40 protein-coding genes and 2 pseudogenes are annotated in these 47,999 nt (G+C 57.8%); 30 read left to right on the plus strand and 12 right to left on the minus strand.

The window, feature by feature from the left end:
• The 6 genes from K1X75_16900 to K1X75_16925 all read left to right on the plus strand — a co-directional run.
• Positions 1-1,218: hypothetical protein (locus tag K1X75_16900; GenBank protein MBX7059746.1), on the plus strand; the 1,218-nt coding region annotated here is incomplete at its 5' end.
• 347 nt (positions 1,219-1,565) lie between these two features.
• Positions 1,566-1,751, plus strand: a complete 186-nt coding sequence (locus tag K1X75_16905; protein ID MBX7059747.1) for a hypothetical protein — start codon at positions 1,566-1,568, stop codon at positions 1,749-1,751.
• Between the two features lies 1 nt (position 1,752).
• Positions 1,753-2,454, plus strand: coding sequence for a hypothetical protein (locus K1X75_16910; GenBank protein ID MBX7059748.1), 702 nt, complete (start codon positions 1,753-1,755; stop codon positions 2,452-2,454).
• 267 nt (positions 2,455-2,721) lie between these two features.
• Positions 2,722-3,639 (plus strand): CsgG/HfaB family protein, encoded by a 918-nt coding sequence (locus K1X75_16915; protein ID MBX7059749.1) that lies wholly within the window; start codon positions 2,722-2,724, stop codon positions 3,637-3,639.
• Between the two features lie 225 nt (positions 3,640-3,864).
• On the plus strand, positions 3,865-4,089 hold the full coding sequence (gene yidD / locus K1X75_16920; GenBank protein MBX7059750.1) for a membrane protein insertion efficiency factor YidD: 225 nt from the start codon (positions 3,865-3,867) through the stop codon (positions 4,087-4,089).
• Positions 4,090-4,106: 17 nt separating this feature from the next.
• Positions 4,107-4,358 carry a DUF4177 domain-containing protein gene (locus K1X75_16925; protein MBX7059751.1) on the plus strand — a complete coding sequence of 84 codons (252 nt, stop codon included), beginning with the start codon at positions 4,107-4,109 and terminating at the stop codon, positions 4,356-4,358.
• 179 nt (positions 4,359-4,537) lie between these two features.
• Here K1X75_16925 and K1X75_16930 read toward each other — a convergent pair whose 3' ends face one another.
• The 4 genes and pseudogenes from K1X75_16930 to K1X75_16945 form a co-directional block, all read right to left on the minus strand.
• The gene (locus tag K1X75_16930) at positions 4,538-4,690 is read right to left on the minus strand and encodes a transposase (GenBank protein ID MBX7059752.1); all 153 of its coding nucleotides are present in this window, start codon (positions 4,688-4,690) and stop codon (positions 4,538-4,540) included.
• Between the two features lie 342 nt (positions 4,691-5,032).
• Positions 5,033-5,943: pseudogene (locus K1X75_16935) on the minus strand (IS3 family transposase).
• A gap of 142 nt (positions 5,944-6,085) precedes the next feature.
• A complete protein-coding gene (locus K1X75_16940) occupies positions 6,086-6,694 on the minus strand; it encodes a hypothetical protein (GenBank protein MBX7059753.1) in 609 nt (202 codons plus the stop codon).
• Positions 6,695-6,701: 7 nt separating this feature from the next.
• The gene (locus tag K1X75_16945) at positions 6,702-7,577 is read right to left on the minus strand and encodes a site-specific DNA-methyltransferase (protein ID MBX7059754.1); all 876 of its coding nucleotides are present in this window, start codon (positions 7,575-7,577) and stop codon (positions 6,702-6,704) included.
• A gap of 305 nt (positions 7,578-7,882) precedes the next feature.
• Between K1X75_16945 and K1X75_16950 the strand changes: the two genes are divergently transcribed.
• Positions 7,883-8,488 carry a hypothetical protein gene (locus K1X75_16950; GenBank protein ID MBX7059755.1) on the plus strand — a complete coding sequence of 202 codons (606 nt, stop codon included), beginning with the start codon at positions 7,883-7,885 and terminating at the stop codon, positions 8,486-8,488.
• 465 nt (positions 8,489-8,953) lie between these two features.
• On the plus strand, positions 8,954-9,757 hold the full coding sequence (locus K1X75_16955) for an SH3 domain-containing protein (GenBank protein MBX7059756.1): 804 nt from the start codon (positions 8,954-8,956) through the stop codon (positions 9,755-9,757).
• Between the two features lie 248 nt (positions 9,758-10,005).
• Here the strand turns inward: K1X75_16955 and K1X75_16960 are convergent, their stop codons facing one another.
• Positions 10,006-10,233, minus strand: a complete 228-nt coding sequence (locus tag K1X75_16960; protein MBX7059757.1) for a BrnA antitoxin family protein — start codon at positions 10,231-10,233, stop codon at positions 10,006-10,008.
• Positions 10,230-10,516 (minus strand): annotated as a pseudogene (locus K1X75_16965) (BrnT family toxin). Before K1X75_16965 ends, K1X75_16960 begins: the two are co-directional and overlap by 4 nt.
• A gap of 293 nt (positions 10,517-10,809) precedes the next feature.
• Between K1X75_16965 and K1X75_16970 the strand changes: the two are divergent.
• The 13 genes from K1X75_16970 to K1X75_17030 all read left to right on the plus strand — a co-directional run bounded on the left by K1X75_16970 (position 10,810) and on the right by K1X75_17030 (position 27,609).
• A complete protein-coding gene (locus tag K1X75_16970; protein ID MBX7059758.1) occupies positions 10,810-11,349 on the plus strand; it encodes a hypothetical protein in 540 nt (179 codons plus the stop codon).
• A 381-nt stretch (positions 11,350-11,730) separates the two neighbouring features.
• Positions 11,731-11,955, plus strand: a complete 225-nt coding sequence (locus K1X75_16975) for a hypothetical protein (protein ID MBX7059759.1) — start codon at positions 11,731-11,733, stop codon at positions 11,953-11,955.
• A gap of 360 nt (positions 11,956-12,315) precedes the next feature.
• Complete coding sequence (locus tag K1X75_16980; protein ID MBX7059760.1) at positions 12,316-12,651, plus strand: type II toxin-antitoxin system RelE/ParE family toxin; 336 nt, start codon at positions 12,316-12,318, stop codon at positions 12,649-12,651.
• Entirely contained in the window at positions 12,648-12,968 is a 321-nt protein-coding gene (locus K1X75_16985; protein MBX7059761.1) for a type II toxin-antitoxin system MqsA family antitoxin, read from the plus strand. The genes K1X75_16980 and K1X75_16985 overlap by 4 nt, the downstream gene beginning before the upstream one ends.
• Positions 12,969-13,240: 272 nt before the next feature.
• Positions 13,241-13,897, plus strand: coding sequence for a hypothetical protein (locus K1X75_16990; GenBank protein ID MBX7059762.1), 657 nt, complete (start codon positions 13,241-13,243; stop codon positions 13,895-13,897).
• On the plus strand, positions 13,894-14,607 hold the full coding sequence (locus tag K1X75_16995; GenBank protein MBX7059763.1) for a hypothetical protein: 714 nt from the start codon (positions 13,894-13,896) through the stop codon (positions 14,605-14,607). The genes K1X75_16990 and K1X75_16995 overlap by 4 nt, the downstream gene beginning before the upstream one ends.
• A 1,207-nt stretch (positions 14,608-15,814) precedes the next feature.
• The gene (locus K1X75_17000; protein MBX7059764.1) at positions 15,815-16,057 is read left to right on the plus strand and encodes a CopG family transcriptional regulator; all 243 of its coding nucleotides are present in this window, start codon (positions 15,815-15,817) and stop codon (positions 16,055-16,057) included.
• Positions 16,047-16,322 carry a type II toxin-antitoxin system RelE/ParE family toxin gene (locus K1X75_17005; protein MBX7059765.1) on the plus strand — a complete coding sequence of 92 codons (276 nt, stop codon included), beginning with the start codon at positions 16,047-16,049 and terminating at the stop codon, positions 16,320-16,322. Before K1X75_17000 ends, K1X75_17005 begins: the two co-directional genes overlap by 11 nt.
• Positions 16,323-16,944: 622 nt before the next feature.
• Entirely contained in the window at positions 16,945-20,028 is a 3,084-nt protein-coding gene (locus K1X75_17010; GenBank protein MBX7059766.1) for a DUF499 domain-containing protein, read from the plus strand.
• Positions 20,025-20,630: a DUF3780 domain-containing protein gene (locus K1X75_17015; GenBank protein MBX7059767.1), complete on the plus strand. Its 606-nt coding sequence runs from the start codon at positions 20,025-20,027 to the stop codon at positions 20,628-20,630. Before K1X75_17010 ends, K1X75_17015 begins: the two co-directional genes overlap by 4 nt.
• Positions 20,631-20,708: 78 nt before the next feature.
• Positions 20,709-21,782 (plus strand): Fic family protein, encoded by a 1,074-nt coding sequence (locus tag K1X75_17020; GenBank protein ID MBX7059768.1) that lies wholly within the window; start codon positions 20,709-20,711, stop codon positions 21,780-21,782.
• Positions 21,779-24,829: a DUF1156 domain-containing protein gene (locus K1X75_17025; protein MBX7059769.1), complete on the plus strand. Its 3,051-nt coding sequence runs from the start codon at positions 21,779-21,781 to the stop codon at positions 24,827-24,829. Before K1X75_17020 ends, K1X75_17025 begins: the two co-directional genes overlap by 4 nt.
• A 2-nt stretch (positions 24,830-24,831) precedes the next feature.
• Positions 24,832-27,609 (plus strand): DEAD/DEAH box helicase family protein, encoded by a 2,778-nt coding sequence (locus K1X75_17030; GenBank protein ID MBX7059770.1) that lies wholly within the window; start codon positions 24,832-24,834, stop codon positions 27,607-27,609.
• Positions 27,610-28,064: 455 nt separating this feature from the next.
• On the opposite strand, the gene K1X75_17035 is transcribed toward K1X75_17030, so the two are convergent.
• Complete coding sequence (locus tag K1X75_17035) at positions 28,065-28,976, minus strand: Fic family protein (protein MBX7059771.1); 912 nt, start codon at positions 28,974-28,976, stop codon at positions 28,065-28,067.
• 375 nt (positions 28,977-29,351) lie between these two features.
• Entirely contained in the window at positions 29,352-30,002 is a 651-nt protein-coding gene (locus tag K1X75_17040) for an NAD(P)-binding domain-containing protein (GenBank protein ID MBX7059772.1), read from the minus strand.
• A 119-nt stretch (positions 30,003-30,121) separates the two neighbouring features.
• Between K1X75_17040 and K1X75_17045 the strand changes: the two genes are divergently transcribed.
• Positions 30,122-31,324: a phosphoglycerate kinase gene (locus K1X75_17045; GenBank protein ID MBX7059773.1), complete on the plus strand. Its 1,203-nt coding sequence runs from the start codon at positions 30,122-30,124 to the stop codon at positions 31,322-31,324.
• A gap of 27 nt (positions 31,325-31,351) precedes the next feature.
• Here the strand turns inward: K1X75_17045 and K1X75_17050 are convergent, their stop codons facing one another.
• Positions 31,352-31,873, minus strand: a complete 522-nt coding sequence (locus tag K1X75_17050; protein ID MBX7059774.1) for a phospholipase — start codon at positions 31,871-31,873, stop codon at positions 31,352-31,354.
• Between K1X75_17050 and K1X75_17055 the strand changes: the two genes are divergently transcribed.
• The 4 genes from K1X75_17055 (at position 31,863) to glgB (ending at position 39,960) form a co-directional block, all read left to right on the plus strand.
• Complete coding sequence (locus tag K1X75_17055) at positions 31,863-34,310, plus strand: DNA polymerase II (protein ID MBX7059775.1); 2,448 nt, start codon at positions 31,863-31,865, stop codon at positions 34,308-34,310. The two genes, K1X75_17050 and K1X75_17055, sit on opposite strands and share 11 nt — an antisense overlap.
• 109 nt (positions 34,311-34,419) lie before the next feature.
• A complete protein-coding gene (locus tag K1X75_17060) occupies positions 34,420-36,873 on the plus strand; it encodes a penicillin acylase family protein (GenBank protein MBX7059776.1) in 2,454 nt (817 codons plus the stop codon).
• Positions 36,870-38,021, plus strand: a complete 1,152-nt coding sequence (locus K1X75_17065) for a DUF3187 family protein (protein ID MBX7059777.1) — start codon at positions 36,870-36,872, stop codon at positions 38,019-38,021. The genes K1X75_17060 and K1X75_17065 overlap by 4 nt, the downstream gene beginning before the upstream one ends.
• A gap of 1 nt (position 38,022) precedes the next feature.
• On the plus strand, positions 38,023-39,960 hold the full coding sequence (glgB, locus tag K1X75_17070; GenBank protein MBX7059778.1) for a 1,4-alpha-glucan branching protein GlgB: 1,938 nt from the start codon (positions 38,023-38,025) through the stop codon (positions 39,958-39,960).
• A gap of 28 nt (positions 39,961-39,988) precedes the next feature.
• On the opposite strand, the gene K1X75_17075 is transcribed toward glgB, so the two are convergent.
• The 3 genes from K1X75_17075 to K1X75_17085 all read right to left on the minus strand — a co-directional run bounded on the left by K1X75_17075 (position 39,989) and on the right by K1X75_17085 (position 43,422).
• Positions 39,989-41,152 (minus strand): SpoIIE family protein phosphatase, encoded by a 1,164-nt coding sequence (locus K1X75_17075; GenBank protein MBX7059779.1) that lies wholly within the window; start codon positions 41,150-41,152, stop codon positions 39,989-39,991.
• 128 nt (positions 41,153-41,280) lie between these two features.
• Positions 41,281-42,558 (minus strand): serine--tRNA ligase, encoded by a 1,278-nt coding sequence (gene serS / locus K1X75_17080; protein ID MBX7059780.1) that lies wholly within the window; start codon positions 42,556-42,558, stop codon positions 41,281-41,283.
• 18 nt (positions 42,559-42,576) lie between these two features.
• Positions 42,577-43,422, minus strand: coding sequence for a TatD family hydrolase (locus K1X75_17085; protein ID MBX7059781.1), 846 nt, complete (start codon positions 43,420-43,422; stop codon positions 42,577-42,579).
• Positions 43,423-43,540: 118 nt separating this feature from the next.
• Between K1X75_17085 and K1X75_17090 the strand changes: the two genes are divergently transcribed.
• The 4 genes from K1X75_17090 to creD all read left to right on the plus strand — a co-directional run bounded on the left by K1X75_17090 (position 43,541) and on the right by creD (position 47,949).
• A complete protein-coding gene (locus K1X75_17090; GenBank protein MBX7059782.1) occupies positions 43,541-44,338 on the plus strand; it encodes a PhzF family phenazine biosynthesis protein in 798 nt (265 codons plus the stop codon).
• A gap of 12 nt (positions 44,339-44,350) precedes the next feature.
• Entirely contained in the window at positions 44,351-45,058 is a 708-nt protein-coding gene (gene creB, locus K1X75_17095; GenBank protein ID MBX7059783.1) for a two-component system response regulator CreB, read from the plus strand.
• Positions 45,000-46,484 carry a two-component system sensor histidine kinase CreC gene (gene creC / locus K1X75_17100; GenBank protein ID MBX7059784.1) on the plus strand — a complete coding sequence of 495 codons (1,485 nt, stop codon included), beginning with the start codon at positions 45,000-45,002 and terminating at the stop codon, positions 46,482-46,484. Before creB ends, creC begins: the two co-directional genes overlap by 59 nt.
• Before the next feature lie 109 nt (positions 46,485-46,593).
• A complete protein-coding gene (gene creD, locus K1X75_17105) occupies positions 46,594-47,949 on the plus strand; it encodes a cell envelope integrity protein CreD (GenBank protein ID MBX7059785.1) in 1,356 nt (451 codons plus the stop codon).
• Positions 47,950-47,999 lie beyond the last annotated feature (50 nt).

The raw sequence follows: 47,999 nt of genomic DNA on the forward strand, positions 1-47,999 counted from the left end.
CTCGGCCCTCGGCCTCTCGCTTCGCTCGCGCGGACAGGCGCAATTCTGGAATATGGCAGGGCGCCTGCCGCGACGGCCTTCTGGCACATTGCCGCTTTGCGGCAACGTCGCGTAGCTAGAACGTTATACGCCATTGGCTGCGGTGATTTTGTTATGTTAACTTTTGTTTTAGGTGCCGGATTTTCTCATTCATTCAATCCAGACCTACCTCTTACGAAGGATCTCCTAAGGATCGCAGAAACTCGAGGTCTTTTTCAATCCGACTCCTACAAAGAGCACCTTCAGAGCTATATTCACGAATACTTCAATGGAACATTTGATGACGTCAACTTCGAGGTAGTAGCAACGTTCCTCGTCAATACGCCCCTACCAATTGAAGGTGAAGACGTCGGCCAATTTCGAACTTTATTCGGGTCTCTCATCTCCATTCTGAAGTCCGTGCTTGCCGACCGAAATGTTTTTTCAAAAGCTACCGGCCAGAATCGCGATCGACTACGCAAATGTATCAATCATCTAATTTTCAACAACGCTTACGTGATCACATTCAATTATGATCTTATAGTCGATAACGAGCTTCACAGCACAGATCATTGGTTTCCAGCAACTGGCTACGGTCCGACATTGGATTTTCCTCCCCACTTTATCCCTAATTCATCGCTTCAGCCATTGCTAACCAAGTTTTACAAGAAGAGCAATGTTCAGGTTCTAAAGCTACACGGATCATTTAACTGGGGCACTCCGCACCTCCCTTATCCCGGGATCCCTCAGAATGTATTCCTCGATTTTCCGTACGATCCAGGAGGAAACAAGCGACCATTGGATCCAATTGAAGTAACTCGCTATCTCGACGCGAAATCTTCGAGTCGATTCCACTATTCCACTTATATTGTTCCGCCCATCTACGGAAAACGATTCGAAGATCCTCTTATCACTGATATCTGGTACCGAGCTACACAAAGACTGACTGCCTCTAAGTCCACTTACATAATTGGTTATTCTTTTCCTGAGTCCGATATCACCGCAGAACGTATGTTTCGCGAGAGCCAGCGGAAACCTCTTTCCTTCGGCGCTGCGCGTCAGGTCACAATCGTGGACCCGTCGATTCCTGATTCACGCAAGGAGAGAATTCGTAGCATCTTTTTCAATTCCAATGTGCAATTCGAGGAGATGGATGCGTTTGCGTTTCTTGAAAAACTCACCGCAGCCAACGGCGTATAACTTCCGTTCCCCGCTCCGCGCCTTCGCTACACTGCGTTTCGCTCCGGTGCTCGGTCCTGACACTCTCAGCAAACGGCTCACACGTTCGCCTTTTTGCTTCGCGCGGGTGCGCGCGGATTTAGGAATACTAGAAGCGCGCGCACCGCGCCGTGTTGCGGACAAATTGCGCTTCGCGCAACTTCGGGGAACTAAATACGTTACGCGAAATGCCGCCCTTGGTGCTTTCCCCAGCATTTGTCTTGTCAAAATTTTGAGATTGCAAAAAGTGTGCTTCTCCGACAATGATGTAAAGAATTATGTCCCCTAAATGGAGACTTGTCGCGTGTATAGCATATAAGTAGGTGTCTATGCCTTTGATCCCTGATTTCGATCCCGTCGCAGTTCAGAAAGCCATTGAGAAAGTCTTTGCCGAAGAGAAAAACGAGGCTCCTCGATATAATCCGTTTCTTCTCCTTGAACCCGATGCCGAATTTGATGCAATGATTGCAGAGAATGCAAAGGAGCAATCCATAAAGCAACTTCTGGGAAAGTGATTTGGACACTGAACTGACCCGGAAGGTTCGGGATTACTTTCTCGCGCGCGACAAAATCGACAAGATCCTCGAGGACAATAGCGCTGAAATCCAGCGAAACCTCAAGATCGTTGTGGGATACCGTGTTGAGATCTTCCATGCGCTGATGAATCAATGGTCTCGTCACGTCGAAGCATTGGGGTACCCTTTTTCGGAGCTTGTTTCAGTCGGCCCGCTTGATGCTGCGCTCGCCGGAGCGTACACCGAATACATTCGGTACGTATTTTACTACCGGTTCGCCAACAATTTGCCGCGTAATATCATTTATAGGAAGATTTTTTCCTTTGAATTTTACTATTTCCACAAACGCCACGTCCTTCAACGCAGGGATGACGCTCCGCAAGCACCTTTGGACGATCTCTCTCCGGATGCCAGATTATTCCATCTCTCGCCATTGGCCCATTTTTTTGCCTACCGGCTCCTCAAGGAATTTCGGCTCGTGAAAATCGACCTGCCGGAAGCAGTCACACTCTTTCGGCGAGTGCAGGGCATTGTCACGCAAAAGGTCCTCGATTTTGTAGCTCGTGATGGAAGTGCAGAAACGCAACACGATTCATTCCGGATTTTTCTGAACCAACCGGGCAATGAAGATATCAGAAGCGTCTTCGATGTTATCGAAGACGAAAAATATCCACGGCGTCAACCAAACCTCTTTGAAATATAGGGCGGCACGTTCGCATAACTTCCGGGTAACCGCTGCGCCCTCGACAGGCTCGGGCTCGGCCGCTCGGCCCTCTCCGCCCAAACGGCTTCGCCTTTTTGGGCTACGTCCGGACACGCGCCGCCTTACGGCAGAATAAATGGCGCGCGCCGGAGCGGGCCTTCGGGCAAATCGTTCGCTTCGCTCACGACTTCGGTTACCCTCTTTCGTTATGCAAAAGGCCGGCATGCGATCTTATCAAGATCTTTGATTAATGAAGGGAGGCAAACAATGCGTTCGAGATTCTTACTGGTAGTCCTCATGAGTATTTTTTCCATATGTCGCGCATCGCCTGTGCGAATTCCAAATGAGGAGGCCGTTGACGTGGCTGCGCGACAACTCAAGCTCACTCTTTTGGAAAACTATCGCTCCTCGGAGAAGAAAACCATAGGTATCGCCTCATTTGCCCGGACAGACTTAATAACGCCGAATGCCGAGTATCGTTCGGTCGTACCAAAGCTTGGCGTTTTATTGGGGAACGCTCTGCAAAACGAGATGTTCGCTCCAGAAACTTTCGACCTGGTCGAACGCCTGCGAATCGAGGAGTTGCTCAAGGAATCCAACTTGTACCAAACAGGCCTCATGGACCCTAACACGCTTCGTTCTGTGCAACTCACCGGGGTCGATTACATACTTCTGGGTACCCTACAGAAGCGCGAGTCAAGTATCCGAGTCGATGCGCGGCTAGTGTCGCTTGATGGCGGCAAAGTGGTTTCGGTGGCCACCGCCATAGTCCCGTTAACCGGCAATGTAGTGCAGCTATACAACGACTACCCGGAGCGATCGTCCACATACACGCACGCGGTAACGGCGAATCAGGGTTGGCAGCAGGTCCAGGCGCCCATTCAGGGCGGTGTCACAGTTGAAGTCACGACAGAGGGGAACTGGTCCATGACCAATGATGGTTATCAATTCGACGGAACGGGAGTTTCAGCGAATCCATCGCGTCATGGTGATTATCGCATCGACCGCAGTTTCAACCATGGCGCCTTGCTCTGTCGCGTAACGGGCCAGCAGACATTCTTTACAGTCGGCAATTCAGACATTCACGGGACGGGCCTCATTGAGTGCACCATTAACGATAAAGACCAGCAAAACAATAGAGGTGCCTTAACCGTTACTTTTAAAATAGCGCCCCTGGATCGTTAAGCCGGTCCTTCGTAGAACTTCACATACACGCTGCGGCGTGCCTTTCGGCACGTCCTCGGCCACTCGTTGCTCTCGCGGAAACATTTCATTTGTTCCGCTCGCGCCGGTGCGCGCAATTTTGGTAAATTGCAAAGGCGCGCACGGCGCCGCCACTCGGGCACATTCGCCGCCGGCGAACGTCGTGTATGCATATCATTGCATGAAATGCTGCGGGGTTTTTAGTTCATGAACAAAGGAGGTAAGGCAGTTCAAAAGGTTTTATGTACATTGATAGAATTATATCAAAAAATTGCCCCTATAAGGATTAGGCAATCTTGCAGATTTGAGCCAACTTGCTCAAACTATATGATTATGGCAATTCACAAATATGGTTCTATAAAAGGTATTTCATTAGGAATAAATCGACTATTCAGATGTCGATATCCTAATGGCGGTCAAGATTGCCCATAAGACAAAAGGAGAAAACAATGGCACAGTTTAACTACAAATGCGTTCCCGTTCCGACTGTACTCGATACAGGAAAGGCTGGAAAGGACCCGCATGGTGCAGCTGTAATTGCTTATCAAAATATAATCAATGAATCTGCAAAAGATGGGTGGGAACTTGTTCAAGCGGATCAGATTTCTTCCGTTCAAAATCCTGGTTGCTTTGCAGGATTATTCGGAATGAAAGCTGAAGCAATGACGTTCAAGTTGCTCATATTTAAAAAAGCAATTTAACGACACCGCGGTAGCACTTCATACAACCAGACTGACGAATAAGTACAGAATTTGAAGCTGCCTGTCCTCGCCTGCCCCTTCGGACAGATCGAGGCGAACTTTTTGGATCGAAGCCAGCCGATTCGACGTTTTTCGCAGGGCGGTGCGCGAATGGCGGCCCGGGCGCACGGATTGCGCGATCACAAACGCCGGAGATCAGCAGCGTTGGCGATCTTTTCGATGTTGTGGACCATGCAATAGAGCAGCCATTGGGCGTTTACTTTTTGTTGACCACGCAGCGTGAAACGATTGAGCCCTTTCTGGAAGGTAATGTTCGCAAACACGGGCTCCACGATGCCCATGCGTTTTGAATAGAGCTGGCGACCGGGTCAGTTTCAGATTGGCGGGTACATCGACAGACTCAACTCTCGATCCCCGCTCCGCGCCTTCGCTGCACTTCGTTCGCCTCCGGTGCTCGGTACTGACACTCTCAACAAACGGCTCACTTTGTTCGCCTGCTTGTTTCGCGCGGGCGCGTGCGGATTTTTGATTATTAGAGCCGCGCGCACCGCGCCGCGCTACGGACAGATTGCGTTGCGCGCAACTTCGGCTACTTAAATACGTGACATGCCATTCCGCGTGAAGAGCAGTGACCTGCCCCCCGCGTGGATACCAGAGTGTCTGTTAGATTTTGCCTATGAGGCCATATGTTGTTGTAAAGCAAATTCCTCCGGGGTCATGTACTTCAATGAGCTGTGGGGGCGCTCCGTGTTGTACTGTTTACGCCAACTTTCGACGGTTCGGCGAACTTCTCGGATGTTCCTGAACCAGTTGCTGTTGAGCAGTTCGTCGCGCACCCTTCCGTTGAAGCTCTCGATGAAAGCGTTCTGAGTCGGCTTCCCCTTCTCGATGAAGTGGAGATCAATACGGTGATCGGTCGCCCAGCTTTGCATCGCTTTGCAGATGAATTCCGGTCCATTATCGACAACAATCTGACCCGGCCGACCGCGGAACTCGATTAATCTTTCAAGCTCCCTGATGACCCGGATCCCCGGCAGAGAGAAGTCCGGCTCCATTGCGAGGGCTTCGCGGGTGCAGTCGTCGATAACATTCAGCAGCCGGAACACGGTTGCGTCATACAGGGTATCGCTCATGAAATCCATCGACCATCGTTCATTGGGCTGTTGTGCCTGCCGCAGCCGGCGTCTGAGGTCCTCGTCGTTTTTCTCTTTCGGTTTGCGCCGGTATGCGGACCGGCCTGCCTGCAAGACACGGCAGGCATGGCGCTCGGTGAGCCCGTGCTTCTTGAGCTGGTCCACGGCCCATCGTCTCCGCGTCCGGCTCACAGCTTTTTTAGAACGGCCCTCGTCGCCTGAATCTCGAGAGCCTGGTTCGCGACGAGACGCTTGAGTTCCGAGTTCTCGTGCTCTAGCTCCTTCATGTGACGCAGGTCGCTCAGCTCCATGCCTCCGTACTTCGCCCTCCAGCGATAGACGGTTTGCTCCGAGATCCCGTGCTTGCGACAGACATCGGTCATCGTCACGCCCGATTCCATTTCCTTCAAAACCCCGTGAATCTGGGGCTCCGTGAAGCGTTTCCTTTTCATCTTAAACCTCTTGTTCCCTTTCACGCTCCGGTACAAGAGGATTTTCTCAGTCCTGTTGGACCCCTTTCAGGGGGGCAGGTCAGCTACGCTCGCAATTTCCGTCAGCGTAACGTCTGCACCATGTGCCGGGTTGGGAGACGGACTATTGAAGAGAACGTCCGTCAGTACCCTTCGGAATGCGCGGCACGTCTACGCTTTCGCTATCTTGCTCAACAACGACAATTTCGAGAATTCCGTCTTCAATATTCAGCGCCTTCCACAAATCGACATATGGTTGGAGCTCATTGAAATTTCCGACCCGATCAGTGAGGTACTGATAAAGGTTCCTCGATGGCACAACCAAGATTCCCACGTTCAGGGCTTTCTTAAGAATACCTAAGGCCATTTTGTTTAGAGCACGATGGCTCGAGGAAATGTTTCCCGTTTCCCATTCCAAGGCTATGATGATGTTGCCGACTCTATTCACCGCATCCAGCTTCCCCGGCCGTACGTTCGTAGCAAGGTCTAGGGGTTGTTCCCTGTCCCAGCCTTGCGCTATTAGTCTTTGAATAAAGCCATCTTTGATAGGAGTGACACCGTTACCTTCGCCCCGCCGCTTCCCACTTTGCGGATGAATCGTAAATTTTCCTGATCCCGGCGGCCAATCAATCCTCCGAATCTCGGACAGCAGATTCTCCCTCAGCCGCGCCCATTCCGCGGAAGTGGAAAAGGGACCGACGTTGAGAAGCGTCTCAATATGAACGATTTTCAAGCCGCTCTCATCCTTCTACGAAGTCTCCGTTCTTGTGCGGTTTCACGTCGTCCGATTTCAGACGTTCCGCAATATCATCCGCATAGTCGATCTCCATGCCGATCCAGTGCCGATGTTTGTACTCGCAAGATACATAAGTCGTTCCGCTGCCACCGAAAGGATCAAGGACCAAGTCTCCGGGCATAGTGGACAGCTCAATAGCGCGATCTGTGATCTTAGTGGACAGTGCGTTTGCAGTTCTATTCTTTGATTTGAACTTCGCGTGTCGCACAGGTGGAACATCGGTCCAAACATCCTTAAGGTTTACGCCCTTCGGATTCATTGCCTTTCGGTGTCCTCCGTAATCCTTGATCTCGCCACCACAATGACGGCACAACTCAATCGGTGTGCGGATCTTCCGGAAGACTCGTGGTTTTCCCTTTGTGAAATACAGAAGGCTGTAGTGGCTTGGGTACAGCCGCCCCTGGATTGGCAACAAGACACTAATTTCCAACGCTATCCAATGCCTAAAGTCCATTCCCAATTCATAGAGAAAGGCGCCGAACAAAATGTTCCACTTCGGAAGATTGTAAAGAAAAAAGGCGCCGCCCGGTTTCAACGTGCGTACGCACTCTCGAATCCACTCTTTGCACCAATCCAAATATTGAGGTTCAGGTCTATTATCATTGGTTCTACTACGATAAACTTTTCCAATGTTGAATGGCGGATCCGCAAAAACGGTGTCGACCGACCCTTCCTTTATCAGCGGCAGCATACTCATGCAATCACCCTCAAACAAAGCGCCCAAATTCGTTGAAAAATAGGGTTTCACAGCCTTTTTGAAAAATGGCCGCGAATCAAAGTGCCCAGGCTTCACCAATCTAAGTTGCTGCGAGCGTGCCATATTGGGACAATTTGCGTTCGGCTCGAGAGAACGTCAAGCAAAGCACACATATGTATAGTATCCGCTATGCCCTCGAGCGCCGCGCATGGCTGACGCTACGCCGCTCCGCGCCCCGGAGCCTGGCAATTGCAGTGTTCGGCCTCTCGTGCTCTTGCGGAAACTTTCCGCTCGCACGAAGCCAGCGCAGACCGGATTACGAGAATGCATCGGTTCGCGCCATACTTCTGGCATATTTGCTCGCCTTACTCGTGAACCTCGGGTAGCTAAAATGTTAGGCGCAAATAGCCCCGCTTGGAATCTGAATAATGAAAAAACTTTGGATCATCGGTGCAATCGTTGGCGGCACTTATCTCTCCACCGTATTGGTCTATGTAATCCACTTTTCAGCGCATGGAGTCTCGGCCGACCCAGCAGACTGGGGGACATTCGGTGACTATCTCGGTGGTGTCGTTAATCCACTTCTATCCTTCGCCACCTTTGTTGGTGTGCTGCTTTCACTGTACTTTACCCATCAAGAACTGCAAGGGGGCCGAGATCAACCTCATATGGAAAGCGCAATTCAATTGTTGGGCTTTTACACAGGTCGTCTGGATACTGTTACCGGGAGCATCATATCTTTGGTTGGGTCAACCGATGGGACCATCTACGCCACCAACCTTCCTCACAGGTCGCAAGTGGGTGTCTTCACAATGAATACCGTTGGCTGGCATGCGCAAGTAGGGACAAAATTGCAAATCGCCATCTATAAGCTTCTCGAACAACTCAACCAATTGTCACCCGGCCATCCGCACCTAGTCTTCTATGCAACCCACAATTGCAATATAGTGAAGAGGTTCTATGAGCAGGGTTGGACGGATCCCAAAGTCTGGGCTCTTGTTGAACGTTTGGCCGACAGGGATCTTGCTCAATGAGCGGGCAATTTCGTCTAAAATGAGTTAAACGAAAGGCCCGTCGTGCTAGCGCGATTTTCGCGCAATGCGGCCGACGAAAGCTATATTCTTCTTTTCTTATGCTGACGGGCGAAGGTCTCCTCTCTTCGGAAAACTTCTCTAGATATGAATGCATTTTCTCAAACAAGCGCCCGATCGATGGCGCCTTGTGATTCGTTCTTTGCGACGGCGCTTCGGACGGCCGCATTGTCTGTCTGCGGCGATAGCTCACGTGATCTGCGCGCGAGGGCCAATCGTTTAACTCCCGCTACGCGCTACGCTCCTCGGCTTCGCCTGCGGTGCTCGGCCCTCGGCCTCTCGCTGCGCTCGCGCGGACAGGCGCTATTCTGGAATATGGCAGGGCGCCTGCCGCGACGGCCTTCTGGCACATTGCCGCTTCGCGGCAACGTCGCGTAGCTAGAACGTTATGCGAAACGGTCCGCTGATATGAAGATACCGGCCAGAACAAATTTACTCGCTCTCCTTGCTTGTGGTCAAATCTACGGCCAGGATCCTCGTACAAGATCGATTTCGGCCGACGGCGTTCGCATCAGAACGGAACCGTCGCTGTCAGGAAATGTCATTGGTTCATATAACAAGGGCGACACTGTTATTGAACTTGAAAGAACTCATGACTTGCAAACTATTGATGGCAGGACAGCTGTCTGGGTGAAGGTTATTCGTGCCTGTTCAAATCCAGGGTGGGTTTTCGGTGCCTTTGTTGCGCCGGAAAATCTTGGAGTCGATTTCGCTTTTTCGGCCGCCGGAGCAGTTGAAAGGTCGAATCCGACTCTGGCCATTGCAGAATATGGGGAGATCATCCAAAATTTTCCACACGCACAGCGCTCAGAAGGTTGCCATGGCCTGTACTCCGCCTCACGAGAAGCCCAGTATCGAATGGATCTGATAACTTGCCGTCTCACAGCAAACCACGCAAATCTTACGCTGGCACAATTTGCTGAGATCATCAAAGCCGGAGTCCGTACGCAAAATGCACCGCAGTTGCAAACTCTCCTGAGCTGTGATTTTTCAATTCGAACCGGACCTTTACAATTGCAATTTCTACCATCGCAAGGCATCGCTGAGGTATTAAAGCTTTTTTCTGAAAATCCTGCCGATATGGAAAACATCTCTGTAACACCCAGTGAAATTCGTATTGAGTACGTTCGCCAGAGAGGCCACTTTTTCAGAATTCTTGTTACTGAAGAAAATGGAAAGCTTGTCTGGAGCAGTTTTTGTGCGGACTGCTGAGCAGCTCGCCGCATCGCATAGCTTCGGGTAAACGCTCCGCTCCTTGCGCCCAATACGGCGCTCCGGTGTTTGGTCCTGGCCCTCTCCGCAAAACCGTCTCACTCCGTTCGCCTCGTTTTGCTCCGTGCGGACGCGCGCGATTCTGAAAAAAGAATCGCGCCCGTCGCACCGGGCTGCGGAGAAATTGGCCTTCGGCCAACTTCGTTTACCCTAATTCGTTATGCGAAATTCCGCGCGAAGGGGAACCGCTATCTTGCTGAAACCGCAGGCCGCCAGTTCATATCGAGTTTCTTTCGCTTCGCGGCACAATCGGCCAAATACAGGTTGATCAGATTTTGATACGGGATTCCCGTCTCTTCTGCCATCCTCTTGAAATAACCCACCGTATCCACATCGAGCCGGATCGTCACAGGTCGGCGAAGTTTTTTTGCATAAGGATTCTTCTTGGATTTGCTGAAGTCGTATTCTTTCCTCATAAAAGCTCCTCGTATTGCCGGCTCTCCGGCCTCGTTGCCTTCCGGGCGGAAATGATCCGGATTACTTCGTCACTTTCACGGTAACAATGAACGACGACCAGCAGCCGTACATCGTGTGAAAGACCGAGCAAAACGAACCTATCCTCCCCGTCGGAATGGTCAGGATCGGGCATGAAGCGCGCATTCTCGTCATGAAAAACGCTCTGGCCCTCTTGAACCAGACTCCGTGCTTTCGGAAGTTCGCGCGGTTCTTCGCCTCGTCCCATTCGAACCGTAACTCCATATGTATACTGTCAATATGATAGCAATACGCATGCGGTCAAGCAAACGATTTCGAGCGGAACTGCGTATGGCTTCCGGCCAACAGCTCCGCTCCTCGGCTTCGCCTGCGGTGCTCGGCCGCTTGGCCCTCTCCGCCCAAACGGCTCATTTCATTCGTCTTTTTGCGCTCGTCTGGACACGCACCGCCCTGGCGTGCTGAAAATATGGCGCGTGCCGGAGCGGTCCTTCGGGCACATTGCTCGCACCGTCGTTTAGCCTGTTCCGTCAAACGAAAGGCCCGGTTCAGGGGTTACAATGAGTCCAAAACCCAAGAAAGTTTCCCAATCGAAGCTTTTGCCGCTGGCGAAGCCCTATGCGCCGCCTAGCCCGCTCACCGCGCTGGAGAAAAAAGCCATCATCATTGCCGTGGAATCCGCGTTCATGAAACTTCGCAATCTTTATGAGCGGATAACTCCGGTGTTCGATCAATATGGGTTCAAAGCCCCCTCCGCTGGTGTGATTGCGCGCGATTTGTCGGAGAAGATCGAAACCTCTATCATTCAGCACTGTAAAACCTTCCACCGTGGCCTTGGCTTTGCGGATCTCGCTCGCGGGAAAGATCGTTGGGAAGTTAAAATATGCAAGAATGGCGGTCTCGCCATCAATCAATCTGCTGTTATAAAAGGGGAAAACTACATCGTCGTTAACTATCACCGTGAGACCGAAATAAAGAAAATTTTCATTCTCTGGGCGGCGCAAGATGAGTTCTTTTCAGAACGCAAGCGAAATGCGAATATCCGCCACATGCGTGGAGACGCGGCAAAAGCCCACATCGAAACGATTTTCCCGATCTAACTCGAACCGGGCGCATCGTACAACTTCACATTCACGCTGCGACGTGCCTTGCGGTACGTCCTCGGCCACGCGGGACTCTCGCGGAAACATTTCATTGTTTCTGCTCGCGCCGGTGCGCGCAATTTTGGCAAATTGCTAAGGCGCGCACGGCTGTAATCCGGCCCCGCTACTCGGGCACATGCTCGCTTTGCTCGCACGTCGGTTAGCTCACTACGTTAGCAGAAATGTCCTGCCGAGAGAAAAATCATCCGGCAAAGTCCATACCGGTGATCATGAGAGCTGCCACGCCGCTTCACACGCCATACGCAACACTTTTTGATGCTACAGCAGGAGGGCCTAACGTGCTTGCCGAAACGCAGAGGTCAGGTTTTCCTAGCGCTGGTGCCAGTATCCCCGAATTCAACGCTGGCCGAGATCGCCAATTTATCCATAGACGAGCAATTGGATGCGCTCTCCACTATCTGGGACACAATTGTTGCAAAAGAACCAGTAGATGTGCAAGATGATGTTCGGGACTTACTGGAGCGTCGGCTGGCGGAAGATGCTGAAAAACCTGGCATTCCCTGGCAAGATTTGAAGGCCCAGCTCCTCGCCCGGCTACGGTGACATATTCCCTTTCCGTCTTTGCGGTTATCCACGAAAGTCGACAGTTTCGAAGAATCCTGCGTTAGCGCTGAAACGCCGGGGCATTTCACCGAACTCTCGCTACCAGCTCCGCCCTTCGCGGCACTTCGTTTCGCTACGGTGTTCGGTCCTGGCACTCTCAGCATACGGCTCGTTTCGTTCGCCTTCTTCCTTCGCGCGGTTGCGCGCGGATTTGGGAATATTGGAAGCGCGCGCACCGCGCCGTGCGGCGGACAAATTTGCGCTTCGCGCAAACTTCAGATACACGAACACGTCATACGCAATTGCGCCACTCGGAATAGAAATACTTGACACCCTATCCAATAGGGTATACATTGTTCTGTGACCAGGGAATTTGTCATCCTTGCGGAATTTGACAAGCAATGGGCTCGATTAGGCTTAACAGACGATGATTTACTGGAGCTACAATACTCTCTCTGTCATCATCCAGATGCGGGTAAGGTGGTCTCCGGAACGGGTGGTTTGAGAAAGCTGCGATGGGCGCTTCCTGGTCGCGGAAAACGAGGTGGAGCTAGAGTTGCATACGTGGATATCGTGCTGAAAGAAACAATCTACCTGGTCACGGTTTATCCTAAGAATGAAAAGGATGATCTCTCTGAGACAGAGAAAAAACAGATTCGTAGCTTCATCAAAGCCCTTGCAGGAGAGAAATCATGAAAAAGCAATCAGTTGCTGAAAGCATCCTCAAAGGTCTCGGTGAGGCAGTTCAGTATGAAGCAGGAAAAAAGTCTGCGGGCAGAACTGTAACCATCAAAATCGCGCCACTTCCGAAAATAAGTCGTCAAAAGATTAAGAAGATTCGTGAAAATCTTCATCTTTCTCAACGGCGCTTCGCTGATGTCCTTGGTGTTTCGATCAAAACGGTGGAAGCATGGGAATCCGGTCGGAACAAACCAGCTGGCTCCTCAATTCGACTTTTACAAATTATTGAGAGGCAACCAAAGGTTGTCGGAGAATTCGCTGCAGCAAAATAAGAGCGGCGCAACTGCGTATCACTCTCGTTACAAGCTCCGCCCTTCGTTGCACTTCGTTTCGCTACGGTGTTCGGTCCTGGCGCTCTCAGCAAACGGCTCGTTTCGTTCGTCTTTTTGTCTCGCGCGGTTGCGCGCAGTTTCGGAACATAAGAAGCGTGCGCACCGCGCCGTGCGGCGGACAAATGCACCTTGCGCGCTTCTGGTAACTTCACACGTTAGGCGCCATTGGCCAGCGTCTGAAGCCCTATATATGCTTAGGGGCCAGCCAGAACATGGGTATCCTCCTTCAGATGACGCACGATGGCGTTCGACCTGATCGTCTCATCTCCCTGATCTCTGAAACCCTCTTCCTGCTCGAAGACGAACTTCAGCGCAACTCGCCCACGCCAGCTGACGATACCCTCATCTGGACATTGGCCGCCGAAGCGGCCCTTCTCCTCGAGCAGATTACGAACGCCTTCCCAGCATTACAACTTCAGGGGAATATTGCATTCGTTCGCGCTGCTATCGCCAGGCGCCAGCCGGCTGAGAACATCGCGTTCTTCCTGGCTCGGTCTTTCGATGCCGTCAGGGCGCCCGTAGCCGATCTCTCCGAAGCCGATGTTTCCCGTTTGAGCGCTCCAGTAGAAGCCTTTGTAAGCGCCATCGCGCCCCTGCTATCGGGCCGCTGGTTATCGAAATGCTGGCCAACAGCGGATAACTTCCGGATACCTGCGGCGTCGGCACTGTCGCGCCTCCCTGGGTCTGCGCCCTCTACGGCCAAACGGCTCACGTCGTTTTTCTCATTGGCCTCCGTCCGGATGCGCGCCGTTTGGCGGCAGAATAGATGGCGCGCACCGGATCGGGCTGGACCGCATTTCGCCACCGACGGAACGCCGGCTATCCTCTCCGTTATACGCCCTGAACAACTTGGGGGAAGGATCTTGTGAACAACAGTCATATTCTCGCAGTCGCCCTGGTCTTCGCGAGCTTCTGCAAACCAAGCAGCCTCCCGTCCACAGATCCGCGCAGTGAAGCTGTGGGCTCCTTTGTGCCATACGAGGTGAACCACTTCGTACGCGTCATTGCGAAATCAGGCCTCAATATCCGCGAGCACGCGTCGACGACGGCCGCCGTTGAGATCACCATTCCGTACCCGGTTCATTTTCGCTTGCTGGGTTGCAGTTCCGAATCGACGCTCGTCGATGGAAAGTCAGGGCATTGGTGTTATGCCAATTATTTTCTTCATTCCCGTTCAGGCCATTCAACGGAAATTTCCGGCTGGGTCTTCGACGCGTACATAGGTGCGCCAGACTATCCTGCCGCGCATCTCAATCCTTCTAAGTTCACGGGCGGATGCATCGGCGTCGGGTGCTTTGTTTGCGATGCAAAGGCCTTTGATCCCGACGGAACTTACTGGGATTCGGCATATTGCGATGTGCCGGCGTTCAGAGGACGCTGGTCAACAAATGTCGATTCAATTCGCGCCTGTATGTCACCTGATTGCGACGAAAAAACTTCGCCCGATATGACTTTTTCACTTGCAGGGAGCAGGCTTGCGCTACGATGCTTGACGCCGATGTGCGAGCAAGTACACGGATCGGCCGAATACTTCGAATCAATTCAGTATTGGGAACCCCATGGATTTGGGAGAAAATGAGTTGTTCACGGCGCATAACTCGCGTTACCCTATGGGCTGAATAAATGCGCGTAGCGGACCGCCCATCAACCGCCTCCGGACTGCGGCCGGACATCCTGTAGCCTGTTCCGTCATGCGACATTGTACTCCGAGCCTATCGCAAGCTCTGCTGCCTCTTCTGGCGCTCTTCGTCTTATTTGAAGCATCGGGGTGTCGGAGAATGGTGGCACAGCTCCACCGGCCGCTGGATAGCTTGTCTGCGGCTCTCGCTCGCGTTAAATTTCGACAGATCAAGCAACGCTCTGCGGCGGATGTGTCTTCTGCCCTTCGGGCCTGTTCGGGTTTTGACATATCCGAACCTCGGACCGTCTACGCATCATTCCTTGCCGAAACTGTTTTTCCGCCCCTCTACATCTGGGCGGAATCATTTCGATTTGAACCCAACCTTCGATTGCCCGCCATCGGACAGAAGACGAGCGATCAATTCTTGGACGATTTTCAGAAGCTTAGCTCCCAACCGTTTCCGGGCGACTTCGCGCCGCCGAACTTGGTCCTCGCGCGCTCGGTCTACTTCCAGGGCTCCGGACAGTTTCCCGACGGCCCTGTGTGCGGTCTCCACCTCATCGTGGACACGCAGTCCGGGGACGCGTTCTCATGGATTGACGAGGGGTGGAACTGAGCAATCCCGCAGTACTCCCCATGCGCCGCCTGTGCCGATATGAGCATGCCGTAACACCCCGGGGTGCAACTCCGCATAACCAGACTGACGGATAAGTACAGAATTTGAAGCTGCCTGTCCTCGCCTGCCCCTTCGGACAGATCGAGGCGAACTTTTTGGATCGGAGTCAGGCAATTCGACGTTTTTCGCAGGGCGGTGCGCGAATGGCGGCCCGGGCGCACGGATTGCGCGATCACAAACGCCGGAGATCAGCAGCGTTGGCGATCTTTTCAATGTTGTGGACCATGCAATAGAGCAGCCATTGGGCGTTGCCTTTTTGCTTCACGCGCTCGCGCGCTGGTTTCGGAATATTCGAAGCGCGCGCGCCGCGCAGTGTTTCGGGCAAATTCGCTTCGCTTCGCTTGCAAACTTCGGCTAGCTATAACGTTATCTGACATTTGCCCCGCAGGAAGCGCGGTCATCCGTGGCCGCGAGAGAACGCCAACTCTTTGATTTGACAGATTCCACGGATTGAATAACATTGCATCAGATTGTAGCGGATGTACTCAGATGCCCAAAACCATAACCCTTCGCGTCGATGAACGCCTTTACAGGGCCCTCAAGCTGGCTGCCGGAGCTCAAAACCGCACACTTTCAAACTATGTCGAAACGGCCGCCCGGAGCTATCTTGTGGAGGATCAGTTTGTCTCCGATGAAGAAATGAACGAGATCCTGGCCGACCCTTCTTTCCAGACGAATTTCAAAGCCGCGCTTCAGGACATCAAGAAAGGCAGAATCAAGCGTGTCCTCTGAATACGCCGTATTCGAAACTGAAGTCTATGCCAAATCGCTGAAGAAGCTCAAAATCAGTAACCTCTCCGGCAAGCTTCTGCGAACTGTCTATCCGTCTCTTAAGAGGTCGCCACATGCTGGACCAAACATCAAAAAACTCAAAGGTGAATTCCCTTTCGCTTATCGCTACCGTATTGGACGCTACCGAATTACTTATGTCATTGACGACGATGCCAGAGCGGTTTATCTCACCAATATCCAGCACCGGAAAGATGCTTTCCGGTGAAAAACGCCATCCGTGGCTTACTGCTTATGTGGAATAGCGATCTCGGTGCGGGGCAAACGGCAGATAACCAGACTGGCGACTAAGTACAGAATTTGAGGCTGCCTATCCTCGCTCCGCCCTTTGGGACAGATTCAGGCGAACTTTCTGGATCCGATTCAGGCGAATCGAAGTTTTTTGCGGTGCGACGCTCGAATAGCTGCTCGCGCCCACGGACTGCGTTTTCACAAACGCCGGATATCAGCGGCGTTGGTGATCTTTTCGGTGTTGTGGACCATGGAGTAGCGCAGCCATTGCGCGTTGACCTCTTGTCGTCCGTACGGCGCGTCGATCCTTGCCATCTAGCGGCTGCCACGGAGTGCGTCTGGCCAGGCTGCCGAATAAGTAAGCAAATTTGATCTTGCCTATCCTCGTCCCGTGCTTTCGGGGCAAGCCGCGCCGGTATTTTAGCACTCCCCGAAATCTTGATCCTGACCGCCGGCTATTTTCGGGGAGCAGGTCAGCATGTCAGACGCGCCGTGAATAGTTTGAAAAGTTAGTGCGGCTCAATAGAATTCGCTTTCCAGTATTGGCAGGTAGGAGCAAGACCCTCAACTGTCAGTATTCAGAGAACTATCGAATATCCATGAAAACTGTTCAAGAACTCTGTACTCCACGGCCGGACGTACTCAAAAAGATCCACCGCGATTATGCGCTCAACCTGACGGACCTGATCCAGGATGGCATTGATGCTGATTCGTTTTTCACCGAGAACTACGTTACGGAGGGCATGCAGCATCTTTTGAGGGCCGCCTTTGACCGTTTCCAGGGCAAGACCGGCATCAGCGTCATCAAACTCACACAAGCGATGGGCGGCGGTAAAACGCACAACATGGTAGCCTTGGGCCTCCTGGCGGCGCGTCCTGATATCAGGGAGAAGGTCGTGCCCGAGTTTGCCTCCTACCGGGAGAAGGTGCGGGTCGCCGCATTCTCCGGCCGTCAGAGCGATGTGGAAAACGGGGTTTGGGGTAGCATAGCGGCGCAGATCGGAAAGGAAGGGGATTTTGCCCCCTACTTCAAGAACGGTCTCAAGGCGCCCGGAGAAACAGCCTGGGTCAATCTATTGAGAGGGGAGCCCCTGCTGATCCTCCTCGATGAAATGCCGCCCTACTTCGAGAACGCTCAGAGCCTGAAGGTGGGCGATTCAAATCTTGCAGTCGTCACGACAACCGCTCTTGCCAACTTGATTGTGGCCGCGAATAAGGCGGAATTGGGCAATGTGCTGGTCGTGATCTCCGACCTCCGCGCTACCTACGAGGGAGGCTCTGCCAGCCTGGGGGCGGCGCTCGCCAACCTTGACAATGAAGTGGGACGTACCGCTCTGAACCTGGAGCCGGTCAGGCAGAACTCGGATGAGGTCTACCACATCCTCAAGCGCAAGCTGTTTGCGGCGCTTCCAGCAGAAACGCAGATCGATGAGATTGCCGAGGGGTACCGCAAGGAGCTCGAAAAAGCCAAACAGATGGACCTTACCGATGCCCGGCCGGAAGATTTTGCCGCGCGCATCAGGGATTCCTATCCCTTTCACCCGGCAGTTAGGGACCTCTACGCACGGTTCAAGGACAATGCCGGCTTTCAGCAGACTCGTGGGCTCTTGCGTTTGTTGCGGGCGCTCGTGGTTTCTCTGTACGAAAATTCCGGAAGGAAGCAGCCGACGTATCTGCTCGCTCCCGCGGACTTTAACCTGAACAATGCTGAGACGCATACGCAGATTACGCAGATCAATTCCGCACTGACGAACGCCATCAGTCACGACATCGCGGACGGAGGCAATTCTGAGGCCGAGCGCCTTGATGAGGGTCTGGAAGCGCCTCTCCACCAGATGGCCCTGACCACAATCCTCGTATCTTCGCTCGGTCAGGTTCAAAATACTGTTCGCGGTCTCACCGAGGCTGAGCTTGTGCACTATCTGGTGTCTCCCGGTCGGGACATCGGGCAAATTCGCCAGAAGGTGCTTCCGGCTCTGCGGACGAGCTGCTGGTACCTGCACGCGGATCGGGATGGCCGCTATGTCGTCAAGGATGTGCAGAACGTCGTCGCACGGATCAACTCATTCGTCCGGACCTACAATCAGGATCAATCCGTTGAGGAGATTCGCAGGCGCATAGGGGAGATATTCGAGCCCGCCACGCGCGATGTCTACCAGTCTGTGGCCGTGCTTCAGCCCTTGGACAGCATCCAGCTCAATGTGGATAAAGTGGTGCTGCTCGTTCAGAAACCGAACCCCGGGGTGCTGGATCCAGCCATTGCGTCTTTCTATGACGAGCAGGTGTACAAGAACCGAGTTCTATTTCTGAGCGGGGACCGGGCCGGTATGGACTCGCTGATCAAGACGGCCAAGGAATTGAAGGCCGTCGCAGCCGTCCTGAACGAGATGAGCGCCGACAAGATTGCCGAAAGCGACCCGCAGTTCCGGGAAGCTAAAGAACTGGGCGACCAGTACCGCAATCACTTCACGAGTGCTGCCCGGGAAACGTTCACGCGTTTGTACTATCCCTCTCAGGACAAGCTGATGGCGGCCGACTTCAGCATGAACTTCGTGGGCAACGATTACAACGGGGAGCAACAGATCCGGAGCACTCTTGAGACCAAACAGAAGTTCACGACAGACGTGGACAGCGACACGTTTCGGAAAAAGTGCGAACAACGCTTGTTCGGCAGTCAGGAGATGGAGTGGGCGGAGGTAAGAAAGCGTGCGGCCATGCAGGCGGTTTGGCAATTCCATCGTCCCGACGCGTTGGAGCGACTCAAAGATCGAATGTTGCGGCAGGATTTCTGGCGTGAGAACGGGCGCTTCGTGAACAAGGGGCCTTTCCCACCGCCGGCGACGGGAGTGCAAATTGCCCTGCTGGATCGGGATCGCGAAACCGGGGCGGCCACTCTGCGCGTTGAGCCGCTGCATGGGGACCAGGTGTTCTTCGACGTCGGAGCTCCGCCGACAGAGGGGTCCACGCGCATCACGGACTTGAAGAGCTTTAAGACGGCGGCCATGCGCGTGGGCTTCCTCTGTGTGGATTCGCAGAACGGTCATCCGGTGGGAGACGTGGTCTACTGGCAGAATGAAATCACGCTTGCCTACAATCCCCTGCACCAGGGCGGGAAGACGCTTGTGGAGCTGAAGGCCGTGCCGGATGCGCCGATTCGCTACACGACGGATGGCTCGCACCCGCGGGATGTGGGGGGAACGTACTCCGGACCCTTCGAAGTGAAGAAGAAGTGCCTCATCCAGGTGATTGCCGAAAAGGACGGAATTGAATCTGATGTGCTGCAAGTTACCATTGATCCGACCAGCGAAAGGCGGACTATCGATCCGCACAGGTCGCTTGTATTGAAGGCCAGGCAGGAGTTTGGAACGACGGAGGGCAGCTTTCGCTTCTATGAGGAACTAATCGCACGGCAGGGGCGTGCATTAGGGGTTCGTATCGTTATCTCTGCCGTGGGCCAGGACTTTGTTGAGTATAGCTCGAGCAACGGCGTATCGCTTGCCGGTGGAGACCTCAAGGAGCTGGTCGAAGTCTTGCGCAAGCCGTTCTTTGCAGAAGGTCAGGCGCGTGTGGATACCAACGTGAAGACAATTGTGCCGCGGCTGGAGTTTCCACGGGGCGCCGACTTCGAAGATTTCGTGGCAAAACTCTCGCTTTCCTATCGCGTTGAGGACGTGCAGCAATGACCAAATCGCCCCAAAGAAAGGCGGCCAGGAAGACGAGTACGCATAGGGCTCGTGGTTCGGAGGCCCCCGACACGGAGAGCGGTCTCAGCTTCGGTTTGGTCCCGGAGGAATCGGCGCATCACTTTGTTGTCACAATTCCCGAAAAGGATGGTCCGCACGTCTACGTGAGCGAGCACTTTGAGTATTTCACGAGTCCGGAGCGCAGGCGGATTGACTACACGCTGCAGCCGACAGATGCGGGGATGCGCGTGATCCTGCCGCTGGCAAAGTGGTCGTTGATTGAAGATGCCGTGCAATTCGATTTTAACCAGCGACTGAAGCGAACCGGGCTGCGCAGCTCACGCTTTCGCAAAGGATACAACATCTTGCCGCGGCTTTTCGGCAAGGAGCTACTGGTGCTGTGCTGGGCCATTGAGGAGGCGGAACCCGGCGCGGTGCCAAGGGCTCTGTGCAACTGGCAGGGTCTGAAGCCCGAGGAGCGTTGGTGGCTCTTTACCATGACCAATGCAGCCACCGGGCAGGCCGTCCGCGGCCGGGGGCGCGGCTGGCGCAAGGCGCTGCGCTTTGCGCTGACCGAGAACCCTGTGGAGCATGACGACTGAACAAGCGACGGGCGCTATATGTCGCAAAATGTGATGTCGCGGCGGACATATGTCGTAAAAAATGAAAAAATGCAGCATATGGATCCCCAGAAGCCCTTTGCGCTGCCGGATCTGCCGCCCAGGTGGATTGCTGATGACCCGCCGATTTACCGGCGACTCCCGGACATCCGGGCCGCAGTGGCCGAGCTGAAAGGGTACACCGAGCAAATGTCGAACCCGATGCTGTTGCTTTCTCCCGCGGTCATCAAGGAATCACTGGCCAGTTCGGAAATCGAGAACGTGCACACCACCCTGGAGGAAGTGCTGCAGGAGTCACTCTTTCCGGAGGTGGAGCAGCGGGAGGCCAACAAAGAAGTCCGCCGCTACGGTGAAGCGATTGCCTGGGGCTATGGTCAGTTGGGCGCTCTGCCGCTCTCCACACGACTGATCCTTGGGATTCACGAAAGATTGATGGGTCCGGGAGTGCGCGGCTATCGCCGTACGCAAAACAGCATCAAGAATTTGGCGACGGGAGAGGCCGTCTACACGCCGCCGGAAGCGCAGCACATTGCGCGACTGATGGCGAATTGGGAGACGTTCGCCAACAGTGATTCGGATTACGATCCGTTGATCAAGGCGGCGCTGGCCCACTACCAGTTTGAGGCCATCCATCCTTTCGTGGATGGCAATGGGCGTACGGGTCGGATCTTGATGGTGCTTCAGCTCGTCCAGGATCGTCTGCTTTCGGTGCCGGTGCTCTACATCAGCGCTTACATCAATCGCAACAGGGCAGAGTACTATCGCTTACTCCGAAATGTCTCGGCGCTCGGGGCCTGGGAGGAATACGTGTTGTTCATGCTGGCCGGATTCCATGAGCAGGCCCTGGACACCAAGCAAGTTGTCCTGCGCGTGCAGGAGCTGTACACCTGGATGCGTGAAGCCGCCCTGGAAAGCCACGGGAAAATCGTCCGCGCAGGAGTGATTGAGGAACTGTTCACCAGTCCCTTCATTACGCCGACCCGACTTGCGGAGAGAATCGGAGTGCACTATATGACGGCCAGCCGCTACTTGAGCGAACTGCGCGACGCGCAGTACATCGGCGATCTGCACGTCGGTAAGTACCACATCTTTGCCAATACGCATCTTCTCAGAATGCTGGGAGACACCGCTTGAACGACCGCACCTTCATTGAAGACCAGTTCCCGGTCTCCAAGGTCTCGAAGGAGTCCTACAAGGAGCGCATGGCCAACTACAGCCAGACGCTCACCGGATTGGGAAAGTGGTGGGGGCGAAAGCCGCTTGTACTGGTGCGTGCCGCTTTACTGGGACTTCTGCTGCCGGCCACGGATGATTCAGAGAAGGACCGTGAAGTCTTTCTGGCCCTGATGACCATGGACGAAGAGGGACTCTGGCGCCGAAAGGAAGCGGCGAAGAGAAACATCGCGCCCACGGAAATCGTGCGAGTGCTCACGGACGAAGAGCATCACGACCGGGTGGTAGCCCGAGTAGGCGACTTTGCCAGCGCGCTTCCCGGACTGACGCACGACCTCAAGTCGACGCTGTTTGGATTTGTCACGACGAATTCCAGGAAGGAAGACTCGTTCCGTTGGAAGAAGGACGCCACGACCGCCGAGAAGGTGGCGCTCGAACGGCTGGCGTTCCAATCGCTCTACTATGATGAGAAGATCGAGTATGGCGTGCGCGCCGAGCATCTTGAAGGGCCTTCTCCTGAAGCGTGGCAGAAGATCAACTCCCACCTCGGCACCTCTGCCGCGTCCCTTCCCGAGCTCGTGCGTGAGTTGGGCATGCGGCGCTTCGGCCATGTCCCGCGCGTGGGCGATGCCTTCTGCGGCGGCGGCAGCATTCCCTTTGAAGCCGCACGACTGGGATGCGATGTCTACGCGAGCGATCTCAACCCGGTAGCGGCGCTCCTGACCTGGGCTGCTTTGAACATTGTGGGCGGCGGCCCCGAGGTGGCCGAAGAGGTGCGGCGTGCACAGGAAGAGATCTACAACGCCGTGGACAGGCAGATCACCGAGTGGGGCATTGAGCACAACGCCAAAGGCCATCGCGCGGACGCCTATCTCTACTGCATGGAGGTGCTTGATCCCGAGACGGGCTGGCGGGTGCCGCTTGCGCCGAGCTGGGTGATTGGCGAGAAGACCAAGACGGTGGCCATCCTGGAACCGCTGCCCAAAGAGCAGCGCTATCGCATCCGGATCAAGATGGATGCTACGCCGGCCGAGATGAAGGCTGCCAAGGCTGGCACGGTACAGGGCGGCTACGTGGTCCACCCCAAGAACAAGAACCGCGTGCCCATGTCTTTGATCCGCCGGGAGAATGCGGAGGGCCTGCGCCTGTGGGAGTCCGACGACATCGTTCCGCGACCGGACGATGTATTTCAGGAACGATTGTACTGCATTCGGTGGGTGGCCCCCTATTACGAAATCAAAGACGGCAAAGTCTGGAAGCGACTGACGGTGGCCGAGGCCGAAGCACTGGACAACTTTGAGCGGCGTATCGCGGACAAAACCTTGCGCAAGCAGGAGGAGCGCTATTACGCCGAGCCCGATGCAGAGGATCAGGCGCGAGAAGAGCGCGTGCTGGAACTGCTGCGTGAACGCTTCGTGGATTGGCAGAAGCAGGGGTTCATTCCGGACAAGAAGATTGAGCCGGGGCCGAAGACTAGCGAGCCAATTCGGACGCGCGGGTGGACGCACTGGCATCAACTATTTCCTCCCCGTCAACTCCTCTTTCTTGGGGCGACTAGCCTACATCTCATGCGGCACAATGATTCGGCACCCATGCGAGTGGCATCTTTGCTGGCTCTCGGCCGAGTGACCGACTGGGTCACCAAGCTTTGTCGGTGGGGAACGGGCCAGAACCGTGAATCGATTGCGCAGACGTTCTTCAATCAAGCATTGAATGTCATGTATAACTTCGGGGCGAAAGGACTCTCCCTCACGCTGGGGAACTTCTTCAACGCGGATATGTCTCGTGAGGCTTTTGTCTCAAGCACCGTCTGTGGCGTGTGCTCCGCTCTGGCTTTGGAAGCGGATTGCGACGTTTGGATCACAGACCCGCCCTATGCCGACGCCGTGAACTACCACGAGCTCTCCGAGTTCTTCCTAGCTTGGTATGAAAAGCACCTGGCCAAGCTCTTTCCGGAATGGTCCACCGACTCCCGTCGCGCATTGGCCATCAAGGGCGAAGGGGAGGACTTTCGCCGTTCCATGGTGGCCGCCTACTCGAACCTGACCAAACACATGCCGGACAACGGCCTGCAAATCGTGATGTTCACGCACCAGGATGCGGGCGTCTGGGCCGATCTGGCCGTGATTCTGTGGGCCTCGGGTCTGCATGTCACCGCCGCGTGGACGATTGCCACCGAGACGACCTCGGCGCTGAAAGACGGCAACTACGTGCAGGGGACCGTGCTGCTCGTGCTCCGCAAGAACACGTCCACCGAGACGGCTTTCCTGGATGAACTGGTACCGCGCATTGAAGAGGAAGTGCGCCGACAGGTGGAGTCCATGGAGCGCATCGAGGACAAGGAAGAACCCAACTTCGGCGACACGGACTACCAACTGGCCGCCTACGCCGCAGCCCTGCGGGTGCTCACCGGGTACGGGCAAATAGAGGACCTCGACGTGGAACGCGAACTGACCCGGCCGCGCGGCAAAGGGGTCAAGAGCGCTCTGGAAACGATTGTTGAAAACGCACGCGATGTGGCCGCTTCGATTCGGATTCCGGAAGGCCTCGGCAAACTGCTCTGGAACGATCTGGCCCCGGTGGAACGGCTCTACCTCCGCGGGTTGGATCTGGAATCCAAGGGTGAGCTGCGTGCCGGCGCCTATCAGGAGCTGGCGCGAACGTACGGCGTGCGGGACTACCCGGAGCTTCTGGCCAGCGCTCGCGCCAATGAGGCGCGGGTGAAATCGGCGCGCGAGTTCAGCAATCGGAACCTCGGAACGGAGGGCTTCGGGTCGACGCTGGTCCGCCAATTGCTGTACGCCGTGTCCGTGGCTACGACGGATGAATCGCCGCAATCGGGACGCAACTATCTGAAGACAGAAGTCGAGGGCTTCGGGCGCAAGCGCGCCCATATCGTGGCGCTCTTGCGTTACCTGGCTCGCTTTCAGCACACCCTCCCCGAACGCGCAGCGGAATGCCGCATGGCGGAACTGCTGGCCGGTCTCATCGAAAACGATATCGACTGACGATGATACGGCGCTACTCCTCACGGCAACCCGGCCCGGGAAACAACTCGCTTGGGCGCACGTTCCTGGCCAAGGCACTCAAGCAGGCCAGGACCTACGACCGCATTGCGGGCTACTTCAGTCCTTCCATCCTGGAAGTGGCGGGCGAAGAAATCGAAGCCATCAAGCGTGTCCGTGTGATTGCCAATTCGCAGGTCACGTTCGGGCGATTCTCGGCCGGTGGTCGTGTTTCAGAAAGTGCCCGCAAAGAAGCGCTGTGGCAGGAGTGGTGCGCCGAGGATCCATCGGCCCGAGCGATGCCGAACAACGTACTCGAACGGCTCTACCACCTGCTGGACAGCGGCCAGATGACTGTGCGCATTCTGCCCAACGACCGCTTCGGGCTGATCCACGGCAAGGCGGGTGTTATCACCTACTACGACGATTCGCAAACCAGTTTTGTGGGCAGCGCCAACGAGTCGCTGCAGGCCTTTCAGCTCAACTACGAGCTGATATGGGAAGATGACTCGCCCGAGGCGATTGCCTGGGTGCAAAATGAGTTCAACACACTGTGGGGCGCCCCCGATGCCTTCGACCTGACGCGCGACATCATCGACGACGTGTTGCGCACCGCCAAACGGCGCGTGCGCACGCAATTGGAGTGGTGCGCCAACCCGAATCCGGCGGCGCCGATTGTGGAAAGCCCGGTGTACCGCAAGCACGCGGGACTCTGGAGCCACCAGAAATACTTTGTTCAGCGCGCCTTTGAGGAGCACCTTGAGCACGACGGCGCCCGACTGATCCTGGCCGACCAGGTGGGTCTCGGTAAGACGATCCAATTGGCCATGGCCGCGCAACTCATGGCGCTGCACAGCCCGGACAATCGTCCCGTCCTCATCGTCGTTCCCAGCACGCTACTCGGCCAATGGCAGGGGGAGCTCTGGAACCTGCTCGAAGTGCCTTCGGCCTATTGGAACAACCGCGCATGGGTGGATGAGTACGGCGTGGAAGGGGAACGCCACAAAGACGGTGAGATTGGCATTGCAAAATGCCCGCGTCGTATCGGCATCGTTTCGCAGGGTTTGATCTTCCGCGGCAGCGACACGGTCCAGGCCCTGCTGCGCAAGAAGTACGAGTGCGTCATCGTCGACGAGGCCCACCGCGCGCGAGCCCGTGCGACGCCCGGCGGAAAACGCGGGAGCGGGTCCGCAGACGCAAACAATCTCTTGAGCTTCATTCGCGCGGTGTCGCCACGGACCCGCAGTCTGCTCCTTGCAACAGCCACCCCCGTACAGATGGACCCTGTGGAGGCCTGGGACCTGCTCGCCGCTTTGGCCGAGGGCCGTACCGACGTGTTTGGCGGAAAGTACAGCCAATGGTGGAAGGACCCCGCTCAGGCGGTAGGCGCCGCGATTGAAGGCGTTCCCGGACTAAACGAGCAGGAATTCTGGAACTGGGTTCGCAGCCCCCTCCCGCCCGAAGGCGAAAAGGATGCCGATGGCGGCGAGCCCTTCCGTGCCATCCGCGACAGTCTGGCGATGGGACCTCATGAATATGAGGCAAAACTCGATGACCTTGAAAGATTGGATGCCCCTGCCCGGAGTCGCGTTGCCAATCTACGCGGGACTTTCTTTCTATTTCACAATCCCTTCATTCGCCGCATCGTTCGCCGAACTCGCCTTGCCCTGGAAACGACGCTCGACCCGGAAACTGGCCGACCGATGCTGGACCCTGTTGCGGTGCGCCTGTGCGGTGAATCCGGTCGGGATTCGCTCGAACTTTCCTCTTACCTGCAGGATGCCTATGACACAGCCCGCGAATACTGTGCAACTGTCGCCAAAGCGCGCCGTGGGAGCGGATTCCTGGAGACCTTGCTCTTGCGCCGTATCGGCAGCTCGATGGCCGCCGGCATGTCTACGGCTCAAAAGCTGCAGGGCGGGACTTCGGAGGAAGACCTGTCCAAAGAATATGAGGACAGTGAGGATGAACCGGAGCTACCCGGTTCTCTTCCCCGCCTTCAGTCAGAACAGCACCAGCTTCTCTCGCGGGTCATCCAGTGCCTGGCGACAGCAGCCGAAGAGGGCGCCGATCCCAAGCTCGCACGGATTCGCCAGATACTGGATCGTGGAGTTGAGGGCACGGGCCCCTGGCTCGAACGGGGTTGCATCATCTTTACCCAGTACTTCGACAGCGCACAATGGCTCGCGCAGGAGCTGACGAGCGCCTACCCAGAGCTGCCCATCGGGCTCTACGCGGGCTCAAACAAGTCTTCCCTCTTCTTCGGCGGCTATGCCGAGCCCATGGCGCGGGAAGAGATCAAGAAGCGCGTCCAGGATCAACGCATCCAACTGCTGATCGGGACGGACGCCGCCAGCGAAGGTCTCAACCTTCAGGTTCTCGGCTCGCTAATCAACATGGACCTGCCGTGGAATCCCACGCGTTTGGAACAGCGCAAGGGCCGCATCCAGCGAATCGGCCAACGTTTCTCGGAGGTTTACGTCTACAACATGCGCTATCGCAACTCAGTAGAAGACGACGTACACGCCGCACTCTCAGATCGTCTCCAGGACATCCATGCGCTTTTTGGCCAGATCCCGGACACGCTGACCGACGTATGGGTTGACGCCGCTCTCAATAGCATCGACGAGGCCCGCAAGCGCATTGACGCCGTACCGACCAAGCACCCGTTTGATATACGCTACAACCGCGATGTCGGCGCGGCCGGCGGGCCGCGGTGGGAAGCCTGCGCTGATGTGCTCAATGCGCGAGAACGCTTGCAGTCTCTTCGCGACAATTGGTGATGATGCGGTCCAGACCGTGGATAGGGATACGAAGGAAGCCGGGGCGCAATTTATTCGGCGTATCAAGGATGGTACTCTGTCTAAGAAAATCCTCCTAAACAGTTCTGATGATTACCCGCGCAGATATCAAACGGTTGAAGGATTTTCATTCAATTGAGCGAACTCATGCTACGAAAGTGGCGGCATACGCCGCCTACTGGACAGCGCGCCGAAAACCAATTCAATTCTTGCAGGCCCGCCCGATTCCGTTCTCAAGGAATGGGACCATGTTAACGAGGCTTTCTCAGCTCTCTTGCTGATTGACATGGTCTATGACAATAACCGACCCATTGTCGGCGTCAACGATCGCGGCTACAAAGTCTTTCGAAGTCACTTGATGTACTCTCTAATATTCAGAGCTCTTAATCCGCAAACACTAGAGCTCGTCTTGCTAGCTTTGGACGCTGAGCCGACTTTCACAGCAGACGCCGGTCCGCTCTTACTTTGGCCATTGGTCCCCGCAAGACGGCGGTGTTGGCCCGGTAGCCCTGGTCGGAATGCACCAGCAGCCCGTAGGAGATAAGCGCCAGAATGTCGCGCTGCAAGGTCCTTCGACTGACCATCGCGTAGCTCACGCGCACGGCCGCGTTGACCTCTGCAAGATCGCTTTCCGAATATTCCTGCTCAAGCTTGACTGACAGAATCAACGCCATCTGTCTCCTGTATGTAAGATTTGTCTTCATCCCGGAAACTTGAAAGGTCTCGCGAACATAATCGCGCCACGCGATCAACAGCTGGTTAGCGTGAACCGTTTCGAGGATTACAAGGAGGCCGTCCTTGAGTCCTTGGACCGCGTATGCAATAAACCCCGTTAAATCGCCTTTATTACGCGAGGAGAGAGCCAGTTGTCGGTAGTACTCGGAGCGGGTTTCATTGTAGAAGTTGGAAAGAATATGGGCGGCAATGTCAGGGACCCCGGCGCGCAAGAGCAGGTAAAACTCGAGTAATCTTGCGGTGCGGCCATTGCCATCACCGAAGGGATGGATCCACGCTACATAGACATGAGACACAATGGCTTGAATGATTGCGGTGGAGAAACTCTGTCCCTTCTCAAAGTGAAACTCTTTTCGGCTCCAGTCGCAGAAGGCAGTCATCAGCGGTCCGACCTCAGAACCAGCGGGCGGACGGTAGACGCGGCCGACGGTTACCTGTCCTCTGCGGAATTGGCCGGGCGCCGCCTCAAAGTGCGCCCCGAGGTCTTTGCCGATCATTCTGTGGAAGCGCCGAATCAGGTCTGGCGATACGAGATTGTCAATGGCGCCGCCAGTCACGACTTCATCGCGTAGTTCATTGAGCGCGTTGATGACATTTCTCACCTCCTGTTCCATGTACTGCTTGCTGCCGGGGAGGCTCTTCCCGGCGAGAATATCGCGAATCTCATCCGCTGAAAGTGTATTGCCCTCGATCGCGGTGGTCGCCTGGGCGCCGCGAATCAAGTTCACACGGTAGATTTCGGCGCGAGATTCGGGCATGATCGGCGTCGTGGAAATTGCCCGAATCAATGCCTCGCTCTGGCCGAGCTGGAACCAGGTATCGGGTCCCACATCCCAGGCTTTGCGGAAGCTGATAAATGGGTGCTGGACCGTGGCCATGTCATAAGCTTCGTCAGAAATTAAGTCAAAAAAGTCCAGTTTTTTGACGGACACAATTCACGGGTCGCCTGCCTGTCCTTGCCCATCGCCGAAGCTTCCGCGCCGCAGCGATCAGGCGCGCAGCAATTTGAAGGCGTGCGTCCAGCTATTGTTAATAAATCCCGGAATGCACCACAGAATGCACAGCGGTTCGATGGCGCGGGCCGCCTCGACGCCGCCCATGTCGGCCGCGTCCCAGCCAAACTTCTTCAGCGCTTCGATCACCTCGCCCTTGGCGGCGGCGGAATTGCCGCATAGAAACATGGTCGGCGGGCCGCCAGGCAGTTTGGGGTCCACCATGTAGGCATTGCCCACGCAGCTGAAGGCCTTCACGAAGTTGGCCGCCGGCGCCAGCTTCTGCAGCCGTTCCATCAACGATTCGTTGGGCCCGGTAAAGAATTGCAGAACGCCATTTACCGGCGGCAAATCGGAGATAGGATTGCTGACATCGATCACGGTCTTGCCGGCCAGCTGCTCGGCGCCAATCAAGCGCACCGCATCTTCGGCCGCCGTTCCCTTCACCGCCAGAACCACAATCTGAGCGAAGGCCGCCGTCTCGGCGAAGTTGCCGGCGGCGATGCCGGCGCCTGCTTTGTGTGCGGCGTCCTCAGCCTTAGCCGACTGCCGTGCGCCCAGCATCACCTGGTATCCGTACCTGTGAAAGCCTGCGGCAAGTACCTGGGCGACCTGTCCGCTGCCAATGACTCCAACCTTTGTTGCCATGGGTCTGCCTGCGAACGGGCGCACGAAGCGACAAGCGCGATTCCGGCGCAGGCGGTGCTAAACGTCGCACAGGGAATGCGAATTGCCATTCCCGGCGAACTTTGCCAGAACGGACAATCATGGGCAAACAAAAGCTGTTTATCGAAGACCTGGATCTGGCCGGCAAACTTTGCGCAGTGCGCGTTGATTTCAACGTGCCGGTCAAAAACGGCAAAGTGGGCGACGACAAGCGCATCCGCGCTGCGCTGCCAACCATCCGCAAGTTGCGCGAGGCCGGCGCCCGCACCTTCCTGATGACGCACCTTGGCCGTCCCAAGGGCGGACCGGAAGATAAGTATCGCCTGGCCCCCGTGGCCGCCCACCTTTCGCAATTGCTTGGCTCGCCGGTGGAATCGCTCAGCGATTGCATTGGACCCGAGGTCGATGCGCGCATTGCCGCCATGAAAAACGGCGAAACCATTCTGCTGGAAAACGTGCGCTTCTATGCCGAAGAAGAAAAGAACAACGCCGACTTTGCCCGCAAACTTTCGCACGGCGCAGACTACTTCATCAACGACGCCTTTGGCACGGCGCACCGCGCTCATGCCTCCACCGCCGGCATCGCCGCCTATGTGCAGCGCTCCGCCTGCGGCTATCTGATTCGCGACGAGCTGAAATACCTGGGACAGGCGCTGTCCAATCCCGCGCGTCCTTACGTGGCCATTTCCGGCGGCGCCAAGATCTCCGGCAAAATTGATCTGATGAAAAATCTGCTGCCCAACGTTGACACGCTGATCGTGGGCGGCGGCATGACCTTCACCTTTCTCAAAGCGCAGGGTAAAGAGATCGGCAAGTCTCTTCTGGAAGCGGACAAGGTCAGTCTGGCGGGCGAATTATTGAAGCAGGGCGGATCGAAGCTGGCGCTGCCATCCGATTTCCAGGTCAGTACGGAGTTTGACTTTGATGGCGGCAAAGTGGGCGCCCTGAAGACGGTGAGCGATTCAACAATTCCGGCCGACAGCTATGGTCTGGACATTGGTCCGGCAAGCGTCGAAGCCTTCCGCAAGATCTTGCTGGCGGCAAAGACCATCGTCTGGAACGGACCGATGGGCGTATTTGAAATCGACGCTACAGCAAAAGGAACCTTTGCCATCGCCCAGGCGCTGGCCGATGCCACTGCCGCCGGCGCCACTACCATCATTGGCGGCGGTGATTCAGCGGCGGCCATCGAGAAGGCCGGTCTCTCCAGCAAAGTGAGCTTTGTCAGTACTGGCGGCGGCGCTACCCTCGAATTTCTGGAAGGACGCGTGTTGCCAGGCGTGGATTGCTTGAGCGATGCTTAGTATCGGGCGCTGGCCTTAGAGCGCAGCCTAAACAACGGGATCGGGACAGACGGCGCGCAGTCCGCATCGGGCGCAGTGCTGGCCAAGAAACACGGCCTCAAACTGCTCCATCATGGCGGTCACCAGCGCCGCCTCGTCGGTCCAGATGCCCGCTTCAAAGTTGCGCCGGCGCACGCTCCTGGCGCCCATGCCGGCCCCGGTCAGATTTGCCGAGCCAATATAGGCCAGCCGTCCATCGACCACAATGCATTTGAAATGCACGCGCGGGCAGAGCACGCGTTCGAATCGTTCGCTTTCAAAGAGCGCCGGGTAGCGATCAAAGTCGCGTCGAAAGCGTTCGCCGGGCTCCTTGGCGTGCAGCAAGCGAATCTCCACGCCGCGCTGCACCAGTTGATCGAGCAGCTGCAGGAAGGGCCGAAAGCGGCCGCCGATCTCCATGTGCATGTCTTTGATGTCGGCGGTGCCAATCCACAGATAGCGGCGCGTTGCTGCACATGCCTTGAGGATCACTTCCTCGTACAGTTCGCGGTCGCGGACCATGCGCAGCATACAAGGGCAAGCCGGGCCCCTCGTCGGCGGCCGGCGACGCATTTTTGCGGGCGCCAGCGGCTGCGCGGTTGACGCTCGCTACGCCCTTGCTCTGCTTCCGGCTATGGCGGCCTACCAGGCCTTCTTGCTCTCGGCTGTGCAGGCCCCCGGCCCGGGCGGCGTCGTGCTGCGCCTCTTTGGCCGCTCCCCGGAGCTGGGTCCGGTGGAGTTGCGCTTCGAGCAACAGAGCGCCGTCTTCTTTGTTCCGCGTCGGGCGCAGCTCGACCAGCGCGCCCTGCGCTGCCGTCGCAAGGCCGTGGAACTGAAGAGCTTTGACGGCGAGTCCGTCGACGCCCTCTACTTTCAGAGCGAAGGCGACCTGCGCCGCGCCCGCGCCATCCTGCGCGAGGCTGGCGTGCAGTGTCTGGAAGACGACGTTTCGTTGCTCGATCGATTTTTGATGGAGCGCTTTCTCTGCGGCGCTGTGAGCTTTGAAGCAGAGGAGGGCGACGATCTGGGGCGGCGCGTCTTTCTCAATCCGCGCCTGAAGCCGGGCCGCGTACGCACCGCGCTTTCGGCGCTATCGCTGGATATCGAAACCGGCGTCAAAAGCGGCGCGCTCTATTCCATCGCCGTCGATCTGCGCGGCCCGCAGCAAAAGCAAAAGGTCGTCTTCTTACAGCGCAGCGGCGCTGCTCCACTAAGCGCCAGCGCTAGAAACGAAGGCTTTGAACTGCAGTGCTTTGAGGACGAACGCAGTTGTCTGGCGGCCTTTCTGCAATGGACTGCCGAGCGCGATCCGGATCTGCTGATTGGCTGGAACGTCGTCGGCTTCGATCTACGCTTTCTGGAAGCCAAATGTCGCGCCCACTCGCTGCCCTTCCGACTGGGGCGCGACGGACTGACAGCTGAAGTGCGGCCGCGGACCAGCGGCGGCGATCGCGCGGCGATTCCCGGCCGCGTCTGCATCGATGGCCCGCTGGCTTTGCGCGCCGCTTTCTATAACTTCGAAGACCTCAGCCTGGACAGCGTGGCGCACGAATTACTTGGCGAAGGCAAACTGATCAGCTCCGGCGGCAGCGATAAGATCGCCGAGATCGAACGCCTCTATGCCGAGGACCCGCTGCAGCTGGCGCGCTACAATCTGCGCGACGCCGAGCTGGTGCAGGAGATCTTTGCAAAGACCGGTCTGGCCGAACTGACCATGCGGCGCAGCGAAATATCCGGACTGCTGATGGGCGACATTGGCCAGAGCGTGCGCGCATTTGATTTCTTTATGCTGCCGCGTCTGCATCGCAAAGGCTACGTGGCCATCTCCCAGCAAGACGTACGCTTTAGCCAGAGCGCGCCCGGCGGTCGCGTTTTGCAGCCGGTCCCCGGCCTCTACCAGCAGGTCGTCGCCCTGGATTTTCGCAGCCTCTATCCCTCCATCATCCGCACCTTCCACATCGATCCCTATTCGCTTTTGATGCGCGATCACGATCCGCTTTCCACGCCGGCCGGCGATCGTCGATTTTCACGCAGCGAACACCTTCTGCCCGACTTCATCGGCGAACTCTTTGAACTGCGCGCCGCCGCGCGCCGCGAGGGCGATGAACATCTGTCAATGGCCATCAAGATTCTGATGAACAGCTTCTACGGCGTGATGGGATCGCCGGGTTGTCGTTTTTACCACGCCGATTTGCCCAACGCCATTACCCTGACCGGGCAGTGGCTGCTAACGGAGTGCGTGGCCTGGCTGGAAGAGCGCGGCTACCGTACGCTCTACGGCGATACCGATTCGCTTTTTGTTCAGCTGCGCCCGGAGGATGAGGCCGCGGCCGATCAACGTGCGCAGCAGCTGGCCGACGAGTTAAACGAATACTGGCAGCGGCGGCTGGCTGATGAGTTTCAGCTGACCTCCTATCTGAAGCTGCAATTTGAACGCCGCTTCAGTAAGTTCTTTTTGCCGCCGATGCGCGGACAGGAGAAGGGGGCGCGCAAGCGTTACGCCGGCCTGCGCGTCGATGCCGGCGTCGAAACGCTGCACTTCACGGGAATGGAGGTAGTGCGCAGCGACTGGACCGAACTGGCGCGCGAGTTTCAGCGCGAGCTCTATGCGCGCGTTTTTCGCGGCGAAGATCCCTCGGACTGGATCCGAGCGGTCGTAGGCGAGGTGCGTCTCGGGCAGCGCGACACACAGCTGGTCTACCGCAAGCGACTGCGCAAGCCGCTGGCCGAGTACACGCAAAGCGCGCCGCCGCACGTGCAGGCGGCGCGAATGTTGCCGCAGGCGCGCGGCGTGGTGCGCTATGTAGTAACGCGCGAGGGTCCCGTACCCGTCGAACTCAAGCCGCAATCGCCCGACTACGATCACTACGTCGACAAGCAGCTGGCGCCAATTGCCGATGGCGCCTTGTGGCTCTTTGGCAAAGATTTCGAATCGCTGGTCTCTTCCGTGCAACTCTCTCTATTCTAAGAGTACGGCACGAAGCGCGTCCTTTTGTATTGCGCTCAAAAGAGTTGACTTCGTCCCAGCATTGCGCGGCGATCGAGCCCTTACTGCGCGCGGCGCAGTCGGGGGTGGCATGTTGCGATTCTTGCGTCCGGCAGCCCTGGCGCTGCTGGCAGCGGCGGCAGTTCTTGCGCTGATTCTTCTGGCTTTTGTGGCGCTCTCCGAGGCTTCGCGACCGGTAAGAAGCGGCCTCGCTGATCTGCCCGGGCTGGGCGCGCCAGTGCGCATCCTCTACGACGAGCGCGGCGTTCCGCACATTTTTGCTGACAGCGAACCGGACGCCTACCGCGCCCTGGGCTATGTGCAAACCAAGGATCGCTGGTGGCAGATGGAACTGGCCCGTCGTGTAGCGCGCGGCGAACTTTCCGAAATCCTGGGCGCGCCAACCCTGGAGGCCGATGTGCTGTTTCGCACCCTGGGTCTTTCGCGCTTTGGCCAGCAGTACCTGCAACGTCGCGGCGCCAGTCTGGATCCAGCAATGCTGCGCAATCTTCAGGCCTATGTCGATGGCATCAATGCCCACGTGGAGCGCGGCCCTTTGCCGCTGGAGTTTCGACTGCTGCAGGCGCCGCGCCGCAACTTTGAACTGTCCGATATCTTTGCCATCTCTGGCTACGTCGCCTATACCTTCCTGGACGCGATGGAAACCGATCCCACGGCAACCTACATCCGCGATGCGCTTGGCCCGCAGTATCTGCAGGGCGTCGCCTGGGACGGAGCGCAGGCCATGGCCGCCATCCGCGCCAGCGCAAAGCGCGAGACCTGGGGCGGCGATCTGCAGCCGGCAGCGTGGCTGCGCCGCGATCTACAGCCGGCGATACAACGAATGCAATCGATTGCAGCGCTTGCGCCGGCGGCGCGCAGCCTGGCCGGCAGCAACGCCTGGATCGTCTCTGGCGCGCGCAGCGACTCCGGCTATCCAATCCTCTGCAACGATCCACACATTGCCTTTTCGCAACCGGGCGCGTGGTATGAGGCGCATCTGCATACGCCGCAGCTCAATCTCTATGGCCACTACCTGGCTGCGCTGCCGCTGCCGCTGGTCGGTCACACCGACGACCACGCCTGGGGGCTGACCATGCTCCTGAATGACGACGCCGACTTCTATGTGGAAACGCCGGCGCCGGGCGTGGAGAACGCCATTCTTTACCGCGGCCAGGTTGCGGCCATGGAACTGCAGCGCGAGGACATCCAGATTCGCGGCGCCGGCATTCAAAGCATCGTGGTGCGCAGCAGCGTACACGGACCCATCATCAACGATGTCTTTGATGGCTTTCGCTCGCAGCGGCGACCGGTTGCGCTGCGCTGGGGATACTTGAATTTTGACAACGATATTGCTGGCGCCTTTCATTCCCTGGCGCACGCTACAAGCCTGGCTGATGCGCGCCAGGCGGCCTCGCGCATCCTTTCGCCTGGTCTCAATGTGCTTTATGCCAATCGTCAGGGCGACATCGGCTGGTGGGCCGCCGGTCGTCAGGCGCGTTTGCAATCCAGCGCCAGTCGCGCCTTTCTGCTGGATGGCGCCAGCGGCCGCTATGATCTGCGCGACTTTCTACCCTTTGCCGATAATCCGCATCAGGAAAACCCGCCCGATGGTCTGATCGTTTCGGCCAACAATCGTATGCTCTGGGGACAGGGCCATCCGCTGGAGGGCTACTACAGTCCCGATGCGCGCGCCCTGCGCATCCGCCAGCTGCTGGAGGCGCAGCCCAAACTGGGCGTCGCTGATATGAAGCGCATCCAGCTCGACCGGCGTGACAACCGCCTGGCCCTTGCCGTGCGCGATGCCGCCCGTTTGGCGCTGCACGGCGATCTGGATTCGACGCCCGCTGCATCGCTGTTGCAACAATACTGGCAGTGGGACGGCGCTTACGAAGCCGATCTGGCCGCGCCGATGCTGCACTGGGAATTCTCCTACCAGCTGCTGCGTGCGGCAATGGTCGACGAACTTGGCGAGGATTTCTTTGCCGTCTTTTTGCGCTCGCCAGCATCGATCTGGACCCTGCTTGAGCTTTTGCAAAATGATTCGGCGCCGTGGTGGGACGATCGCTCTACGCCGGAACCGCGCGAGTCGCGGGCCACAATTGTCCGGCGCGCAATGCTACGCGCCATTGTCGTTCTGCAAGAGCGCTATGGCGCCAATTTCAACGACTGGCAGTGGCAGACAATGCACGCCGTTGTCCATCAGCATGCGCTGGGCGGGCTCTGGCCGCTGGGCTTGCTGCTAAATGTCGGTCCCTATCCGGCCCCCGGCGGCCGAGAGACCATCAACAACTACCATTTCCCCTTTGAAAGCGGCGCGGCGCAGGTCAGCATCGGGCCCTCCACGCGACGGATCATTGATCTGGCGGCGCCGCAGCGTGCGCTGGGCATCCTGCCCGCCGGTCAATCCGGCCACTGGCTGGATGCAAATTACCAGGACCAGGCCCTGGACCATTTGCAGGGCCGCTGGCGCACACAGTGGATGGACCCCGCCGAACTTACAGCGCATCAAGTGAATGAACTTATCCTGAGGCCGACGCTGTGATACACTGGCGCCAGAGCCGAAGCGCACTCCAATTTCTGCTTTGCAATCTGGCGCTGATTCTCAGCCCTTTTTCGGCGCTCTTGGCCGATGAGCACGACTATCCCTACGCCCTGGCCTTCCAGACGGTGCGCACGCCGCTCCTGCCGGCCACGGAAAGCGCCCTTGATGCCGGCGAAGTTCGCTTTCGCCTCAGCGCAGCCTGGGCCAATGTCTGGTCCATTCAGGATGAACGCTTCATTGTAGATGGCGAAGAGTTGCGCACCACTGCTACGCTGCGCTACGGACTTGGCGATCGCCTGCAAGTTGGTATGCAGATGCCATATATTGTGCAGGGCGGCGGAACGATGGATTCCTTCCTGGAGGGCTTCCATCGTGCGACTGGCGTCACGCAGGGCGGACGCGATCGCTTTGCCCGCAATACCTTCAACGTGAGCTATGAACCTTATGGCAAGTACTACGCCTTACTTGATGACGATCCGCTGCGCACCTATTTGCGTCGCTTCACGCCGCGTCCTTATCCGCGCCAGAGTGCAGCCGGTCCCACCGCGCCCCTCGTTGGCTTTCCTTTTGGCGACATTCGCGATCCGCTTTTCCTGAGCGTGCGTCGACCGTTGAGCGAGGAGGACAATGGCGCCAGCGGCAAGCGCAGCGGCGCCGGCGGTCCGCGCCTGCAGCTGATCTACAGATTGCTGCAGGGCGCCGGCGACTTCAACGGCTTGCAGGCCGGACTGATCTACCATATGCCAGGAAGCAGCGGCGCCTTGCTGGACAGCCTGGGCGCGGCCGCCGGGGCCTTTCTCAGCGGCGGCTGGCAGCTGGATGAGACTCTGCAGATGCAACTGGGCCTCTCCTACACGCGCTTCAGTCAGCACGAATTTGAAAGCCTGCGATTGCCCGTCGACCAGTGGAGCCTGCGCTTGCGCGGCGACTACCAGCTGCGCTGGCTGGGACTTTTTGCCGAGTACGTGGTTTTCACTGCGCCGGTACGCAGCGATACGGAGCTGGGCCGCAGCGGCCACACCCTGGGCCTCGGTTTCTCGCTGCAGAGCGGAGAAATTCACTATCAGGCAGGCGTGGCGGAGAATTTTCTGAACTACGGGACCACGCCAGACTTTGGCCTGTTTTTTTCCGTAGAGCGCGGCATCTGATATGAACAGCCTTACATTGCATCCGGGCAGCGATCTGGGCCTGGGCGTCTGGACGCACGACGATCTGCACCTGTTTGGCGAAGGCAGCCATTTTCATCTGCATCATAAGTTTGGAGCGCATCCGGCCACGCTCGATGGCGTGCGCGGCGTCTATTTCTCGGTCTGGGCGCCCAACGCCACTTACACTGCAGTGGTCGGCGATTTCAACGGCTGGAATCGCGGCGATCAACCGATGCTGCGCATTGCCGAGATCGGCATCTGGGAGCGTTTTGTTCCAGGCGTTGCGCCCGGATCGATTTATAAGTACCACATAGCATCTCGTTTTCACGGCTACGCCGTGGACAAGGCCGATCCCTTTGCGCATGCCTCGGAAACGCCGCCGCACACCGGCAGCGTCTACCGCCCCTGGCAGTACCAGTGGAACGACCAGCACTGGATGGAAACGCGCGGCCCCCGGCAAACCGTAGAGTCTCCAATCAGCATCTACGAGATGCACCCCGGCTCCTGGATCCGCGATCCAGGCGATCCAGGCCGCTGGCCTACTTACCGCGAACTGGCGGCCAAGCTTCCTGGCTATTTGCGCGACGAAGGCTTCACCCACGTGGAGCTGATGCCAATTATGGTCCATCCGCTCTATCGCTCGTGGGGCTACCAGGTGACCGGCTACTTCGCGCCCACGGCGCGCTACGGTTCGCCGGAAGATTTCATGGCGCTGGTCGACGCCTTGCATCAGGCGGAAATTGGCGTGGTGCTGGACTGGGTGCCCTCGCACTTCCCCTCCGATGAGCATGGCCTGGGCTACTTTGACGGCACGCATCTCTACGAGCACGCCGATCCGCGCAAGGGCTTCCACCCCGAGTGGACCAGTTTAATATTCAACTATGACCGCGGCGAGATCCGCTCCTTTCTGGTTTCCAGCGCCATGTTCTGGCTGGAGCAATGCCATGCCGACGGTTTGCGCGTCGATGCGGTGGCCTCGATGCTCTATCTGGACTACGCCCGCAATCCCGGCGAATGGGTGCCCAACGAATACGGCGGCCGCGATAACATTGGCGCCATCGAGTTTCTGAAGCGCCTAAACCAGGCCTGCTACGGCTACTTCCCCAATGCCCTGATGATTGCCGAGGAGGCCACCAGCTGGGGCGGAACCACCCGTCCGGTACACGAAGACGGCCTGGGCTTTGGCTACAAGTGGGACATGGGCTGGATGCACGATTCGCTGCGTTACTTCAAAGAGGACCCGTTGTTTCGCAAGGGTCGCCACAACGATCTTACCTTCCGCATGCTCTACGCCCACACCGAAAACTTCGTGCTGGCCATCTCCCACGACGAGGTCGTTTACGGAAAACGTTCGCTGCTCAATCGCATGCCGGGCGACCGCTGGCAGCAGTTTGCCAACCTGCGACTGTTCTTTGCCTGGATGTTTGCCATGCCTGGCAAGAAGCACATGTTCATGGGCCAGGAGTTTGGTCAGTGGAACGAATGGAATTTTGAAACCTCGCTGGACTGGCATCTATTGAACGATCCGCTGCACGCCGGCGCAGCGCGCCTTTACCGCGATCTGAACGCGCTCTACCGCTCTGAAAATGCGCTCTATCAGGGCGACTGTCAGAACGGGGGATTTGAGTGGATCGACTGCGACGACGCCGCCGAGAGCGTGGTGGCCCTGCTGCGCCGTGATACGCGTAGCGGCGATCTGATGATCATCGCGCTGAATTTCACTCCCATCCCGCGACAGGCGCGTCGCGTGGGTTCGCCGGAATATGGTCGTTACGAAGTATTGCTGAATTCCGATGCCGTGGACTATGGCGGCAGCGGGCAGGGCGATCCGGGCCCCATCTGGACGTCGCCGCAGGGCGCACAGAATCGTCCCTTTTCGCTATCGCTGCAGCTGCCGCCGCTGGGCGCGCTCTTTCTGCGCTTCCGCGGCGCAAACTGAGCGCGCGCCATCGCCGCCGATTTTTACTTCAGGGAATTTCCAGCAACAGGATGGTGATGTCATCGACCACCTGCTGGCTGTGGTTCCGCCACGCATCCTGTAAGGCATGGAGGGTTTCGGCGACGCTGCTCTGCTGATGCCGCCGAAGCACTTCTACAATGCGCTCCGGTGCAAAGGGCTCGGATTTTGCGTCTTCCGCTTCGCTGAGTCCATCGGTGTAGACCAGCAACCGATCGCCCGCTTGCGCCTTGATTTCGCCGGGGCGATAGTTTGCATCCGGATTCATACCCAGCGGCGTGTCGCTGGCTTCCATCCACCAGACCTGGTCCTCGCTGGCGCGATAAAGAATGCCCGGTGCGTGGCCGGCATTGGCAAAGCAAATTGTTCCGCCATAGTCAATGGTGGCAACGATGGCGCTGGCATAGAAGTAAGGCGGCAGCCGTCGGCCCAGTTCCTGGTTGAGAAAACTGAGCACGCGCTCCGGTCGCGGATCGTATTCGAAGGCGATTTCAGCAAGGATGGCGGCCTGCACCGTGATCAGCGAGGCGCTGATGCCGTGGCCGGCGGCGTCGGCCAGCAGCACGGCGGCGCCGCCCTTGGGCAGGCGCTGCATCATGTATAGATCGCCGCTGACCTTGCGCAGCGGCAGATAGAACAAAGCCGGCTGCCATTCCGGAAATTCGTCCAGATTGGTCAGCAGACAATCCTGGACCTCTTTGCCGGTGAGCAATTCGTTTTCCAGAACGCCATCCAGGTGATCGATGTGCTGCATCTGCTGCTTGATGGTCAACATCTGCGATTGGAGGTCGACGGCCATGCGTTGCATCGAATCGCCCACGCCTTGAAACTCGTCCGTGTCCTCTTCGGTCAGCATTTCGCGAGCCGCAAGTTCGCCGCGCTCCAGACGCCGCGCTGCCTCGCGCAATGCCACCAGCCGGCGGAAAACCAGACGATAAACCAGAAAGGCAAAGCCAACATGCAGCGCCAGGGCCAGCGCCAGAGTCGTTCCAATGCGCCCCGGCGAATCGAAGCGAGTTTGCATGATTGCCAGCGCCGTAAGATCAAGGATTGTTAACAGCGTAAAGAGCAGCGCAATGCTGCGCGTCAGGCGACGACGCGGCGCGGCCGGCAGCGCGTTGGGCGCGCGGCGAATGCTTGCTGCGCTCTGGAGCTGAGTGCCAAGGCTGTTCATTGCGCTCTGGGCCCGGGCCGTGCGCCGCAGGAGACTGCCCTTCGATAGGACAGCGGCAGAGGTCAGAAATGCGGGAGCGCTTTGTGGACGGCAAGCAGAGATTTCAGCGATTTGCGTCGTCGCCGTTGCTAAGTAAGACGATCCTGCATGTAAGGCTGCAGCGCCGCCGGAATACCAAAGCTGCCATCGGCGCGCTGGTAGTTCTCCATGATTGCAATCATGCAGCGGCCAGCGGCCACGCCAGATCCATTCAGCGTATGTACGAATTGCGACTTCGCGCCGGCGCCCTTGCCCTTGTAGCGAATTCCGCCGCGCCGCGCCTGAAAGTCGCGACAGTTGGAAACGCTGGAAATCTCCAGCCAGCGATCGAGGCCCGGCATCCAGACCTCGATGTCATAGGTGCGCGCCGCTGTGGCGCCAATGTCTCCCGAGCATAGCTGTACCACGCGGTAGGGCAGGGCCAGGCGCTTGAGAACCTCTTCGGCGTGTCCCAGCATCTCTTCGTGCACGCGCTCCGAATCTTCGGGTCGCACCAGTTGCACCAGCTCCACTTTCTGAAATTGATGCACGCGCACCAGTCCGCGCGTATCCTTGCCGGCCGCGCCCGATTCGCGGCGAAAGCAGCTGGAGGCGGCCGTCAATCGAACCGGCAGCTGATCTTCGCTCAACAGCGTATCGCGGTAGAGATTGACCAGCGGCACCTCGGCCGTCGGAATCAGACTCAACTGGTCGCGCTCCAGGGTATAGTATTCGCCGCGAAATTTTGGAAATTGGCCGGTCGTTACCATGCCGTCGTCGTTGATCAGGATTGGCACCCAGGCCTCGCTGTAGCCAGCCTTCTGCGTGTGCAGATCAAGCATGAAGGAGATCAACGCCCGTTCCAATCGCGCCAGTCCGTCGCGATAGACATAGAAGCGCGAACCGGCCAGACGTACGCCGGCCTCAAAGTCGACCCAGCCCAGCTTCACTCCAATCTCATAGTGCGCCTGCGGCTGGAAATCGAAAGCAGGCTTCTTGCCGACCTCGCGCACCAACACATTGGCCGAGGCGTCGTCGCCATCTGGCGTCGAGTCATCCAGCCAGTTGGGCAAACCAAGCACGATGGCGTTCATCTTCTCTTCCAGGCCGCCCTGCTCGCTTTCCAGCGCGGCAATGCGTTCGCCAACGCTCTTGACCTCGGCCTTGCGCGCCTCGGCCTCGTCCTTCTTGCCTTTGCCCAGCAGAGCGCCAATTTCCTTGCTGGCAGCGTTGCGTACGGCCCGCTGATCATTGAGTTCTGTTAACAATTTGCGATTCTTGGCAATTAGCGACTTGAGCTCGCTAACATCAACGCCGCTGGAGCGACGACGACGCAGCATTTCATCCAGCGCTTCCGGCTTATCTTGAATCAATCGCAGATCGAGCATGGCCGCCATCCCGGCGCCTCAGGCGGCGCGCAGTTCCTCTTTCAGTTGTACAAATCGTTTGCAGTTCTCAATTACACAAGCGCGCACCATCTCGGGATCCTCGCCGCATTTTTCGGCGCGCAGATTGGCCAGAAAATCCAGGGTGTGCCTGACGTAGGCTGGCTGGTTGGTCTGGCCGCGGTGCGGGGCCGGCGCCAGGAAGGGCGCATCCGTCTCCACCAGCAGCCGTTCCAGCGGCAGGCGCACCGCGCCCTGCTGCACGGCGACGGCGTTCTTAAAGGTCAGCACCCCGCTGTAAGATACATACCAGCCGCGTTCCACAAAGGGCAGGGCCTCGGCCTCGGTGTAGGTGTAACAATGCAACACGCCTGCCACGCGCGGAAAATTCTTTAATATTTCCAGAGAATCCAGCGCCGTAGCAATGCGCTCCGGGTTGTAGTTGCGATCGTCGCGCAGGTGCAGCACTACCGGCAGCGCCAGCTCCTGGGCCAGCGCAAAATGGCGCTCCAGGCTTTGCTTTTGCTGCGCCTCGTGCTCGCGCGAGTGGAAGTAGTCCAGGCCCGTTTCGCCCAGTCCCATGAAACGCGGATGGTTGCGGTGCTCGCGCGCCAGTGCAAAGATTTCGTCCAGCTCAGCAATCTGCGCCGCCGACTCGGGGTGCAATCCCACTGTCCAGTAGAGCGGCGGCGCCTCCTGAATTTCCGCAGCGCGCAAACCAAGCGCACAATTCCAGCGCGCCGCCTTGAGATCCACGGAGATCTGCACCACGCCCTGCAGCCCGGCGCGACCGGCATTTTTCAGCGCCTGGTCGGCGTCAATGCCCTGGGCTTCCACCAGGTCCAGATGGCAGTGCGTGTCGAACATGGTCGTGCCCTTCGGCGCGACGCCGCCGAACGGCGGTCAGGCTGCGGCGCTGGCCTGCGCCGTCAACGTACCCGCAATCGTTTGCCATGCGCTCCGGCGCTGCCAGAATTGACCGGTCATGAGCGAAATGCAGACTCTGCGCCAGTACCAGATCGACGCCTTTGCCGATCGTCCGTTCAGCGGCAATCCGGCGGCGGTAGTTTCGCTGGAGCGTTTTCTCCCTGACGCGCTGATGCAGCAAATCGCCATGGAGAACAACCAGGCGGAGACGGCCTTCATCGCCCAGGACGATCAGGGTCTGGCCATACGCTGGTTCACGCCGCTGGTGGAAGTCGAGCTCTGCGGTCACGCTACTCTGGCCAGCGGCTTTGCGCTCTTTTTTCTGGAGGGATTGAAGTCCAGCGAGGTGCGTTTTTCTTCTAAGAGCGGCATGCTGCGCGTTTTACGTCGCGGCGATACGCTCTACCTTGATTTTCCGCGGCAACAGCTGAGTGCAGCCCGCATGGCGCCGCAGGCGGCGCAGGCCCTGGGCATGCCGCCGATGGAGTTTTTTCAAGGACGCTTTGGACTGGCGCTCTACCGCACGGCCACGGAGCTGCGCACCTTGAAGCCGGATCTTGCCGCCCTGGCAAAAGAAGATGTGGAGGCCTGGATCTGCACCGCGCCAGGCGACGATTGCGATTACGCGCTGCGGCTCTTTGGCCCGCGCGTCGGCATCAACGAAGATCAGGCTACCGGATCAGCGCACTGCTTGCTGGCGCCCTTCTGGTCGGAACGCTTGAACAAAGAGACGATGCGCGCCCAACAGCTCTCCTCGCGCGGCGCAAGCTTTCACGTCGAGCTGTTGCCGGAGCGCGTGTTGATTGGCGGCCAGTGCCAGCATTTTTCCACCAGTGAGATTCGCGTTCCGCGCTGAGGCTTGTGGGCGATGAGCGGGCGCGTCATCATTGTCGAGGATGAGCCGGCCATTGCCGACACGCTGCTCTACGCCTTTCGCAGCGAAGGCTTTGAGGCGGAACACGCCGCCACTGCCGCCGCCGGACTGCGCCTGGCGGCAAAGCCCGCGGACCTGATCATTCTCGATCTGGGCCTGCCCGATGGCAATGGCCTGGATGTCTTGCGCCGCCTGCGCAGCGAGGTCGCCACTCAGGAGGTTCCGGTGATGCTGTTAACGGCGCGCAGTGCAGAGATTGACCGCATCGTCGGACTGGAAGTCGGCGCCGACGACTATGTGACCAAGCCCTTCAGTCCGCGCGAGGTAACGGCGCGAGCGCGCGCCATACTGCGTCGCACCCGGAAGAGCGCCCGGTCAAGCGCCGAACCAGGCGATGCAAATTCGACGACGCCCCTTTTTCTTCACGATGCGGAAAAGCGACAGATTCGCTTCAGCGGCGCCATTCTGGATCTGACGCGCTATGAGTACGGCGTGCTGGCGCTACTGTTGAAAAGGCCGGGCATGATCTTTACGCGCGAGATGATATTGCAGCAGGTCTGGGAAGGTCCGCTGGAAAGCGAAGACCGCACGGTGGACGCCCACATTAAGACGATCCGCGCCAAGCTGCGCGGCGTGCGCGAAGATTGCGATCCTATTCAGACCCATCGCGGCGTGGGCTATTCCCTGCGAGAGGAGCTATGAAACTTACACTGCGTTTTCTGTTCGCTTTTTTTTTGTCTACGCCCTGGGACTGGCTTATCTGGCCAACGCCATCCTTGATGAGCTGCGTCCGCGCTACCTGGAAGCTGTAGAAGAAACAATGAACGACGCCGCGCACCTGCTGGCGGCGCGCGTCGAAGGCGATCTACAGGGCGGACAGTTGCGCACCGCTCCCACGGCCCAATCCATGCAGCGCGCCAATGATCGTCGCTTTCAGGCGCAAATCTTTCGCGTGCTGAAAACGCACACCAGCATGAGTCTCTACATCACGGATCAAAATGGGCTCTTGTTGTTTGATGCAAATGGCGCGTCGCCGGGCAGCGACTACTCGCAATGGCGCGACGTGGCGCGCAGTCTGCGCGGCGAATACGGAGCGCGCAGCACGCGCGCCGTCAGCGACGATCCTGCCTCCAGTACTCTTGTGGTTGGCGCGCCGATCTACGACCGCGGACGTATCGTTGGCGTGCTTTCCGTTACCAAGCCCGTGGATAGCATCACGCCCTTCATGGAGCTGGCCCGCTCGCGTTTGCTTTCCGGCGTGCTGCTTTCCGGCATTGGCGCGTTGCTGCTGGCCTTCTTGAGTTTCTGGTCGATTGGCCGACCGCTGCGTCGCTTCGAGGAGTATGTAAAAGCCTTGCGTCGCGGCGAACGGCCGCCCACTCCCAGTTTCGGCCGCGGCGAGATTGGCGCCATGGCGCACACCTTTGAGGAACTGCGTCGCGAGCTGGAGGGCCGACGTTATATAGAAGAATATGTGCAACATCTGACCCACGAACTGAAAAGTCCGCTGAGCGCCATCCGCGCCTCGGCCGAGATCCTGAAGGAAAATCCGCCGCCAGCGGAGCGCGAGCGCTTTCTTGCCGCGATCGAACGGGAGTCGGCGCGCGCTCATTCGCTGGCCGAACGCTTGCTGGAGTTGGCCAGTTTGGAGGGCCGCGTCGAACTCAATGCAACAGGCCCTGTCGATCTGACCCTCGCCGTGCAGGCGGCAATGCAGGAGTGTGGCGTGGAGGCCGAGCGTCGTCAGATCAATCTGCAACTGGAGGCGCCGCGCCTGGCCTTTGTAAACGGCGACGCCTTTCTCCTGCAACGCGCCCTGGCCAATCTGTTGCACAATGCCATTGAGTTCAGTCCCGAGGGCGGCGCTGTTCTGCTGCGCGTGCTCCGCGGCGGCGCCACGGTGCGCGTCGAAGTGCGCGATCAGGGACCAGGCATTCCGGATTACGCTGCGCCGCGCGTTTTTGAACGCTTCTTCTCCCTGCCGCGCCCGGATGGACGACAGAAGGGCGCTGGCATTGGCCTTTCGCTGGTACGCGAGGCGGCGCGTTTGCACGGCGGCGAAGCGCTGCTCTACAATCATCCTGCTGGCGGCGCCGTGGCCGAGTTGCGTCTGCCGGCTGGCGGCTGACTTCACCGCGACTTCACGCTGGCTTCCGGCCCGCTTCGGCGGCATTTCGCCGCGCTCCCCGACTAATGGTGCATCAGGCGCCCGCTACACGGGGCGCCGGGGAGTATGTATGGATCTCAAAGAACGTCTGCAGTCTTCGATTCTGTTGAAGGTTGCGCTGATTGGCTTTCTGTTGCTTGTGTTGTTGATCCCGATCTTTCGGGTCGAGTCGCTAACTGAAGAACGCGAACAACGCCGCGGCGAGGCCGTTGCTGAAATTGCCTCCAAATGGGGACAGAGCCAGACGCTGGTCGGTCCGGCGCTGGTAGTACCCTACAGCTATCGCAGTACAATCGTCGAAGAAAATCGCGAGGGGCGCAGTGTCGAGCGCGTGGTCACAAACAGAGCCAACGCCGTGTTCCTGCCGGAAGAGCTGAGGTTCAGCGGCGATATCGAGGCCGAGCGACGCTCGCGCGGCATCTTTGAAACGGCGCTCTACCAGACCGATCTGGAAGTCCGCGCCGTCTTTCATGCCGCCGATGTGCAGCGGCTCCACCCTGGCGCCACGCCTGATTGGAGCAAGGCGCGTCTGGTGCTTGGCCTCTCCGATCCAATTGGCGTGCAGGCCATTGCTGCACAATGGAACGGACAGAATCAGTCCGTCGAACCGGCCGGCAGCGACAGCGGATTCAGCGACGCCGGCGTCTACATCAGCGCGCCTGGCATGGAACGCGGCGGCATCTATCAGGCAAAGCTGAAGCTGCGCGGCAGCGCCGAGCTGCTCTTTGCGCCGGCCGGTCGCAACACACAGATTGAACTGCGCTCGCCGTGGCCCGATCCGGCATTCAGCGGGGCCTCGCTGCCCAACGCGCGCGAGGTCAGCGCCCAGGGCTTTAGCGCCAGCTGGCAGTTGGCGCACTTCAGTCGCAACGTGCCGCAGGCATGGGCCGCCGGAGGCGAAGAAAACATTGGCCGACTGCGCAACGCGGCCAGCGGCGTGCGTCTGATCCTGACCGCCGACATCTATCAGAAGACGCTGCGCGCCCTGAAGTATGCCTTCCTGTTCATCGGGCTGACCTTCGCCGCCTTCTTTCTGTTTGAGATCTTCTTCCAGCTGCGCATCCACCCCTTTCAGTATCTGCTGGTTGGCGCCGCCATGATTGTGTTCTACACGCTTTTTCTGGCGCTTTCGGAACAGATTGGATTTGTAGCTGCCTATCTGCTGGCCTCCTCCGGCGTGATTGGCGTGATTGCCGGCTACTGTCGTTCGATCCTCGGCGACTGGAAGCGAGCAGGCGGTATTGCCAGCGTCCTCGCCGTGCTCTACGGCTACCTCTTTGTCACCCTGCAAAGCGAGGACATGGCGCTGCTCTTGGGCGCGCTTGCGCTTTTCGGCGCACTGGCGCTGGTAATGTATGCTACGCGTCGCATTGACTGGTACAACCTGCGACTCGGTGCGGTGCGCGCCGAAAGTAGGCATAGCTAAAGAATCTGCGCTGCGCCTGTCCGGCATGCGCCGGCAGGCGCGCGCTTGCC

It is taken from the genome of Leptospirales bacterium, from assembly GCA_019694655.1.
Classification (GTDB): Bacteria; Spirochaetota; Leptospiria; order Leptospirales; family Leptonemataceae; genus SSF53.

Coding starts and splice junctions, on each gene's coding strand:
- yidD (MBX7059750.1), top strand. CDS start 3,865: ATGAACAAAGGAGGTAAGGCAGTTCAAAAGGTTTTATGTACATTGATA.
- K1X75_16925 (MBX7059751.1), top strand. CDS start 4,107: ATGGCACAGTTTAACTACAAATGCGTTCCCGTTCCGACTGTACTCGAT.
- K1X75_16985 (MBX7059761.1), top strand. CDS start 12,648: ATGAAAAAGCAATCAGTTGCTGAAAGCATCCTCAAAGGTCTCGGTGAG.
- K1X75_16960 (MBX7059757.1), bottom strand. CDS start 10,233: ATGAGGAAAGAATACGACTTCAGCAAATCCAAGAAGAATCCTTATGCA.
- K1X75_17020 (MBX7059768.1), top strand. CDS start 20,709: ATGGATCCCCAGAAGCCCTTTGCGCTGCCGGATCTGCCGCCCAGGTGG.
- K1X75_16905 (MBX7059747.1), top strand. CDS start 1,566: ATGCCTTTGATCCCTGATTTCGATCCCGTCGCAGTTCAGAAAGCCATT.
- K1X75_17085 (MBX7059781.1), bottom strand. CDS start 43,422: ATGTTCGACACGCACTGCCATCTGGACCTGGTGGAAGCCCAGGGCATT.
- K1X75_16970 (MBX7059758.1), top strand. CDS start 10,810: ATGAGTCCAAAACCCAAGAAAGTTTCCCAATCGAAGCTTTTGCCGCTG.
- K1X75_17015 (MBX7059767.1), top strand. CDS start 20,025: ATGACCAAATCGCCCCAAAGAAAGGCGGCCAGGAAGACGAGTACGCAT.
- K1X75_16955 (MBX7059756.1), top strand. CDS start 8,954: ATGAAGATACCGGCCAGAACAAATTTACTCGCTCTCCTTGCTTGTGGT.
- K1X75_17000 (MBX7059764.1), top strand. CDS start 15,815: ATGCCCAAAACCATAACCCTTCGCGTCGATGAACGCCTTTACAGGGCC.
- K1X75_16915 (MBX7059749.1), top strand. CDS start 2,722: ATGCGTTCGAGATTCTTACTGGTAGTCCTCATGAGTATTTTTTCCATA.
- serS (MBX7059780.1), bottom strand. CDS start 42,558: ATGCTCGATCTGCGATTGATTCAAGATAAGCCGGAAGCGCTGGATGAA.
- K1X75_17040 (MBX7059772.1), bottom strand. CDS start 30,002: ATGGCAACAAAGGTTGGAGTCATTGGCAGCGGACAGGTCGCCCAGGTA.
- creD (MBX7059785.1), top strand. CDS start 46,594: ATGGATCTCAAAGAACGTCTGCAGTCTTCGATTCTGTTGAAGGTTGCG.
- K1X75_16950 (MBX7059755.1), top strand. CDS start 7,883: ATGAAAAAACTTTGGATCATCGGTGCAATCGTTGGCGGCACTTATCTC.
- K1X75_16945 (MBX7059754.1), bottom strand. CDS start 7,577: ATGGCACGCTCGCAGCAACTTAGATTGGTGAAGCCTGGGCACTTTGAT.
- K1X75_17060 (MBX7059776.1), top strand. CDS start 34,420: ATGTTGCGATTCTTGCGTCCGGCAGCCCTGGCGCTGCTGGCAGCGGCG.
- K1X75_16990 (MBX7059762.1), top strand. CDS start 13,241: ATGGGTATCCTCCTTCAGATGACGCACGATGGCGTTCGACCTGATCGT.
- K1X75_17050 (MBX7059774.1), bottom strand. CDS start 31,873: ATGCTGCGCATGGTCCGCGACCGCGAACTGTACGAGGAAGTGATCCTC.
- K1X75_17090 (MBX7059782.1), top strand. CDS start 43,541: ATGAGCGAAATGCAGACTCTGCGCCAGTACCAGATCGACGCCTTTGCC.
- K1X75_17045 (MBX7059773.1), top strand. CDS start 30,122: ATGGGCAAACAAAAGCTGTTTATCGAAGACCTGGATCTGGCCGGCAAA.
- creB (MBX7059783.1), top strand. CDS start 44,351: ATGAGCGGGCGCGTCATCATTGTCGAGGATGAGCCGGCCATTGCCGAC.
- K1X75_17035 (MBX7059771.1), bottom strand. CDS start 28,976: ATGGAACAGGAGGTGAGAAATGTCATCAACGCGCTCAATGAACTACGC.
- K1X75_17030 (MBX7059770.1), top strand. CDS start 24,832: ATGATACGGCGCTACTCCTCACGGCAACCCGGCCCGGGAAACAACTCG.
- K1X75_17055 (MBX7059775.1), top strand. CDS start 31,863: ATGCGCAGCATACAAGGGCAAGCCGGGCCCCTCGTCGGCGGCCGGCGA.
- K1X75_17010 (MBX7059766.1), top strand. CDS start 16,945: ATGAAAACTGTTCAAGAACTCTGTACTCCACGGCCGGACGTACTCAAA.
- K1X75_17075 (MBX7059779.1), bottom strand. CDS start 41,152: ATGAACAGCCTTGGCACTCAGCTCCAGAGCGCAGCAAGCATTCGCCGC.
- glgB (MBX7059778.1), top strand. CDS start 38,023: ATGAACAGCCTTACATTGCATCCGGGCAGCGATCTGGGCCTGGGCGTC.